At 62.3% G+C, this 57,231-nt stretch carries 52 protein-coding genes and 12 pseudogenes; 31 read left to right on the forward strand and 33 right to left on the reverse strand.

The window, feature by feature from the left end:
* From K933_RS18215 to cydB, 7 genes and pseudogenes are all read left to right on the forward strand, one after another.
* Positions 1-417 (forward strand): annotated as a pseudogene (locus tag K933_RS18215) (hypothetical protein); the annotation flags it as partial.
* Complete coding sequence (locus K933_RS01835) at positions 414-1,244, forward strand: HEAT repeat domain-containing protein (protein WP_023392969.1); 831 nt, start codon at positions 414-416, stop codon at positions 1,242-1,244. The pseudogene K933_RS18215 and the gene K933_RS01835, both read left to right, overlap by 4 nt.
* A 2-nt stretch (positions 1,245-1,246) precedes the next feature.
* Positions 1,247-2,629, forward strand: a complete 1,383-nt coding sequence (locus K933_RS01840) for a P-loop NTPase (protein ID WP_023392970.1) — start codon at positions 1,247-1,249, stop codon at positions 2,627-2,629.
* Between the two features lie 11 nt (positions 2,630-2,640).
* Entirely contained in the window at positions 2,641-3,138 is a 498-nt protein-coding gene (locus K933_RS01845) for a molybdopterin-dependent oxidoreductase (protein WP_049947484.1), read from the forward strand.
* A gap of 818 nt (positions 3,139-3,956) precedes the next feature.
* Positions 3,957-4,139, forward strand: coding sequence for a hypothetical protein (locus K933_RS01850; protein ID WP_023392972.1), 183 nt, complete (start codon positions 3,957-3,959; stop codon positions 4,137-4,139).
* A 402-nt stretch (positions 4,140-4,541) separates the two neighbouring features.
* The gene (locus tag K933_RS01855) at positions 4,542-5,978 is read left to right on the forward strand and encodes a cytochrome ubiquinol oxidase subunit I (RefSeq protein WP_049947485.1); all 1,437 of its coding nucleotides are present in this window, start codon (positions 4,542-4,544) and stop codon (positions 5,976-5,978) included.
* Positions 5,971-6,972 (forward strand): cytochrome d ubiquinol oxidase subunit II, encoded by a 1,002-nt coding sequence (cydB, locus tag K933_RS01860; protein ID WP_023392974.1) that lies wholly within the window; start codon positions 5,971-5,973, stop codon positions 6,970-6,972. The genes K933_RS01855 and cydB overlap by 8 nt, the downstream gene beginning before the upstream one ends.
* A gap of 1,312 nt (positions 6,973-8,284) precedes the next feature.
* Here the strand turns inward: cydB and K933_RS01865 are convergent.
* Both K933_RS01865 and K933_RS01870 read right to left on the reverse strand, forming a co-directional pair.
* Positions 8,285-8,929 (reverse strand): CPBP family intramembrane glutamic endopeptidase, encoded by a 645-nt coding sequence (locus K933_RS01865; RefSeq protein ID WP_023392975.1) that lies wholly within the window; start codon positions 8,927-8,929, stop codon positions 8,285-8,287.
* A gap of 646 nt (positions 8,930-9,575) precedes the next feature.
* Entirely contained in the window at positions 9,576-9,923 is a 348-nt protein-coding gene (locus K933_RS01870; protein ID WP_023392976.1) for an ArsR/SmtB family transcription factor, read from the reverse strand.
* A gap of 151 nt (positions 9,924-10,074) precedes the next feature.
* On the opposite strand from K933_RS01870, the gene K933_RS01875 reads away from it, so the two are divergent.
* Positions 10,075-10,653, forward strand: a complete 579-nt coding sequence (locus K933_RS01875; RefSeq protein ID WP_023392977.1) for a response regulator transcription factor — start codon at positions 10,075-10,077, stop codon at positions 10,651-10,653.
* 17 nt (positions 10,654-10,670) lie between these two features.
* Here K933_RS01875 and K933_RS01880 read toward each other — a convergent pair whose 3' ends face one another.
* Both K933_RS01880 and K933_RS01885 read right to left on the reverse strand, forming a co-directional pair.
* Positions 10,671-12,218, reverse strand: coding sequence for a bacterio-opsin activator domain-containing protein (locus tag K933_RS01880; RefSeq protein ID WP_023392978.1), 1,548 nt, complete (start codon positions 12,216-12,218; stop codon positions 10,671-10,673).
* Positions 12,219-12,284: 66 nt separating this feature from the next.
* A complete protein-coding gene (locus tag K933_RS01885) occupies positions 12,285-13,475 on the reverse strand; it encodes a sensor histidine kinase (RefSeq protein ID WP_023392979.1) in 1,191 nt (396 codons plus the stop codon).
* Positions 13,476-13,937: 462 nt separating this feature from the next.
* On the opposite strand from K933_RS01885, the gene K933_RS01890 reads away from it, so the two are divergent.
* From K933_RS01890 to K933_RS17720, 3 genes are all read left to right on the forward strand, one after another.
* Entirely contained in the window at positions 13,938-15,704 is a 1,767-nt protein-coding gene (locus K933_RS01890; RefSeq protein WP_023392980.1) for a histidine kinase N-terminal 7TM domain-containing protein, read from the forward strand.
* The gene (locus tag K933_RS01895) at positions 15,701-17,329 is read left to right on the forward strand and encodes an ATP-binding protein (protein ID WP_023392981.1); all 1,629 of its coding nucleotides are present in this window, start codon (positions 15,701-15,703) and stop codon (positions 17,327-17,329) included. Before K933_RS01890 ends, K933_RS01895 begins: the two co-directional genes overlap by 4 nt.
* Positions 17,330-17,663: 334 nt before the next feature.
* A complete protein-coding gene (locus K933_RS17720) occupies positions 17,664-18,089 on the forward strand; it encodes an SRPBCC family protein (protein WP_152529725.1) in 426 nt (141 codons plus the stop codon).
* Between the two features lie 860 nt (positions 18,090-18,949).
* Here K933_RS17720 and K933_RS17290 read toward each other — a convergent pair.
* Positions 18,950-20,668, reverse strand: a complete 1,719-nt coding sequence (locus K933_RS17290) for an FG-GAP repeat protein (RefSeq protein WP_080509164.1) — start codon at positions 20,666-20,668, stop codon at positions 18,950-18,952.
* 872 nt (positions 20,669-21,540) lie between these two features.
* On the opposite strand from K933_RS17290, the gene K933_RS19530 reads away from it, so the two are divergent.
* Both K933_RS19530 and K933_RS18520 read left to right on the forward strand, forming a co-directional pair.
* The gene (locus tag K933_RS19530; protein ID WP_235063406.1) at positions 21,541-22,260 is read left to right on the forward strand and encodes a hypothetical protein; all 720 of its coding nucleotides are present in this window, start codon (positions 21,541-21,543) and stop codon (positions 22,258-22,260) included.
* Positions 22,261-22,631: 371 nt separating this feature from the next.
* Positions 22,632-22,781: a hypothetical protein gene (locus K933_RS18520; protein WP_023392984.1), complete on the forward strand. Its 150-nt coding sequence runs from the start codon at positions 22,632-22,634 to the stop codon at positions 22,779-22,781.
* A gap of 350 nt (positions 22,782-23,131) precedes the next feature.
* On the opposite strand, the pseudogene K933_RS01910 reads toward K933_RS18520, so the two are convergent.
* Positions 23,132-23,523: pseudogene (locus tag K933_RS01910) on the reverse strand (CopG family ribbon-helix-helix protein).
* Positions 23,524-23,624: 101 nt separating this feature from the next.
* Between K933_RS01910 and K933_RS01915 the strand changes: the two are divergent.
* Both K933_RS01915 and K933_RS01920 read left to right on the forward strand, forming a co-directional pair.
* Positions 23,625-24,512 carry a hypothetical protein gene (locus K933_RS01915; protein WP_023392985.1) on the forward strand — a complete coding sequence of 296 codons (888 nt, stop codon included), beginning with the start codon at positions 23,625-23,627 and terminating at the stop codon, positions 24,510-24,512.
* 92 nt (positions 24,513-24,604) lie between these two features.
* Positions 24,605-25,839 (forward strand): annotated as a pseudogene (locus K933_RS01920) (MFS transporter).
* Between the two features lie 2 nt (positions 25,840-25,841).
* Here the strand turns inward: K933_RS01920 and K933_RS19375 are convergent.
* From K933_RS19375 to K933_RS01945, 8 genes and pseudogenes are all read right to left on the reverse strand, one after another.
* A pseudogene (locus tag K933_RS19375) lies at positions 25,842-26,048 on the reverse strand (hypothetical protein); the annotation flags it as partial.
* Between the two features lie 6 nt (positions 26,049-26,054).
* Positions 26,055-26,639, reverse strand: a complete 585-nt coding sequence (locus K933_RS01925) for a DUF7437 domain-containing protein (RefSeq protein WP_023392987.1) — start codon at positions 26,637-26,639, stop codon at positions 26,055-26,057.
* A gap of 301 nt (positions 26,640-26,940) precedes the next feature.
* Positions 26,941-27,466, reverse strand: a pseudogene (locus K933_RS17300) (transposase); the annotation flags it as partial.
* A 9-nt stretch (positions 27,467-27,475) separates the two neighbouring features.
* Entirely contained in the window at positions 27,476-28,624 is a 1,149-nt protein-coding gene (locus tag K933_RS17305) for a universal stress protein (protein ID WP_023392988.1), read from the reverse strand.
* A 2-nt stretch (positions 28,625-28,626) separates the two neighbouring features.
* Entirely contained in the window at positions 28,627-29,292 is a 666-nt protein-coding gene (locus tag K933_RS01930) for a potassium channel family protein (RefSeq protein ID WP_023392989.1), read from the reverse strand.
* 122 nt (positions 29,293-29,414) lie between these two features.
* Positions 29,415-30,944, reverse strand: coding sequence for a potassium transporter TrkG (locus K933_RS01935; RefSeq protein WP_049947520.1), 1,530 nt, complete (start codon positions 30,942-30,944; stop codon positions 29,415-29,417).
* 106 nt (positions 30,945-31,050) lie between these two features.
* A complete protein-coding gene (locus tag K933_RS01940; RefSeq protein ID WP_049947521.1) occupies positions 31,051-31,788 on the reverse strand; it encodes a potassium channel family protein in 738 nt (245 codons plus the stop codon).
* A 206-nt stretch (positions 31,789-31,994) separates the two neighbouring features.
* Positions 31,995-32,429 (reverse strand): hypothetical protein, encoded by a 435-nt coding sequence (locus K933_RS01945; RefSeq protein WP_023392992.1) that lies wholly within the window; start codon positions 32,427-32,429, stop codon positions 31,995-31,997.
* 228 nt (positions 32,430-32,657) lie between these two features.
* On the opposite strand from K933_RS01945, the gene K933_RS01950 reads away from it, so the two are divergent.
* The gene (locus tag K933_RS01950) at positions 32,658-33,401 is read left to right on the forward strand and encodes an Lrp/AsnC family transcriptional regulator (RefSeq protein WP_049947489.1); all 744 of its coding nucleotides are present in this window, start codon (positions 32,658-32,660) and stop codon (positions 33,399-33,401) included.
* A gap of 233 nt (positions 33,402-33,634) precedes the next feature.
* Here the strand turns inward: K933_RS01950 and K933_RS17725 are convergent, their stop codons facing one another.
* From K933_RS17725 to K933_RS17315, 3 genes are all read right to left on the reverse strand, one after another.
* A complete protein-coding gene (locus tag K933_RS17725) occupies positions 33,635-33,877 on the reverse strand; it encodes a hypothetical protein (protein WP_200862269.1) in 243 nt (80 codons plus the stop codon).
* A gap of 45 nt (positions 33,878-33,922) precedes the next feature.
* Positions 33,923-34,624, reverse strand: coding sequence for a DUF7437 domain-containing protein (locus K933_RS01955; RefSeq protein ID WP_049947490.1), 702 nt, complete (start codon positions 34,622-34,624; stop codon positions 33,923-33,925).
* Between the two features lie 386 nt (positions 34,625-35,010).
* The gene (locus K933_RS17315) at positions 35,011-35,349 is read right to left on the reverse strand and encodes a hypothetical protein (protein WP_235063407.1); all 339 of its coding nucleotides are present in this window, start codon (positions 35,347-35,349) and stop codon (positions 35,011-35,013) included.
* Positions 35,350-35,497: 148 nt separating this feature from the next.
* Here K933_RS17315 and K933_RS17320 point away from each other — a divergent pair, with 148 nt between their 5' ends.
* From K933_RS17320 to K933_RS01965, 3 genes are read left to right on the forward strand one after another with little or no spacing between them, the layout of a single operon-like run.
* Positions 35,498-35,737, forward strand: coding sequence for a helix-turn-helix domain-containing protein (locus tag K933_RS17320; RefSeq protein ID WP_023392995.1), 240 nt, complete (start codon positions 35,498-35,500; stop codon positions 35,735-35,737).
* A complete protein-coding gene (locus K933_RS18525; RefSeq protein WP_023392996.1) occupies positions 35,734-36,039 on the forward strand; it encodes a type II toxin-antitoxin system HicB family antitoxin in 306 nt (101 codons plus the stop codon). The genes K933_RS17320 and K933_RS18525 overlap by 4 nt, the downstream gene beginning before the upstream one ends.
* The gene (locus K933_RS01965; RefSeq protein ID WP_023392997.1) at positions 36,040-36,420 is read left to right on the forward strand and encodes a PIN domain-containing protein; all 381 of its coding nucleotides are present in this window, start codon (positions 36,040-36,042) and stop codon (positions 36,418-36,420) included.
* 58 nt (positions 36,421-36,478) lie between these two features.
* Here the strand turns inward: K933_RS01965 and K933_RS18220 are convergent, their stop codons facing one another.
* The 3 genes from K933_RS18220 to K933_RS01970 form a co-directional block, all read right to left on the reverse strand.
* A complete protein-coding gene (locus K933_RS18220) occupies positions 36,479-36,748 on the reverse strand; it encodes a hypothetical protein (RefSeq protein WP_161631396.1) in 270 nt (89 codons plus the stop codon).
* On the reverse strand, positions 36,723-37,604 hold the full coding sequence (locus K933_RS17735; protein WP_152529726.1) for a hypothetical protein: 882 nt from the start codon (positions 37,602-37,604) through the stop codon (positions 36,723-36,725). The genes K933_RS18220 and K933_RS17735 overlap by 26 nt, the downstream gene beginning before the upstream one ends.
* Before the next feature lie 339 nt (positions 37,605-37,943).
* Positions 37,944-38,717 carry a DUF7537 family lipoprotein gene (locus K933_RS01970; RefSeq protein WP_200862270.1) on the reverse strand — a complete coding sequence of 258 codons (774 nt, stop codon included), beginning with the start codon at positions 38,715-38,717 and terminating at the stop codon, positions 37,944-37,946.
* A 107-nt stretch (positions 38,718-38,824) separates the two neighbouring features.
* On the opposite strand from K933_RS01970, the pseudogene K933_RS17330 reads away from it, so the two are divergent.
* Positions 38,825-39,097: pseudogene (locus tag K933_RS17330) on the forward strand (IS6 family transposase); the annotation flags it as partial.
* Positions 39,098-39,208: 111 nt separating this feature from the next.
* Here K933_RS17330 and K933_RS17740 read toward each other — a convergent pair.
* The 4 genes and pseudogenes from K933_RS17740 to K933_RS18530 form a co-directional block, all read right to left on the reverse strand.
* The gene (locus K933_RS17740; protein ID WP_152529727.1) at positions 39,209-39,574 is read right to left on the reverse strand and encodes a hypothetical protein; all 366 of its coding nucleotides are present in this window, start codon (positions 39,572-39,574) and stop codon (positions 39,209-39,211) included.
* A gap of 82 nt (positions 39,575-39,656) precedes the next feature.
* Positions 39,657-39,967: pseudogene (locus K933_RS19535) on the reverse strand (phage NrS-1 polymerase family protein); the annotation flags it as partial.
* Between the two features lie 76 nt (positions 39,968-40,043).
* Entirely contained in the window at positions 40,044-40,997 is a 954-nt protein-coding gene (locus K933_RS01980; RefSeq protein ID WP_023393000.1) for a hypothetical protein, read from the reverse strand.
* Positions 40,998-41,011: 14 nt separating this feature from the next.
* Positions 41,012-41,257 (reverse strand): hypothetical protein, encoded by a 246-nt coding sequence (locus K933_RS18530; protein ID WP_200862276.1) that lies wholly within the window; start codon positions 41,255-41,257, stop codon positions 41,012-41,014.
* On the opposite strand from K933_RS18530, the gene K933_RS01985 reads away from it, so the two are divergent.
* Positions 41,205-42,095, forward strand: a complete 891-nt coding sequence (locus tag K933_RS01985) for a DNA-binding protein (protein WP_049947523.1) — start codon at positions 41,205-41,207, stop codon at positions 42,093-42,095. The genes K933_RS18530 and K933_RS01985 overlap by 53 nt on opposite strands.
* A gap of 683 nt (positions 42,096-42,778) precedes the next feature.
* On the opposite strand, the gene K933_RS17340 is transcribed toward K933_RS01985, so the two are convergent.
* Positions 42,779-43,594, reverse strand: a complete 816-nt coding sequence (locus K933_RS17340; RefSeq protein ID WP_023393002.1) for a class I SAM-dependent methyltransferase — start codon at positions 43,592-43,594, stop codon at positions 42,779-42,781.
* Positions 43,595-43,809: 215 nt separating this feature from the next.
* Between K933_RS17340 and K933_RS18535 the strand changes: the two are divergent.
* Both K933_RS18535 and K933_RS17750 read left to right on the forward strand, forming a co-directional pair.
* Positions 43,810-44,010: pseudogene (locus K933_RS18535) on the forward strand (transcription initiation factor IIB family protein); the annotation flags it as partial.
* A 25-nt stretch (positions 44,011-44,035) separates the two neighbouring features.
* A complete protein-coding gene (locus K933_RS17750) occupies positions 44,036-44,485 on the forward strand; it encodes a hypothetical protein (protein ID WP_152529728.1) in 450 nt (149 codons plus the stop codon).
* Positions 44,486-44,904: 419 nt separating this feature from the next.
* Here the strand turns inward: K933_RS17750 and K933_RS17755 are convergent, their stop codons facing one another.
* Positions 44,905-45,201 carry a hypothetical protein gene (locus K933_RS17755; RefSeq protein ID WP_152529729.1) on the reverse strand — a complete coding sequence of 99 codons (297 nt, stop codon included), beginning with the start codon at positions 45,199-45,201 and terminating at the stop codon, positions 44,905-44,907.
* Between the two features lie 274 nt (positions 45,202-45,475).
* Positions 45,476-45,748, reverse strand: a complete 273-nt coding sequence (locus K933_RS18895; RefSeq protein ID WP_235063408.1) for a hypothetical protein — start codon at positions 45,746-45,748, stop codon at positions 45,476-45,478.
* A gap of 32 nt (positions 45,749-45,780) precedes the next feature.
* Here K933_RS18895 and K933_RS18900 point away from each other — a divergent pair, with 32 nt between their 5' ends.
* A complete protein-coding gene (locus tag K933_RS18900) occupies positions 45,781-46,173 on the forward strand; it encodes a hypothetical protein (RefSeq protein WP_023393005.1) in 393 nt (130 codons plus the stop codon).
* On the opposite strand, the gene K933_RS02005 is transcribed toward K933_RS18900, so the two are convergent.
* Positions 46,159-47,940, reverse strand: coding sequence for a M3 family oligoendopeptidase (locus tag K933_RS02005; RefSeq protein ID WP_049947493.1), 1,782 nt, complete (start codon positions 47,938-47,940; stop codon positions 46,159-46,161). The two genes, K933_RS18900 and K933_RS02005, sit on opposite strands and share 15 nt — an antisense overlap.
* A gap of 233 nt (positions 47,941-48,173) precedes the next feature.
* On the opposite strand from K933_RS02005, the pseudogene K933_RS17350 reads away from it, so the two are divergent.
* Positions 48,174-48,554: pseudogene (locus K933_RS17350) on the forward strand (hypothetical protein).
* 148 nt (positions 48,555-48,702) lie between these two features.
* On the opposite strand, the gene K933_RS17760 reads toward K933_RS17350, so the two are convergent.
* Entirely contained in the window at positions 48,703-48,954 is a 252-nt protein-coding gene (locus K933_RS17760) for a hypothetical protein (RefSeq protein WP_152529730.1), read from the reverse strand.
* A 103-nt stretch (positions 48,955-49,057) separates the two neighbouring features.
* Here K933_RS17760 and K933_RS02010 point away from each other — a divergent pair, with 103 nt between their 5' ends.
* The 4 genes from K933_RS02010 to pdxA all read left to right on the forward strand — a co-directional run bounded on the left by K933_RS02010 (position 49,058) and on the right by pdxA (position 52,685).
* The gene (locus K933_RS02010) at positions 49,058-49,297 is read left to right on the forward strand and encodes a hypothetical protein (RefSeq protein WP_152529731.1); all 240 of its coding nucleotides are present in this window, start codon (positions 49,058-49,060) and stop codon (positions 49,295-49,297) included.
* A 354-nt stretch (positions 49,298-49,651) separates the two neighbouring features.
* Positions 49,652-50,089: a CPBP family intramembrane glutamic endopeptidase gene (locus K933_RS02015; RefSeq protein WP_023393009.1), complete on the forward strand. Its 438-nt coding sequence runs from the start codon at positions 49,652-49,654 to the stop codon at positions 50,087-50,089.
* A 192-nt stretch (positions 50,090-50,281) separates the two neighbouring features.
* On the forward strand, positions 50,282-51,676 hold the full coding sequence (locus K933_RS02020) for a four-carbon acid sugar kinase family protein (protein WP_152529732.1): 1,395 nt from the start codon (positions 50,282-50,284) through the stop codon (positions 51,674-51,676).
* Entirely contained in the window at positions 51,669-52,685 is a 1,017-nt protein-coding gene (pdxA, locus tag K933_RS02025) for a 4-hydroxythreonine-4-phosphate dehydrogenase PdxA (RefSeq protein WP_023393011.1), read from the forward strand. The genes K933_RS02020 and pdxA overlap by 8 nt, the downstream gene beginning before the upstream one ends.
* A gap of 419 nt (positions 52,686-53,104) precedes the next feature.
* On the opposite strand, the pseudogene K933_RS02030 reads toward pdxA, so the two are convergent.
* Positions 53,105-54,015: pseudogene (locus K933_RS02030) on the reverse strand (hypothetical protein).
* Between the two features lie 195 nt (positions 54,016-54,210).
* Here K933_RS02030 and K933_RS02035 point away from each other — a divergent pair.
* Together K933_RS02035 and K933_RS02040 are read left to right on the forward strand one after the other, a co-directional pair.
* On the forward strand, positions 54,211-54,789 hold the full coding sequence (locus K933_RS02035) for a DUF5806 family protein (RefSeq protein WP_023393012.1): 579 nt from the start codon (positions 54,211-54,213) through the stop codon (positions 54,787-54,789).
* 29 nt (positions 54,790-54,818) lie between these two features.
* Positions 54,819-55,175: a hypothetical protein gene (locus K933_RS02040; protein WP_023393013.1), complete on the forward strand. Its 357-nt coding sequence runs from the start codon at positions 54,819-54,821 to the stop codon at positions 55,173-55,175.
* Between the two features lie 348 nt (positions 55,176-55,523).
* Here K933_RS02040 and K933_RS19380 read toward each other — a convergent pair.
* The 3 genes and pseudogenes from K933_RS19380 to K933_RS02050 form a co-directional block, all read right to left on the reverse strand.
* Positions 55,524-55,994: pseudogene (locus K933_RS19380) on the reverse strand (hypothetical protein); the annotation flags it as partial.
* Between the two features lie 75 nt (positions 55,995-56,069).
* Positions 56,070-56,426 (reverse strand): hypothetical protein, encoded by a 357-nt coding sequence (locus tag K933_RS17765; RefSeq protein WP_152529733.1) that lies wholly within the window; start codon positions 56,424-56,426, stop codon positions 56,070-56,072.
* Between the two features lie 579 nt (positions 56,427-57,005).
* A pseudogene (locus K933_RS02050) lies at positions 57,006-57,140 on the reverse strand (cytochrome C biogenesis protein); the annotation flags it as partial.
* Between the last annotated feature and the right edge of the window lie 91 nt (positions 57,141-57,231).

Genomic DNA, 57,231 nt, shown 5'->3' on the forward strand with positions numbered 1-57,231 from the left:
TCGCTCGCCGCGACGGCCGGCGTCGCGCCCGCGACGCTCCGTCCGCTCGGGACGGCGGTCGCACTCGTCGGCGTCGGCGCGTCGCCCGCGGTCGTCGGCGCGGACCGGACCGGCCTGCTCGCCGGGGCGGTCGCCGGCACGGTCGCGCTCTGGTTTGCGGCGGGGGCTCCCTACGTCGCCGGCGCGGTCCTGCTCGTCGGCGGGGGCGTCGTCGGCGCTCCGATCGCACTCGTCGCCCTCGCCGTCGCGGGCGGCGTCGCCGGCCTCGTCTCCGCGCTGCGTCGCGGCCGGAGCGAGACCGCAGTCGGCGTGGGCCTGGCGCTCGCGGCGGGCGTTCCGGCCACGCTGCCCCGAGCGCTTGGAGTCGTCGTCGCCGTCTCCCTGCTCGCCGGCGCGCCGGGGGGTGAGGGGGCGTGAGAGACGAGGAGGAGGCGACCGACGGACCGCCCGACCCCGGGCTCCACCCCGAGCGGAGCCCCGGGTTCGGCGAGCAGCCCGACGGGCTAGAGGACATCGAGGTGGACCGGGACGTGACCATCGGCGAGGCGTCGATAGCCGAACTCGCGGCCAGCGACACCGAACCGGTCGAGGACGACGCGCTGGCCGACCTGCTGGCGTCGCTCGCCGGCGACGACGTCGTCGACCGACGCCGCGCCGCGCTCGCACTCGCCGACCGCGAGCGCGACGAACGGGCCGTCGCCGCGCTCGAACGCGTGGCGCGAGCCGACGACGACGCCGAGGTGAGGCAGTTCGCGGTCGAGGCGCTGGCGAAACTCGGCGGGACCGCGGCCGCCGACGCGGCGCTCGAACTCACCCACGACCCGAACCCGTGGGTGCGCGCCGAGGCGGTCGTCGCGCTCGACCGCCTCGACCGCGGGACCCACGCGGACGCGATCGAGTCCGCGCTCGACGACCCACACCACGCCGTCCGCCGGAACGCGCTGGTGTCGCTGTTCAAACACCGCGGCGAGGGCGCGCTCGCACCGCTGGTCGACGCGGCGGACGACCCGAGCGAACGGGTCCGCGAGTGGGCGGCGCACCTGCTCGGCGGCGTCGACGACGAGCGAGCGGCCGACGCGCTGGCGGAACTGACCCGCGACGACGCCGACGTCGTCCGCAAGACCGCGGCCCGCGCCCGCGAGGTCGACGCCGGGAGCTTCCGCCGACAGTTCGGCGGCGCACTCGACGAAACCGACCGCACGCTCCCGGGTGAAGACGACCTCAACCGCACGCCGAACCTCTAAGCATGACCGACAGTCCACACTCCGACCCCCGACGGAACCGCTCCGAAACCGACCACGCGAGAACCGGCCGCGACGCCGACCCCGCTCCGGGTTCGGCCGACCCCGCCGGCACCCACGACCCCGACGGCGCGGGCGCGGACGACGCGGACTCGCTCGAAGCGCGCGTCGAGGCCGCGCTCCGGACGGTCCGAGACCCTGACGCCGGCGTGACCGTCTTCGAGGCGGGACTCGTGGAGTCGATCGACGTCGACGACGGCGAGGTGACCGTCGGGGCGGCGGTCGACGAGTTCGACGACGCGGGCGCGACGAACGCGATGGACGCGATGCTCCGTGCGGTCCGGGACGTGCCGGGCGTCGACGGCGCCCACGTCGAACCCGTCGCCCCGTCGACGACCGGGGAGGCCGGCGTCGACGGGTTCGAGACGGTGATCGCCGTCGCGAGCGCGAAAGGCGGCGTGGGGAAGTCGACCGCCTCGACCGGGCTGGCGTGCGCGCTCGCGGCCGACCGTCCGACGGGGTTGTTCGACGCCGACATCCACGGGCCGAACGCGCCCTCGCTCCTCGACGTCTCGGGGCCGGTCCGCTCGGACGACGAGGGCCGACCGCTCCCCGTCACCGCGTCCGGGAGCGACGCGGACCTCGACGTGATGAGCGTCGGGCTGATGGAGTCGGGCGCGCCGCTCGCGTGGCGGGGCGCGATGGCGCACGACGCCCTGACGGAACTGTTCACCGACACCGCGTGGCGCGCGGACGACACGCTCGTCGTCGACCTGCCGCCGGGCACCGGCGACGTCGTCCTCACCACGCTCCAGGAGGCGCGGATCGACGGCGTGGTCGTGGTGACGACGCCGTTCCCGTCCAGCGTCGACGACACCGAACGGAGCATCGAACTGTTCCGGGACAACGACGTGCCCGTACTCGGCGCCGTCGTCAACATGGGCGCGTTCACCTGCCCATCGTGCGGTGACACGCACGACCTCTTCCCCGGGAGCACGCCTACCGAGTCGCTCTCGGCGCCCGTCCTGGCCGAACTCCCGTTCGCACCCGAACTACAGGAGACCCCCTCGCCCGGAGACTCGGCTCCGGCGATGAAGCGACTCGCCGACCGTGTCGCGGACGCGGCGGCGACCGCGTGGGACGTCGACGCCCCCCCGGACGCGGTCGATATCCGTGGCGACCCGCCGGAACGGCGGCGCGACCGGGTCGCCGACCGCTTTCGGTCACTCGAGAGCGGTGAGACGCTCACGCTCGTCAGCGACCGCGACCCCTCACCGGTCAGGGAGTTTCTCGCGGAGGTCGTCGACCGCGCGCCCGCTGCGATCGACGAGTTCGACGTCGAGCGCCGGACGCCGACCGACTGGGTGCTCACAGCGGTCCGTCCCTGAGGATCGCCCCGATGACATCACCCACCGATCGTTCACCGGCCGCTGCGGGCACGGCCGACGGAGCGAGCGTCGAGCTTACCATCGTCGGTAGGGACGGCGCATCGCTGAGCCGCTCCGACCTCGAGTCGCTCCCGACCACGACGCGCGACTGTACGCTCGTCTGCGCTACTGGTACTCGAAGCACGGCGACGTGGACCGGCGCCCGAGTGTCGGATCTACTCTCGCGTGTTACCGTCCCCCCCGACACGACCCACCTCCTGCTGACGAGCGACGATGGCTATCGGGCGTGCGTGGGAGTCGCCTCCGCGCTCGAGGGACTCGTCGCCGTCGAGCGAGACGGGGAGCGTCTCGCGTCCGTCGAACGGTACGGCTCGCGTTTCGTGAGTCCCGACGTCGGCGGGGAGCGATGGGTCAAGGGGGTTTCGGGTATCGAGACGGTCGCGTTGACACCAGGCGAAGACCCGACCGAACTGGAAGCGCTCTCGCTCGACGACCCGGAGTACGACTGACTGGGCTGGACCCGTTTGGCAGCTGTTTTATCGAACTGTTCGAGGGGGAGATCGTATCGACGATCGATAGCGTGGGCTGCCCTGTCGAGCGGACCGTCCTCGTGTACTTGCGGGGAAGTGGCGTCGAGATTCAGCCGCACGCGGCCCCTGGGTCGCGCGTCGGACGCCGAGCGACATCTACCACCCCCGAGCGACACCGGAGAACGTACCGGCCGCCCTGCCGACCGTTGGATACGGACGACTACGGCGGACACAGCCGACTATGCAGGTGGCATCGGACGCGTATCCAATAGGTACCAGATGGCCCCTGTCAGTCGGGGAACCAGCCGGTTCGATTAATATACCGCCCCTCGCAGGGTGGGACGCCGGACCATGTCAGGGGTGCTCCGCTCGGGAGCACTTTCGGTGTGTGTCATATCCGGTAATCCGGGGTCGAAGCCCGGTTCCGCTGTGATGGTCCGGCGTTCCCAATTGGAGAGGTGGAATCTCCTCCGGCATATGCTTCGTGGCCGCGAAAGAAGCACCCCGCGTCCCGATTCGGTCCGTTTTCGTACCCGAGCACTTCCCTCCCCTCATGCTCTCCCGGGACAACCACCGGCGACGCTGTCTTGGCCACCAGCCGGCTACGCACTGGGGTTCCGAACTCGTGCGGTAGCTGTACTCCCTTCGAGACATCGCTGCCCGCGTGAACCGTGGGGTTCGCCGTCAGCGCCGCGGCGCCGTTCCGTACCGCGCTCCCGAATTTGGGCCTGCTCTGTGGGAGACCTCTGAGTGATTCGCGCTGACTATTCCTCCCCAATCGAGTAAACTTCTGATGTATGGGACACGACCACGGCGACGACGGCGGTCACGGGCCAACCCGGAGACAGGCGCTCGCGTCGTGGGACTGGGGCCGCGTCGTCGGCTGGACGAACGCGCTCCGCGTCGTCGCCGGCGTCGCCAGCGTGGCCATCGGCGCGCTGCTCGCGCTCGAAACCGTCGGGGTCGCGAGCCTGCTCTGAACGGACCGGGTGTCGACATCCGCTCCCGGGGGGTGTCGACGACTCGCGTTCACGCACGGTACTCGGGACAGTCGCCCTGTCGTCGGGATGGCTCCGAGGCCGTACCAGCGGTTCCTCGGGAAAAGTCGCCACGAGGAGTCGAGGCTGGTCCACTCACTCTGCGTCCGTTCGAGTAGGCACCTATGAGATAGGTGAGTTCAGGGGAATCCCACCGACTGGGAATCCGCGCTCGGTTGACTGTCTACTCCGGCGAAAAGTGAGTAATGCCGAGTCGATCGATGCCCGTCTGTGGGTCCTCAGCGTTCGGTGCTCGACGGTTCCTCCCGAGCAATCGCGTCCGTCCGGGTCGTCCGCTCGTACGTATCGGGCGCCGCTCTCGGTGCGGCGCGGGAGACGGGCTCGATGGTTGATCCCGTCGTCACGAGTCGCCTCCAGTTCGCGCTCACGACGATCGTTCACATCATCTTCCCGGTGATGAGCATGGGCCTCGCGCCCTTCCTCGTCTACTTTACGTGGAGAGAGATCCGAACCCGGAAGCCGATCTACGAACAGCTCCGGCGGTTCTGGACGAAGATCTTCGCGGTCTCGTTCGTCGTCGGAACGGTCACCGGGATCGTCCTCGAGTTCGAGTTCGGCACCAACTTCGCGGCGTTTTCGACCATCGCCGGGGAACTGTTCGGCGGCCCGCTCGCCCTCGAAGGGATGATGGCGTTCATGCTCGAAGCCACCTTCTTGGGCATCTTCGTGTTCGGCCGCGCGCGCGTCGGTGACCGACTCTACTTCGTCTCCAGCGTCGCCGTCGGTCTGGGAACGTGGCTGTCGGCCGTCTGGATCCTGATCGCCAACTCGTGGATGCAGACGCCCCGCGGGTTCGAGATGGTCGTCGAGAACGGCCAAGACGTCGTCCACCTCGTCGACCCACTTGCTGCGTACCTCAACCCGCGGTTCCCCTATATGTTCGTCCACATGCAGAACGCGGCGGTGGAGTCCGTCGCGCTGTTCATGGCCGGCATCGCCGCCTACCACGTCTATCGCCACCACGTCCGCGGAACGGACGTGGAGAACGTCGCCTTCTGGGAGCGCACGCTGAAGATCGCACTCGTCGCGTTGATACTCACGGCCCCGCTTCAGGTGGTCCACGGCGACCTGTACGCCCGCCACGTCTACGAAACTCAGCCGCAGAAGTTCGCCGCCATGGAAGCGGTCTGGGACACCGAGTCGTACGTGCCCGAGTACATCATCGCGTTCCCGACTAGTCTCGACGCGATCACCGACCCGCGTGCGAAGGAACTGCTGGGACTCGGGATTCCCGGCGGCGCGTCGTGGCTCGCAAGCGGTGGCGACGCGACCGCCGAGATACGGGGGCTCGACTCGTTCGACTCGGAGGCGCCGCCGGTCGCGGTCGTCTTCTGGGCGTTCCGTGCGATGGTCGGGATGGGGTTTTGGTTCATCCTACTCGCGTTCTGGGGCGGCTACCGCTGGTGGTCGGGTGAACTGTTCGAGGACGACCTCCTTCACAAGTCGCTCATGGCGTCGACGGTGCTCGGCATCGTCGCCGTCGAACTCGGCTGGGTCGTCACCGAGGTTGGCCGACAGCCGTGGGTGATCCAAGGCGTGCTACAGACGAGCGACGGCGTCTCACCCGGTCTGACCGGGAGCGAAACGCTCCTGACGCTCGCGGGGTTCGCGGTCGTCTATCTCGGCTTGCTGACGGTGTACTCGTACGTCGTCACACGGCTGATTCGGGCAGGGCCACCGACTGGCGACGACCTCCGGTCGGTGTCGCAAGCGTCCCCGCCGTCGGAGCAGCCTGCGGGGGAGGTGGCAAACGATGAGTAGCGTCGAGACGCTCTCGTCCGGACCGCTGTTCGGGCTTCCGCTGTCCGAACTGTGGTTCGCGCTCCTGTTCGCCATCCTCGGGACGTTCCTGTTCCTCGACGGCTTCGACTTCGGTGCCGGGATCATCTTCGCGACGCGTGAGGACGCCGAAGAGCGCGAGACGATCCTCTCGGCGATCGGACCGTTCTGGGACGGCAACGAGGTGTGGCTCGTGGTGTTCGGTGGTGCGCTGTTCGCGGCGTTCCCGCCGGTCTACGCCAACCTGTTCAGCCGACACTACCTCCTCATGTTCGGCATCCTGGGTTCGCTCATCCTCCGCGGACTCGCACCCGAGATGTACGAGCAACGTCACGACGAACGCTGGCAGACGTGGTGGGGGCGGTCGTTCGTGGCTGGCAGCGCTCTCGCGCCGTTCCTCCTCGGAGCGTTCGTCGGCAACTGGATCGCCGGCACTCCGCGGTCGTTCACGCCAGTCGGTGTCGTCGTCGGGCTCACGGTGACCGTGCTCACCGTCGTCTCCGGAGTGGCGTTCCTGCGACTGAAGACCCGTGGGTTGCTGCGTGACGAACTACGCGCGTACGGGGAACGAGCCGTAGGAGGCTACGTGCTCGCGGTCCTCGCGACGCTCGCAGTCCTCGCGGCCACCGTACCCGCACTCCGCACGGCGGTCCTCAGTGGTCCGGTACTCGCGCTCGTCGGGCTCTCGGTCCTCCTCGCCGCCGGGTACGTGCTCGCGCTCAGGCGCGACCAGGACCTGTTCGCGCTCGCGGCGAGCGCCGGACTCACGTACGGACTCGTCGCCGTCGTGGCACTGCTCGTCTTCCCGACGATCGACCCGGCATCCGGGCTAACGGTGAACGCCGCGGTCGTCTCGACGCTCCCGTTGAACCTCATGTCGATCGGCGCAGCGTTGCTGTTGCCGCTCATCACGGTGTACTTCGTCGTCCTCTACTCGGCGTTCAGTGGACCGGCGCAACCCTCGGAGGGGTACTGACAGTGTCTCCCCGACGACGCTCGAACGACTCGACACCCACACCGAGAGCATCGGAGGGGTTTTGTAACCGCAGCAGAGAGAGGAGAGGGACGGCACGGTCGGACAGCCACCTTTCAACTCCATGTGGTTTCCACGTGGGGTTGTCGCTGTCCGACCTACCCCGTCACTCTACCACCGACGAGCGACGGCTACTGTCCGAGCAGCACGGCAACCCACGACCGCCAACTCCGATCACCCGAGACGCACGAGCCACTGCTCCCGTTCGTCACCGGCCGCGCCCACGACGCGCTCGACGAGTCGACGGGACTGGCGATGCGTCAGTTGCTTCTTTTCGCCCTAGAGGTAGGGCAAACACCCAAGCCGCATCAACGCTAGCGCTGACACACGAATGGCCAGCGCCGACGAACAGACCGGATAAGCGGCACAGTGAAGACGGAACTCGACCGCCGACGAACAGACCGGATAAGCGGCACAGTGAAGACGGAACTCGACCGCCGGCGAACTGTCCCGCTCCCGTGACGAGCAGTGACGGCTTCGGCGTGGTTGCCACCGCCCGGGGAGTGCGACGGCCGCCACTGTTGAACTGTCGAAGCAGTGTCGTCGTGTGAGCACGGAAGCCGTCTCCCGACTCCGAGCGTATCTCGACGGGCTCTCCCGGGCGACACTGCTACTCGGTGGGGCGTTTATTATCGTCCCCGAGGTAGTCGGCAGTTCGCAGGTCTGTACGGCCGGGGACCCCTGTCCGCCCGTCGTCGCTCCGGACGCAGTCGTGACCGCGACGTTCGGGGTCGTTCTGCTGTACGTTTCCCGCCGTTCTAGCCGGAGTAGCGCTTCCGGCCGGCGCCCGTGGATGCGACTCACCAGTGCCGGGGACCCGCACGGATCGGTGCGGTCGGTCGAACCAGCGAAGAAGCTATCAACACCTCTAATCGAGGCCGTGCTGATGGTTTGCCGATGCTCTCCACGCGAACCGTCGACCGGCTAGAGGAGGCACTCGCCGTCGCGGAACGTGTGGAACGTGCTTGACGCCGATGACGAGCGAGTATTGGTCGTACACGGCGCACCGCACGTGTCGCAGTTTGGACGGACACTGACCGGGGCACCGACGATGGCACCGATCAGTTCGCTTCCGTTTATTGACGGCTGATGCCTACACGCTCTGGGTCACGCACTGGCGAATTCCCTCTATCTGATCCTTGTCAGATGCGTTCGCGCAAGATGGACGGCGCGTACGCAGCCGTCGCGCACCGAAAATCGGGACCGTCTGATCCGGTCAGTACAGGTCAGAGATCACACTCACAACGAACGCCAACTAGAACGGAAGAAACACCAGCCAGTAACCTGCGTGAGCCATGATCGGCACAGTCAAGTTTTCCGTCCGCTCGTAGCCAGCAGCCAGAAGGATGCCGAAAAAGCTCGTGAATAGTATCGAGACGATCCCCCCAGTCGAAATGAGAAGATGCATCACACCGAACAGGAATCCACCGACCAGCACCCGGCCGGACGACTCGAGTGCCGGTTCGAGTGCATCGTGAACTACTCCTCGATACAGGACTTCCTCCATAGGCGCCATGACGACGAACAGGACCACGAGCCCCGGAACGAGTATTTCCGGCTGATTCAAGAACACGCGCCACTTCGCCGTCCCACCACTGTGTGCGCCGTGGCTCAGCCCGACCAGGGGCAGTATCGGTGTCACCGCCCGCACTGCAACCTCGTACCCGACGACTCCAAGGCCGATCCACGCGGCACCCTCGACTGAGGGCGTCCGAATCCGGTCTAGCGGATCGTAGTCGTCACACCACCAAATATAACCGGCGGCAACGAGCCCAAACCCCGGCTGAACAACGTAACTGCCTATCAATTCTCCAAAGAGAGTCCACTCCGTCTCGACGATGGCATACAGCGGGTCGACAACAACGATGGATACAAATCCGGCGACGACGCTCAGCGCCACGAGTGTTATCCCACCGGCCACGCTTCGAAATAGCTCTCGTACTCCTGAGTCCGGGCTGGCTGAATCGGTCTGAGTGTGCATATACCGTTTCCGCAGTGGACAGTTAACAACACACGAGGACTGTTTCTGGCTGCGAAAACCCACGTTACTCTGATAGATCATCGAAAGAAACCTGTCTGTCAAAGGGCGAATCCCCAGCGCGGGTCTTACGCGAGACACCGATCTGATTGGCTGCAGTAGCGAGCGGTCGATACAGAGAGCGTAGATATCGGAGCAGATGATTCCCTCCGGATCTATCCTACTGAACCAACCGTTCACTACCCCTGCCTGTCGAATACTACTCTTCGGCTCGCCGATTGACGATCTGTCGGGGACGGGAATCGTGACAGTCGGTCCTTCTGACGCGTCGAGGGATACCGTACCGCCGGGCGCACGGGTGGCCCAATAGGAACGAACGGAAACGTGGGCTGACACCGAGTACCCACGTTTATGGTCGTTCCAGTCCCCGTTGGACTGGTCTGGAGTGTGTCCGTACTCGTCGGGACGGCTCTCGGCGCTATCAGGTGCTTCAGAATCTGCTGTGGATCGTCGACGCGCTTCCGGTTCGGACGAGTAAGCCGTAGGACTCGGTCGGTGAACGGCGGAATCAGTCCGCGACGTCGACCATAACTCCGATTCCGTCGTCGAGGGAGATAGAGATCGAGGTCGGAACGGACTCGAACCGTTCCTTGTGATGACCGTCGTCACAGATCATCATCTCAGTGCGAACGAGGCCCGCATCACGAAGGTCGTTGAGGCGACGATACGCCGTCGCCCGCGAGACACCCGCCGCCTCGGCCACTGCACGGCCGCTTCGTGGCTGCTCCGTGATCGTCTCGTACACACGTCGAGTGTACTCGTCCCCGAAGAGTTCGAACAGTTCGGACGCCGAGAGGTCGATATCTTCCGTCCAGTCCGGTTGCCGCTGCGATCTTGGGGTGGTGTTGACGGACATACGCGTAGAAGAACGCCGTTCGTACTGGATATCGGGGCTAAGCATACAGACCCCGTGACGGTCGAGACTCTAGGAGTGCAGATGGCGTTGCTCGGAGAAGATTACCAGTTATGTGGCTCCAGCCTCGACATCGCGTAAGCAACCGAGACAGATGTCCGGAAACGATGGCGCGGCGGACGTGCGCACCCTCGTCGTCGACGACGAACGGGAGGTTGCGGACGCGTACGCGCTCCGACTGCGAGGGTACTGCGACGTCGACACCGTTTACAGTGGAGAAGCCGCGCTTTCGGCAGTCGCCGATACGACGGTCGATATCGTCCTTTTGGACCGGCATATGCCGGGCATGTCGGGTGATGACGTGCTGTCGGAACTGGTCGAACGGGGATACTACGGACGGGTGGTGATGGTAACCGCGGTGGATCCTGGAATCGAAGTCCTCGATATGCCGTTCGACGACTATCTCTGTAAACCGGCAGATCGGGAGGACGTCCGCGCGGTTATCGACCAGCAGCGACGGATCCTCGCGTACGAAACGCTCGGGGAGTACTTTAGCGTGGAAGCCAAGCGGGCGGTGCTCGAAGCGGAACTGGACGCAGAGAAGCATCGCGAGCACGACCGATTCGGAGCGGTGGCTGAACAGGCTGAGCGACTCGAAGCCCGAGCCAGACGGCTGCTGACCGACGACGACATCCTCAACCGGTTCGAGGAGGTCGATCGCGGGGAGATGTGAGGAGCGCGACGATCCCATCACTCCCGTTTGGATGCCTGCCTCCGTCCATCGAGATAAGCATCCAGAAGCTTCCGCTGGGCGGCGCGGAGGTGATGGAGCAACGTCGACCCCGTGATATCCAGCGAGGTGGCGACTTCTTCGGCCGTGCTTCCCCGCGGTGACTCGAAGTAGTCGGCGAAGTATGCGGTTTGGAGGACCGTCCGCTGTCGCTGTGTCAGCCGGTCGTCCAGTTCGTCGCGGAACTCGCGGGCGGTCGTCACGGACCGTTTTCGCTCCGCCTTCGAGACGAACTCCGCGTCGTGCTCCCGGCTGACGGTATCCACGATCCGGCGGACGTCGCCGTCCGCGGGAAGGTCCACGACGAGGCGTCCCGTTCCCCCATCGAAACTGGCACGCCGGACGGTCCCACCGAGCGAGGAGATGGCGAGTAGCGGCGTCGAGCCACGGGTGGTAAGTTCGACCCTCCCGCCGGAGTCGGATTCGCTAATCACTCGTGTCCGTCCGATTTCCTTCATCCCCGCGGTCTCCTGATCGAGACGGTCGATCCCGTCGCCTTCGACGGAGACGAAACAGAGCAATGCATCGTCGGCCTGTGGAACCAGCCCTTCCAACTTCAGCGTCGAGTCGAGCGACCGACTCAGTCGCGTCAGTACCGAGCTTTCGCCGAGTTCGAAGGTGATCTCCGTGATGGTGTCGGAGAGCAGCAGGTTCCGATTCCGAACCGCAGTGATCGCGAACCCGGCTATCTCACCCAGCGTCTCGAAACTGGCACGTTCCCGCTCGGAGAACGCTTCGGTGCCACTGGCGTAGACGCCGACGACACCGTGGACGTTCGACCCGTACACGACCGGAATGGCCAGTACCGACTGGACGCCGTCGGCAAAGCCGGCCGTCCGGACCGATTCGGGGACCGCGGAACTGGCGGTGAGTGGCTGGGCAGCCTGCAGTCGACCGCTCTCGACTGCGCGCTCCTCCGGGGTCGTCGCCGTCTCGTCGTCGAGCGCGTCGCGAACAGCGTCGAACATTTCGCCAGTCTCACCCGCGACGGCACGGGAAACGAGGCCGTCGCGTCCCACACCGCGTTCTCCAACCCAAGCGAACTCGTACAGGTCGGTCTCACCGAGCCCCCGACAGATCGTGTCGGCAATCTCCTCGCGGGAGGAGGCGTCGACGAGCGCCGCGAGGATGTCCGAACGCACGTCGTCGATGAGCTCCGTCCGTTCACGCTCCCGTCGTAGTCGTTGGAGGGACTGTTTCTCGCGTCGCCGCTCGGTCACGTCTCGAACGTAGACGGTCCCGCTCTCGGAAAGCGCAACGACCGAGACGGCGAGCCACCTGTCGAGGCCGGGATAGTACTCCTCGAACTCCGTCTCGGTGACGGACTCACCCTCGACTGCGCTCAGGAGGGTGTCGTCGACGGACCGAGGGAACACGTCGGCGAGGGGGGAGCCGGTCGGATCCGTAGCGTCGATCAGTGTCCGACCGGTCTCGTTGCTGTCGAGTACGATCCCGTCGGTCGAGATCTCGAGAACGCCGATCGGCGCCCGTTGTAGCCGATCATCCATGGCTGGGAGTACCGCCGTGGTCAGTTCGTTCCCTCTCGGTCATGAGTGCATGTTCAGCCATCGGCGTTAGAATCGGATCTCGAACCGCGCCCCACCACAGTCGGCTGTCGTGAGCGTTACGTTCCACCCGTGGGCAGCGACGATCTGTTCGACGATCGCGAGGCCGAGTCCGGTTCCGTCGCTCATGCTTGAGTGGCCCGGCTCGAAAACCGTCTCCCGTTCGTCGGCAGGGATACCCGCGCCGTCGTCGGCGACGTAGAAGCCGTCCGCTAACGCGCCGACGGTGACGGTCAAGCCGCCTTCGGAGGCCGTCTCTTCGCTTCGACCGAGCGACTGTTCACGGGTTCTCGGACTCGACTCCCCCCGGTCCCCCTGAGCGTTCGCGGCGGGAGCGTCCGAGTCGCACTCCCCCGAATCTCCGGACCGCGTCCGGGTGTCCGTGGAGCCGTGTTCCACGCTGTCGTCGGGACTCTGCGACCGGTCGCTCGTCGAACTGTGGGTGACGTTGTCGCCGGAGTGACTTTGGCCGTCAGTCGCGTTGTGCTCTACACTGTTCCGGAACAGATTCTCGAACAGCCGTCGAACGCGATCGGCGTCGGCAGTGACAGTCGGGAGTGCTCCGACGAGATCGAGCGTCGCCCCATCGGTGTCGACTGATTGCCACGCGTCCGCCGCTGCGGTTTCGATCGAGACCCGATCCGAGGGGTCCACGACGGCGTCCCCTCGTGTGAGGGTGAGGACGTCGCGAATGATCCGTTCCATCCGGTCGTGTGCGTCGGCGACCGATTCGAAGTGGTCCGGATCCCCCGTCTCTCGCGCTGCTGTGAGATGTGCCTCGGCGACGTCGAGCGGATTCCGGAGGTCGTGGCTAAGCACGCTACTGACCTGGTCGACGGCGGGCAGTTCCTCGATAGTGGGACAGTCCTCCAGGTCCGAGAAGACGAGATACCCGGCGCCCTCCTCGGAGGGGATCACTCGTGCGAAAAACGTCCCTCGATTCTCGGGGCCGTCAAGATAGATCCCGACACGGTCGCCCCGAACGACGTGGGTTATCGGATCCTGACTCCCGGTGGCGGTACGGTGGGTAAACCGGTCGAACATCGTCGAGACGAAATTTTCAGGCGACTCATCTCCGAACCGTCGCTCGAAACTCGCGTTCGTCGTCGTGATGCGCGCGTCACGACCGTCGACGGCGTACGCGACAACGGGGTCCGGAAACGCGTCCACCGGGATCGCCGCGGTACACTCGTCGGTCATTGGCCTCCCGTCGTCCTTCCGGACACCCGTCGCGGGGCCGCCATCTTCGACAACTGGGGAGGACGCCTCCGGCGGGAACGGAGCCGAACGCGATGCATGCATCTCCGTTAGTTCGGGCGTGTGTTTACTATTACCCCCATGACTCTGACTCGGAAACACCGCGTCCGAGTCTCGCGGTTGTCCGTTCGAGTTCCCGGACAGATCCGTTCGGGCGCGGACTTTACCGATCGTCGGTTCGAGACGACACGTCTCCGAACGCGTTCCCGCACGACCGAGCAACCGTGACCACCTCACCGGTCGGGAGGGGCGAAGCCCGGAGGACTACACCGCGAGCAACGCCGCTGAGAGGGCGTGTTCGGATACGACCGCCCGAAAACCGCACCTCATTCGCGGCCGACGCCTGATCACCGACGATGCGTCCGAAATTATATCCACGACCTATCACAACCGATCGGTAGCTGTATGTCACCCTACGGGGTCTCTCTCTCCCACTCACTGCTCGGCGCCGCCGCTTTACTGATCGCGGCCGCGCTCACCCGGACGGCGTGGACCCGACGAGGCAGGCCCGGAGCCGGGGCGCTAGCTACCGTCGGGGGGTTGCTCACGCTCGGGAGCCTCGTGTTCCTCGGTATGTTCGTCTACCCGGCACGGTATCAGCGACTCTGGATCGTAACGTTGTACAACACCTCCGGGTTCGGCGCCGTCTTCGCGTTCCTGTTCGCTATCAGGTTTACCGGCCGCGGCCAGTGGCTCACGCGGTCGGTTCGAACGCTCCTGATATCGCTGCCGGTTATACTGCTGCTAGTGAGTTTCGTCCCGTTCGAACTGGGTGTCGAGACGACGTCGCAGGCGGGTCTCCTCACCCAGCGCGTAATCGGACTCGTCTCCGGACTGCTTACTCCGCTGTACGCTATCGCCGCCGCCATCCTTCTCTGGGCGGCGATCGCTCGTGACGCCGTGCCGTACGGGCAGGGGCTCTTACCGGCTGGGTCACTTCTCCTGTTGGCCCTGGCCCCGGGCCTATCGTCGGTATTTGCCTACTCGGAACGGATCTTCCCCGTCGTCCTGATCCTTGCGGGCGGCGGGCTCTTGGCCACGCTGCGCTGGTACCGGCCGTTGGAACAGCTTCCGGTTGCCCGACCGGTCGTCCAGAGTCGTATCGTCGACGAGTTGTCGGAACCGGTCGTGGCGATCGACCGGAAGGACAGGGTGGTCGATCTCAACACCGCCGCCGAGGACACGTTCGACTGCGAGCAATCAACCGTGGTCGGCCGGCCCGCCCGACGTGTCCTCACCGATGCGGTGCTGGCACACGAGGAGCGACACCTGATCGAAGTGAGCGATGGAGTCCGAACCGTCATCCCCGAGGCCGTTGGCGACGCCGACGGCGCTCCCCTCGGCACGGTACTGCTGTTCGGAGACGCGACCGACCAGCGGCTCCGCGAGCGGCAAACCCGCATGCTGACCGACCTCCTCTCCGAGGTGATCGGCGTCCAACTCGACGAAATCGCGAGGCTCGCATCGTCGGTCGAAAACCGGGATGGTCGTGACGCACCCGGGGTCGCGGAGAGCGATGCGCCGGCCGACCCCGAGGGTGTGGGCGAACGGATCCGGACACGTAGCGACCTCCTTCTCGCAGTCGGGAAGCGGGCAAGGGAGATGGAACGAGCGCTCGCGGAGACGTCTTTTGAAGCATCGAGCGACCTCCTGACGGGGGTTCGGACCGCCGCGACGCGCAGTTCGATACAGGCGGACGAACACACCGTCCACGCAACCGGAGAGTCGTACACCGTCACAGTCCCACAGCCGCTGTTGATCGCGGGGTTCGCGGCCGTTTTCGACGCCGTCACGATCCGGCACCGTTCGGTGACCGTCTCGGTCGAGGCCGACATCGGAGGGCGGGGCACAAACGGCGGATCGGTCGTTGGCGCCGATTCGAGAACCGGATCCGATACGGGCGGCTCGAACCGCCGGCCGGGTCCACGACGGACCGTCGTGGGAGCCGACGATCACGGGTACGACGGAGTCGTGTACGTCGATATACGAACGGACTCCCGCAGCGAGAACGCCGATCCGGTGTCGGAACCCACCGCGGAGCATCCCGCAGCGAAGCTGCTCTCGTTGATCGCCATCGATGCTGGCGGGAGCGTGGCTGTCGACGGAACCCCTTGGGAGCATCTCCGCGTGGCGCTTCCCGCACGCAAAATCCGGTTCGAGGGTGAGCGATGATCGAACCGCTCGTCGTCGTCGACGCCCTGTTCGTCGTGACCCTGGTCACGGCTGGACTCACGGCCGTCGCTCGCCGACCGGAACTCGGGACGACCGGTCTCGGTATCACTGCCGGGTGTCTGGCCGTGGTCGCGGTTCTCGACGTGGCCGTCCGTCTGCGGGTCGCTGCTATCGAGACGCTGTTCGGCGGCGTGAGAGTCGCCCTGTTCGGGGCGTCGATAGCCTGGCTGTGGTTCGCAGTCGAACACACCGGTCGCGGGCCAGAACTCACGCGCAGGCGGCTTTTCGGTGGCACCGGGGCGGCCGTCGCCCTCGTGTTCGCGACGCAACTGCCGGTGTCGGTGATCCGGTACGGCTCGGCGGCCATCATCAACATCTCGGCAACGTACGGGAGCGTCGCCGGAACCTTTCTGCTCTCACAGGCGACACTCAAGCGCAAATTGGTCCCTCTGTGGCAGGGTGTTCTCCTACCGATCAGCGGCAGCAGTCTCGTTCTGATCGGGTTCGTCGCGTCGCTCACACCCCTGCAAGACGGTGTCGTCCAGAATCTCGTCTTGGCTAGCGCCCTCGGCTCTGGAGTGCCATTGGCGGCAAGCGTGTTCACCGAAGCCGCCGAAGACACTACGAAACAGGCGCGGTTGGCCCGGGGCGTGGTTCTCGAAGGAATTTCGGAAGCCGTGATCGTAACGGACACGCGTGGGAGCGTTATCTATTCGAACGAAACCGCACAGCAGGTGTTTCTCGGAACGGAGTCTCGAGACGCCTTCGGACGCGATTTCGAGTCGCTTGTCGGGGTGAGACCCGACGAACTCCGCGACACTGCCGTCGACCGTGAGCTGACGACCGAAAGCGGCCGCCGATGGTTCGAGGTGACGCACAGCCCGATGACGGAACGGAAGGGTGATAGGACCGGTAACATCTACATCTTCCGTGACGTTACGGCGCGGCGGAGCAACCAGCAACGGAGAAACGTCCTCGTGAGGCTCCTGCGTCACAACCTCCGTAACAAAGTAGACGTGATCCGTGCCCACGCGGAACTCCTTGCTGACCAGCCGGAACGGGGTACACGGATCGCGAACTCCGCCGGGGAGCTCGCGACGATGAGCGAGACGGTCACCGAGATGGACCACCTCCTCTCCCAAGAGCAGATCGACCGGGAACGGATCGAAGTAGGAGAACTCGTCCGGAAGGTAGGAGAACAGATCGCCGAGGAGTTCGGCGGGACCGTGACCGTCGACGCGGAGCCGGTAACGCTGTACACAAGTCGTGAGGCTGTCCAGACGGTTGTGGCCGAACTCGTCAGCAACGGCATGAAACACGCCGAGATGGACGAGCCACCTGTTCGCATCTCGGTTCGCGCATCCGCCGAACACGCCGTGGTTACGATCGAAGACGCGGGACCGGGCATCCCCGAACAGGAGTACGCAGTGCTCGGGTCTGTCGAACAGTCACAGCTCCGTCACGGGCGGGGACTGGGCATCTGGATGGTACAGTGGATCGTCACCCGTCTCGGCGGTACGCTCTCGTTCGACGCCGACAGCTCCGGAACCGTTGTAACCGTTCGACTTCCACGCGGTGACGGCGAACGTGACGCTCGATCTAGCCCTCCATACACGCACGACTGATATCCGACGGTTGGATCGGCGTAGTAACACGTCCGGGCAAGCCGATATCGAAGCGGCACAGCTCGGAAATCACGTACTAGTGGTGGTAACGGCTGAATCGAGTCGTCGTTCGTCGAGCCGTCGCATCGTACCGTCGCCCTCCGGAGACGTGTACGTCGGTCACCGTCGAAAGTATGCGCGTTGAGTATCGATCGTTCAGTAGGTGTCCGGACGTACCAGTCACGGATGCGGGGAGACTGGTGTTCTGACCGCGAGGCTACCGCCAACGTCATCTCGTTTGTGACGGTCAGTTCACGACCACAACTGACTCGTTCGACAATAGATACATCAGGGTATGATCAGGGTCTCGGTCGAGCGGACGCTTCCCACCCCGCCAGACGAGGTCACACAGTATCTCTCGCCCGAGGGTATCGTACGCCTCGAAGGGCATTACGACCCGAAGAGCGTCCGCGTGGACGGCGACCGAACAGTCGTCACCGTATCCCCGACGGGGCGAATGTTCGCACCCCAGTACGAGTTTATCCGTACTCGAGACGGGTTTTCCTATCGGGTGGTGACCGAGAGTCGCTCCCCGGTAGAAGTGGAGACGACAGTGACACTGGCCCCCCGAGACGGCACTACCGGACTCCGAATCGAGTCGAGCTGTCGGTCGATCGTCCCGTTCCTTGACCGGGTCCTCGCGTGGCGCCGTCGCCGGACTCTCGAGCGATTAGCGCGTAATGTCACCGAAGCAGTTCCGGATGATGGGGCGAACCGCTGAACCATCGCCACAATTCGATTCTCCGATAGAGCGAACTACGAGCCGACTACATTGAGCAGTTAGATGAATAGTCGAACGTGTCGTGGTCAGCCCCTCGTCGTGGCCCGACACGTGAGTCTCGCCGCACCGTCTTCCGCCAGATCGCCCAGCTATTCTCCATCGACTGGCCCACATACGAGTCCTTCCCGCTGTTCGATCGCTCGTCCCGTGCAGGTGGAGTTGACCGGTGAGTATGACTCTCATCAATCGTGACAGCGGACAGTACGTTACCGCTGTTGAAGAAGGAACCCGGAATCGCGTGGAGAGGGACTCTCTCCGCAATTGAGCGGCGCCTGAGTGGCTACGCTGTCGGAGGTCGTCGAACTTCGTGTATGTGGTTGGTAGTTCAACGAGATCGGCCGTTTGGGGAGCAATCTGAGTCAGTTTCCGTTCACTGGATCGACCGAAACCACGCATCACAGCCCTGCTAAAGCCCTTGTACTCTCAACACTCAAAGTCGGAACAGGAGTTGAGACCGCTTCTCTCAATGCATAGTTCTCAGTTCATCGCGCAAAGAAACGCTCTCTCATATGGATCGGATTACTCTGAGTTGGGAATTGCATAGCGGATCACATCCGATTTAACTCCGAATCAGAATGTGGACGTCTCGTTGTGGAGCGTGCTACGTTACCGCGTCGCTAGTAAGGGTGCTGAGCCCTGCTGCGTCTCAGGCCGTCACCGCGTGCCAGAAGCGAGCGGAGTGGTCTCAGTCGGTCTGCGGACGAACCCCGCGATGCCGACGCTATCTATCTCCTGTGAGTGGTAATCCGACCAGAGAAGATGAGACAGAACGAGTCCACGAGGGAGGAGAGCGAATCAGACTATTTTCCGAACACGTACGCCGATCCACTGATACTCCCTTCGAGCACAGACTCACCGTATGCACCGACGATAGCCGTATCACCCGGCCCCGAAACAGCCACCGACCAGCCGAATTCGTCGTCTGCTACCCCGTCGTCGGCGGTGAGTTTCACCTGTTGGGTCCACGTTCCGTTCGCTTGAGTGAACACGTACGCCGATCCAGAGTAAGAGTCTTCATCCGTCCTTTTAGCGCCGACTATGACCGTATCTCCCGGTTCCGAGACTGCTACCGAATGACCGAAGCCATCGTACATTGCGGCGTCGGTGGCGGTGAGTTTCGCTCGTTGGATCCAGCTTCCGTCCGTCCGGCCGAACACATACGCTGACCCCGAACTGATGCTTGCGTCGTCGTCTCTGGGTGTTCCAATGACGGCGGTGTCGCCGGAGTCGGACACCGCTACCGACCAGCCGAAAGCATCGCTCCGTTCCGCATCGGCGGCGGTAAGTTTCGCTTGCTGGGCCCAAGCTCCGTTCGCTCGACTGAACACGTATGCTGATCCGGTGGCAGAGCCCGCGTCAGTGTCATCAAACCGGGCCCCAATAATAGCTGTATCACCAGCCCCCGAGACTGCTACCGCAGAGCCGAAGGCATCGTCCCCTGCCGCGTCGTCGGCAGCGAGTTTCGCCTGCTGGGTCCAAGATCCGTCTGCTCGACTGAACACGTACGCTGACCCTGTCTCGGGAGCCGGGTCTGTGTCGTCGTACCGGGCTCCGACGATAACAGTGTCACCTGACGCCGAGATCGCCACTGAAGAGAAGTCGGCGACTGCTACCGCGTCGGTAGCAGTGAGTTTCGCTCGCTGAGTCCAGCCATAGTCTCCCCGACCAAACACGTACACTGCTCCGGTGTCCTCCACTCCCTCGTATCGAGCCGCGACAGCGATCGTATCGGCGGAATCGGAGACTGCCACTGAAGAGCCGAACCAGTCGGCACCTGCTGCGTCGTCAGCGATAAGTTTCGTCTGTTGGGTCCACCCATCGTCCATCCGGCCGAACACGTACGCCGACCCTGAGTCATCCCCCGCATCATCATCCCCATATGCACCGACCACGGCAGTGTCGCCGGAGTGAGACATCGCCACTGACCAGCCGAATTCGTCGTCTGCTGTCGCATCGTCGGCGGTGAGTTTCGCGTAGTGTTCGTACCATTCAGGGAGTTGTGGACAGATCGTTCCGAGCGCGTTCTCGACAACCAGTTCGTGCGTTCCCGGACCGAACGTGTCCGTCTCCGCGGCGAGGAGGTTCTGCTCCTCTTGGAATGAGAACGCCCCGCCAGGAAGGGAGTACACGGCGAGCGATAACACGCGTTCACAGCCCTCATCGACGGTGAAATCGACTGAGACGGAGTCACCGCGCACTCGGATCGGCTCGGCCTTGACACATTCCCGAGTCTCGGAGTCGAGCGAGTTTAACCACCTGTCGGCCGTCCGTGGCCCGTGTTGGTCGCCGTGGAGGTACTGGATGAGGCGATTCTGCCTTCCATAAAAAGCGTCCTCCGTCTCACCGAGCGTCTCGATGGAGTCGCCCGCAACGAAATCGACCTGATAGTAGCAGTGGTTGCTCTGGGGTGATCCGTTATTTTGCGCCGCTCCGAGCTGGGTGCCGACTCCTATCAGTCCTGTCGCGATAGCGCCCGTCTTGAGTGCGTTCCGCCGTGTGAGCCGAGTGTTTCGTTCCATAAAACATCTCCACTATATGTTGGATATTTACTACAAATAAGTGCAGCTTCCCAGCTGCTTGATCATCGGTTGTGAACACGTACATACACCTATAGATTCAATACTATATGCAGATCGAGTACGTGCGAGTCGAATACAGGTGGGTGGACGGTACATCGGCGGCGGTGTGTTCAAGCGCTCCTCCCGAGCCGGCGGATTATGGTCGAGTCAAGTACGCGAGAACTTGACACGGACCGCGAACAGTTCAGGGGGACATGACGACGACAGGGTGGTTAGTAGGTACGTAACCAAATCAACATCTTACCCATCGCAATGGCTGAGACAAGCAACTTCAATACACAATTACATCACAATATCGGTTCGATATACACGTCTTCATCTACGGACTCAGTATCACCAATCACATGGCATCCACGCGATCCTCCTATCATGCTGTCTTCGGCTGTATCGCCCAGACACCATATTATGAGTGGCCCCCTACACTACAACCGCGCTATACGACCGGAGTTCGACGAATGGTCTCAAAGAGCACGATACGAGATGGAGCAGTTGGTGCGAGCGTTCCTACTCGAGGAACTGCACGGGTGGGCTTACGAAACGGGTCTCGTTAGCTACCTCGAACAACGACCCGCGCTGTGCCGCCAATTAGGCTTAGAGACGATCCCTGACCAGTCGACACTCTAGCGGACGTGGCACCGTCGCTTCTCAACCGACCTCCGAGAGACAATTCGGGAGTGTGCCCGGACGATTCTCACCAAAGCCGAGAGGGCTGACGTAGACGTCCCACGCGATCCTCAAAGAAAGGCTGCTATCCCGATGGCGACGACGAAGACGCTCTCAGCGACCGGGTGCGGCTCTCGAAAGCAGACGATGTGATCGATGAGCTTCAGCGAATCGCCTACCCTGCACTCTCGCTGAACCGAGACGACTCCAGTGAGATACACTCGAACTCGTTCTGGGACCTACAGACGTATCTTGGACTCAGAGACGGTCCCGCCGCCACCGAAGGTGCTCGGAGCTTTACACTCGAATCTTCGCGCGAGCAGACGCCACTTGGTCACACGCACCGATCACACCTTCGCAACTTCTCGATCGACGAGATTCGAGCGATGTATCGAGCGGCCGTGAGGCGGCTCATCGATCGAGTCACGAAGACAGATGATCCCTATCGGGCGGGTGTCGTTGTGATCGGTACGACCGAAGACGATCCCTTCACAGGCGACCGGACGGGCCACGAAGAAGAGATCATTGGGACGAAGGAGAACTCAGACGAGTACGCCTATCAATGGGCGACCATCCAGCTCGTTGGGAATGCCGTCCCATTGGTTCTCGACGCTCGGCCGATTCGAAAAGGAGACGGCCGAGTGGAGATCGGTGCGGATCTGCTCGATTCGGCGCAAGAGCTCGTTCACGTCGACGAGGTGCTGATGGACCGTGGATTCGACAGTCAGCACGTCCTCAAAGCCGTCTCCGACCGGCGGTTGAAATACATCGTCCCGAAGCGGATGTACACGAGTGAGAAGGCGCAGGCAAAGCGCCTGCTCAAACGCGACGAGGATCGGTTCGTCAATGACCGGCGGCTTCCCCTCTGAAACGACGAGTGGTTGCCGACGATGGTGGTCTACGAGCGAAAGGCAGACTCCGAGCGGACCGACTACGGACAGTACGCGGTGTTTATGACGAACAAGCCAGCGAGAACGATCCACGAGTATCGTTCCCGCTGGGAAATCGAGAGCGGCTACAAGAGTATCAAGCGGTTCATGGCAGCGACGACGTCGAAGAGCTTCGTGCTGCGGTTCTTCTACTTCGCGTTCGCGTGTCTACTGTATTCTACATGGCGACCTGTGGATTTGCTCGTTCAGGTCGAATTGACTGGCAGGTACGAGCAGTCGCCAGTCGTAACGGCGAACACAGTTCTCACACTCCTGAAGAAGATATCCAGTTTACCTTCGACGGTGACGAGTTGTTCGAGCCAGAAGAGTGTCGGCGTGTCCTTCTCACTGACGAACTTGTCGACCGCTTCGCGACCGATGCCGGGTTCTCACTCGCAGTCCTCCGCGAAGCGGTTTTCGAGGCGGACGATATCGACGACGCGATCGCACCGGTCGCGTAGGGTGAGTGTCAGGGCTACAGTCGAACGGACGACGCGGCAATCGTGATGGGTGGAACGGCAGCGGCCACCGCCGCAGCGAGTGCGGGCGCAGCCAGTTGTGCGGGCGCGGGGGCGGCGGCTGGCGGTGGTGGCGGCGCGTGTTGATCGGCCAAGATAATCTCTCGAACAGATAGCCGACTCCGTCTTGAGTTTTCGAACGTCTGTTGCTGACCGACCGCTGATCTCACTGTCCGGATCGCTGGGAACTTCTCGTAACTGGGGCGGCGCTGAAGACGATACGGTCAACTCCCGTTGAGTGGTATCGCTCGGTGCGTCGACCGTTTCCCTCCCGGTTCTCTCGGTCGAAGAGATCAGGCGACGGGCTGGAGGAACATGAGGTTCACACGCCCGACCGCGCCGAAGTCACGGAGCTGATACACGGGTTCACGGATCCGGTCCGCCCGACCCGCGCAGAAGATCGTCTCGAGACACCACTCTCCGCGGTGCATGTGGTGAGTCGTCTGGATGATCTCCCCGAACTCGTGTTGGACGGTGTGGAGTTCTCCGATGACGAGCGTGTGCTCGTAGTCGAACGCGACAGCCGCAACCGCCTCCCCTCGACCTGTTCGGGTTGAGTATGTTGCTCGATGTACTCTTGCATCGCCTCCCGGGTTGCTCGTGAACGCGACTCCATGCCCTCCGATTTCCACGTCTCGTCGAACGAGTCGAGAACCTCCTGTGGGATGTTGAGTCTCGTTCGCATACACGCTTTTGTCTCCGAGCGCTACTCAGACCTCGTTATTACGATCTTCCGGATTCGGTCATAACAACCCCTAACATGACCGATCGACTCCGTTCGAGATAATGCTACACACGGAAGCCCTCGGCCTCTTGGTCGGAGCTGTTGCGCTCGGGGCGGTCCACGGGATCGAACCCGGTCACGGCTGGCCCGTTGCCGCCGCGTACGCGCTCGACCAGACCAACAAGTGGGTCTCGGGGTTCACTGCGAGTTTCATCCTCGGGGTCGGCCACCTCATCAGCAGTCTCGTGATGGTTGGCATCTTCTTCTACGCCAAATCCTACTTCAGCCTCACACAGGTCAACGAGCCGATCCCGCTCGATCTGTTTTCGACTACTATCTTCATCGGCGGGCCGGTCAGCCTCGTCGCTGGTGTCTTGCTCATCCTCCTTGGGGTCCGCGAGTACTACGGTGGCCACTCGCACTCCCACGCGACGAGTCACGATCACGACGACGACCACGCACACAGGAACCACTCACACGACGCCGACGAACATGACGACGCACACTCACACGATCACGACACTCACTCGCCCAGCGACAGTGACCGCACCCATCACCACGACGACCACGCCGAGTCGGCTGATGGAGGGGGGTGGGGCGCACGGTTAAAGGGGTTCGTTCCGTTCGTCGGCGGCCACTCACACGGCGACCTCGACGAGGCCGCCGAACGGGGGCTGTGGGGGATCGCATGGTTCGCGTTCCTCCTCGGGTTCGCTCACGAGGAGGAGTTCGAGATCATCGCACTGTGTGCGGGTTCGACTTACTGTCTCGAACTCATGAGTGCGTACGCGCTCACCGTCATCGCGGGCATCGTCGTTTTGACGATGCTGTTGATCGCCGGCTACCACAGCTACGAGGATCGGGTCGAGAAGTACACGCCGTACCTACCCGCCTTCTCGGCTGTCGTTCTCATCATCATGGGATTCGGGTTCATCACTGGGCTCTTCTGACCCAGGTGCACCGACCGATCTCTCGGTTATTACGGTCTCGTAAAACGGTAGTAACGGAACGTAGTTGAAGGGGGCTCGGTGACTTCCTCGGGATGGGCCTTCCCTCTCGATACGGGGTGTGGGAAGCGGGGCGCGGGAGCGTCCTGAAGTACTATCTCTACAAATCGACGAAGGCGGTCGAGTTCTACCGGCCGATCATGTACCTCTTCTTCCTCGCACAGGGGCTTGACTTCACGCAGATCGCGATCGTGGAGGCGCTATACAACCTTACGACCCTGTTCGGCGAGATTCCAACTGGCTACATCGGCGACCGGGTCGGGCGGTGGACCAGCCTCCTGATCGGGACCGTCCTGATTGCCGCCACCCTCCTCGGGATCGGGCTCGCCGAGTCGTTCCTTACGCTCGCGGTTCTGTGCGTCTGCTGGTCGGCCGGGTACAACTTTCGCTCGGGGAGTGAGGATGCGTGGCTCTACGACACGCTCACCGACGACCTCTCCGAGGACGAGTTCGCCCGCGTCCGGGGACGAGGCGAGTCGGCAGCGCTCGCGGTCGGCGCGGGCGCGGCGGTCATTGGCGGCTACCTCGGGAGTATCGACCTCTCGTATCCGTGGTTCGTCGCCGCCGTCACTGGGATCGGTGCGGTGGTACTCCTCACGCTAGACGAGCCAGGGACGTACAAGGAGACTGACACGGACGTGTTGAGTCTCCGTCGAACGGTCGGCATCGTCAGGGAGGCGCTCTCGCGCCGGACGCTTCGGTCGTTCATCCTCTACTACTACGTGCTGTACGCCGCTGTCACCTACCTCGTGTTCGTCTTCCTCCAGCCCATCTTCGAGACGATTGTCGTCGACCTGGGTGTGGCCCCGGCGCAAGTGGAGTCGCTGTCGGGGTGGTTCTACGCGGCGTACAGTCTCGTCGGGGCGGTGCTCAGCTACTACACGGGGGCGATCAAGGAGTACGTCGGAGTCCGGACGTGGTTTCTCGCGTTGCCGTTCGTCGTCGGCGCGGCACTGGTCGGGATGTACTTCATTCCCCTGCTGGCGCTCCCTACCTTCCTTTTCGCGCGTGGACTGTCGGACGTGACGCGGTCGTTCGCCGGTCAGTACGTCAACGACCGGATCGGCACGCTCGGGCGAGCGACCGTGTTGAGCGCGATGGCGATAGTCAGTGGGCTGGCGGTTGTTCCCTTCCAGCTCGGAAGCGGCGTCGTCTCTGACATCGTCCCCCGTTGTTCGCACTCGCCGTCGCGGGTGGGCTCCTCATCGTCGGGTCCGGAGTCATCATTCTCTGGGAAACGCCGGTCGCTCAAGGGCGTCTCACCGACTAATTCGGCGTCTGACCCGGCGTACTGCGATCAGGCGCTCCACCGAGTTCCTCGTAGACTCGTTGTGGAACTACGAACGTGAGTCCGTTCCGCCGAGCGAATCGTTCGAGGGCTCTGTATTTGTCTCGTCCCTACCGACCGCACGCGATGAACACGCCGGTATCCACCACCCACGTTGTATCGTCCGGAACCGACGTATCCGGCTCGCTCATGCGGGCCTATGCATCGGTCTCAATCGGGTAGTCACGCGCATTTCGGATCTGGTCGAAGTACGGGTCGTACTCGCGCATCTCGCGGATCACCGTCGCCAACGCTTGGATGACTACGATACCGAACGCGACCTGGAGATCGAGTTCACGTGCTGCGACGCGCTCGCTCATTCCGCCGTCAACGTACGGAACCGCGTAGGTGAGTGTGGCCGCGAGTTTGCCGATGCCGTACTTCTCGATCAGGAGGTCGAGGTCCTGGTCGTGGGGCGCCCGCCCGATCGCCTCGATGAGCGTCGGTGTAATCGTGTACGTGTTGCCGTCGAGATTCGCAGTGAGCGAGATAGGACGAGCCGTGTAGGTGTGGGTCTTCCGTGACTCGTCGCGCGTGAGCACACCGAGGTCGGCCAACGTGCTCGTATCGGCGTACGCGGTCGTGCGCGGGGTCTCCATATCGGCAACGATGTCGTCGATGGTGACGCTGCCTTCCCGGAGGATGTAGGTGTAGAGGCGGGCGAGGCGCGGCTCTTCGAGCAGTTGCGCTACCGAGATGAGGCCGTTGATGGCACGCTCGGGGTCGCCCGCTGTCTTCGACATACAATACATGATTCGTGTATTGTGTGATAACGCTTGGGACGGGCGATGGCCGTCTCGGAATCGGCTCTACGTGCCGCCTTCCTATTGTTGCGGGATCGTCTCGATAACAAGTAGACGAGTTGTCGCCTGCTCTGGACCCGAAGCGGCAAGCGGGGCGTGTGCGACGGTTCGACTGGGGAGGATGCGCGTCACCCATCTGCTCAGAGATCGAGCCGAGTTCATCGAGCAGTGGGAACCCCTGATTCACGATCCAGGGAATGGGTGGTTTAGCATTCGTCTTTAGCTAAGACTCACACCTCGGTTATGTAGTGGTAGCGAGTGTCTCTTGGAGTATCGGTCGTTGCTGGTGGATCTTCTGAGCATCCTCGATCAGTCGCTCCAGTAACGGCGGTGGCGAGTAGCCGAGATACTTACCGAGTTCGTGAAGGATGAGCTGGGCGTGCGACCGGAAGATCGCCGCCCAGTGTTCCGACGGAAACACGATCTCATCGTCGGCCTTGCTCGGTGATCAGATCCAACAGCTCACGACTCACCAGCAGTGACAACAACGCCGCATACAGCAGAATTCCCACGACAGCAGGGTTGCTTGTGTCGAATTTGTCCAACTCGTACTGTGTATTTAGCTTACGGAACAGCGCTTCTATCTCCCATCGACACCGATACAGCGTTGCTAAATCCGTCGGGAAACACTCCTCTCTGGACAGATTCGTAATGTAGTGGTAGGAGTCGTCGACATCCTCGTCGCGGACGCCGACGACACGGAACCGCTTCGTGTCCAGCGACCGCGTTCCCTCGTACTGCCCCCGCTTGAATTTCGCTTCGACTTCTGAGAGCTATCACTCTGTCTTGGGGGAGTCGTCGTCGGTTTCTTCAGCCTCCAAAGCCTGCTTGTACCGATAGTAGAGAGAGCGCATGGTCCGATCTGCATCCCGTCCCATCAGGACGGTCACGTCTTTCCGCCCAGCGAGTGTCTCTTGTACTGGCTTGAACACGAGGTCCCGCAACCTAAACTTCTGTTCAGGTGAGCCAATCGCCGTGAAGTCGTGATCTTGAGCCTCTTCAATGATGGCGTTAGCTTGGTCAGGTGCTTCTCTGAGTTCCGTCGTTGATTCGACGTCAGGGCCGAGTACGTCGTCCGCAAACCTCAGGAGATCGTTCGCCTCACTCCGCTCCTTCCCGGATACATCCGGCGGAATGACGTGCAGTACCGTAACTGCAGCATCAGACGCACGAGCCACCGCACGGGCCGCCTCTGAGGCGAGTGCTGCATGCGGTCCCGTTCCTACTGGAAGGAGTATCGAATCGATCGTTTCCGTTTCCGATTCAGCCAACGAGGCAACAGTGTGTCCCTCGACGTCCGGAACGTACAGCGCGTGCGCTCCTTGCCGAACGCCGACGTTCTCGACGAATACGTCACACTCGGCCTCCTCGACGACCGTATCGATAGTGCTCCTTCCGAGCAACCACCCTTCATCGAATCCAGTTCCGCGAAGAAGAAGTACAGCCGTCTCGATACCGTCTCCGAGAGCGTCAAGAATCCCCCGTGTCGTATCCGTCACCGTCCGCACCATCGCGTTCACGGACATGTCTGGATCGATGTCCTCTGCGACGTTTACCACTTGGGCTAACTGTCTCTGGCGCTCGCTGACGACTCTAGGTATCGGCCGTCCCGAACCGTCTGGCGTATCCTCTGAACTGACGTACTCCCGAACCTGTTTGACAGCGTCCTCGTCGCCCACGTCTGCGATCCCGAGTAGGACGACCCGACCATCGTTGTCAGCTGCTAGAGCGATCGCAGTCTGAAGGAATCGACGAGCGTTGATCCCGGTGTTGCTATCGAACAGATCGCTGACGACGGGCACCACGACGGAGTACTCCGGCCGATGAATGATCTCCCCGTCATACCCATACGACTCAGCCTCTGACACTGGCTCTGACGCTGGAGCCGTGATCGGGACGGTAGCCTCGTCGGTATCGTTCGACATGGTCACGATTCCCTGAACGCATCCGTGATTCGGTCGCTGGCCCCGTTCTTGACGAAGATAGTTACGGTATCGTCGGCCTGAATATCTGACTGTCCCCGAGGGATGTTCAGTTCGCCGTCGCGCACTATCGCCACGATGACCGTCTCTTCGGGGAGCAACCCCTCAGAATCTGCGTCGATGAGACTGAGTCCGGCGATTGGAGCGCCCTCCTCTACCGTCAACTCGAAGATCTCGGCCCCGCTCCCGATCTCCATGAAGTCTCTAATTGTGGGGCGTTGAACGGTCCGGTAGAGGTACTGTCCGTTGAGTTCGTGCGGACTCTCGACGATGTTCACGCCGAGATCTCCGAACAGATCCATGTGCTGGGGATCGTTGATGGAACTCACGAGCGTCTCGACGTCGTACTGCTTGCCGAGCATGGATATCATGAGGTTCACTGAATCGCTCTCGGTCGTCGAGATAAGCGCGTCAGCCTCCTGTATGCCCGCTTCGAGCATGATATCCTTAGACGCCGCATCGGCGTTGATAACCATGCAATCGTAGGTCGCGCTCGTTTCCTCGGCGAGTTTCTGGTCACGTTCGATGACGACCACCTCGTGGTCGTCTTGGGTCGCTAGCTCGATGACTTTGCTTCCGGTTCGGCCTGCACCGACGATGATAATGTACATTGGTACTGGTGTGGGTTGTCTGTTGGTTGGCGGACGGTGCTATCGAGGTGGACCTGAACGAAGTGGCGGTCCGGGAACGTCGAGCACGGGCGTGCTGGAAGCGGCTAAACTGTACATACGGGTCACCGCCTGAAGATGCTGTTTACTAGGGCGAGGACGGGAACGATTTCGAGCCGTCCCATCCACATCTGGAAGATGAACAGGATCTCCGCGACGATCGGCATTCCCGGTCCGGTGATCCCGGCAGAGAGGCCGACAGTCCCCTGTGCGGTTGCCACCTCGAATATCGCGTCCGCGAGTGTGAACTCCGACGGCACGACCGCCAAGAGCACAAACAGCGAGGTAGCCAACAGGAGGAGGTACGTGAACGCGAAGGTCGCTGCGGCGCGGATTTCGTCGTTCGCCTCGTCGGCTTTGAACGTCCGCTGGCCGATTCTGAGGTCCTCGATGGCGTGTTGCGGGAGGAACACGCGAGTGACTTCCCAGCGAATCCCGCGAGCGATGATGTAGCCACGGAGGATCTTGATCCCGCCGACGGTCGCACCGGCAGACCCACCGAGCAGCATCGCTCCGAGCACGATGGTCATGACCGCGCCGTTGTTCCAGTCGCCGATAGCAGACGTCTGCCACCCGGTGGTCGTCTGGGCGCTAATGTACTGGAACAGGCCGTCGCGGAACGCCTGACTCGTCACGACCCGCCCAACGTACCCTATCGGGTCACCGTTGTACGGGACGCCGACCCAGCGGGCGAGAAACACCGTCAAGACGACGACGCCGACGCCGAGCAGTCCGAACAGCATCCGAACCTGGGGGTTCTGGGTGAAGTCTCGGATGTTGCGATCGGAGAGCACGCCCCAGTAGACGGGAATCGAGATGGCTCCCGTGATCATCGCGGGGATGTGGACGAGTTCCATCGCGTAGGAGTCGTAGCCCGCGATGGAGTCGTCGAGTGTACTGAATCCGCCGGTGGACTGGCCGGTCATCGCGTGATTGATCGCGTCGAAGATCGTGTTCTCGATTCCGTACCCGGGTTGGACGACGAACGTCGCCACCGCGAGGTACACCGCCACTGCTGCCGTCACGCCGACATAGATCTTCCAGATGGCTCGCGCGGTTCCGACGATGCTCGGACGGAGCTTCTCGCTGCGGCCTTCGGACTGATACAGCGAAATCCCCGCCGTCCCGTGGGGTTGTCGAAGGATCGCCAGCGAGAGGACGATCATCCCTGCGCCACCGATCCACTGCATCTGCGAGCGGTACCAGAGGAAGCCGTGGCCGACAGACGGTTCCCGGATGCTCATCGTCAGGCCCGTCGTGGTGTACCCGCTCATGCTCTCGAAGAATGCATGCAACGGGTTCTGAAAGTACAGGAGGCTCGACTGGTAGTTCGCTCCAGCGGGAACGAGGGATTCGAGGACTGCCGATGGTGTGATGTAGGCTGCGAGAACGAACGGAATCGCGCCGAATAACGCTGTCACTGCCCACCCGAGCGCCGCGATGATCATCGAGTGATGCCGTTGAGGCTCGGGTGCGTTTTCGTTCAGTTTGTACGCGACGCCACCCGCCACCGCAGTGATCCCCGCCGCGATCAGGAACGCGAGCGCGCTGTACCACTCTCGATAGACGAGAGAGACCAGCACCGGAACGAGCATCGAGCCGCCGATGAGGACCTGAAGCGCACCAACGTCTCTGAAGACCGTCCTCGTCGCTGTGATGAGGTCGTATCGGCCACCAGCCACTGTATCACTCGCTCCGTGCTCAGACATTGGTGAAGGAATTAGAGATTAATTCAGTTGCCGTGCTGAAGTTACTAGCGGCATGATCCTCGTAATGCCCAAAGACGTCGGTTATCTCGGGCGTCGCCCCACTTCCGGAGTAGACAGTCAACCGGTCACTCGTGTCGATACGGGTGTTTCCGCGGGGTGTTATCGGTTCACCCTCGCCTTCACGGTCGATTGCGACGATGAGAATGTCGTCTCCCAGTAACCCACTGTCACCCGCCTCCTGAAGCGTCTTGTCGGCAATCGGTGCATCGGAACCGACATCGATCTCGAACACCTCCGCGTGCTCGCCGACACGCATGTAGTCGACGATCGTCGGACGTTTCACGGCCCGATAGAGGTACTCGGCGATGAGGCGCTGCGGGTTCTCGATGGTATTGACGCCGATCCACTCGAAGATACCCATGTGGTCGGGGTTGTGAACGACGGAAACCACGCCCGGAAGCTCTAGTTCGGTGGCCAGCAGACACACCATGATGTTCGTCGCGTCCTGATTCGTGGTGGAGATCAACGCGTCCGCCCGGTCGGCACCCGCGTCGATCAGGGCCCCTTTCGTCGTCGCGTCGGTGTTGAGCACCAGACAGTCGTACTCGCTCGTGATCCGACTCGCACGCTGTTCGTCGCGTTCGATCACGACGACTTCGTTCCCGGAGCGGGTAGCGATGTCGATGAGGGGAGTACCGATATCCCCCGCTCCCACGATGATGACGTACATCTCAGCGTCCCCCCGTTTTCCCATCGCGACGTGTCGCGACGGGCGGTTCCGAGTCGGTCGGAACGCGGAGCGCTCTATCACCGGCGAGTGACCGCACGGAGCGACTCCCGTCCCGGCATCGAAACGCGCTATCGCTGCTCTCGCACTCGACGGCGAGAGCGTCGGTCGTCTCGACGAGTGGACCAGTGAGGTGTCGGCTCATCGGATTACCGCTCCCCATCGTCTCCGTTAGTTTCCCCCTCGTAGCGAGGATGCGTCGTTGCGTGGCCACTCGCCGTCGTGTCGTGATTTCCACGCCCGCCATTCGGCTGTTCGCTCGCTTCCCCGAGGTACGACCAGTGGAGCGACTCCGTCCCGTCCACCTGCCACTCACGCGTCACCCGGTAGAGGGAGAGCGGTTTCGTCTCGCCGTCATCCCCGTCCGGTGGGTACTTCCAGACGAGGGTGTACGGCCCGTAATACTCGATGTCAACGACCGCCCCCTCCGTCTCCGAACAGATTCGTTCCACCATCGAACATCCAACGTCGTCGAGTCGTCGCTCGACGTACGTCCGAACGGAGCGGAGGGTTGCTGCATCCAGATCGTCGAGGATCTCCGTGAGTATATCGGGAGGGTTCTCCCGTTTCGTCGGCATGCTCATCACCCTCCATCTCTAATGTATCGATAAAAAATTCCGGTAATACGTTCCCTTCGTTCGGATATGGGGGTCATTCTTTCTAATCGTTTTCCAGACGGGGGCCTCGTCTACAGCCGATAGAGTCCCGGTTCCCGACGTTTCCCGGCGAGAAAGAGAGAGCAACCCATAACTGGAGAACGATACGGAAGAGTAAGTTAAATATGAATAGGGGATCGATCACTATAATACGCTATGAGCGAGGGAATCGATGAAGTCGACGAGCAGATCCTCTACTACCTCACGGAAGATGCCCGGCACACGTCCGCGCCGGATATCGCCGAAGAAGTAGAGCTTTCCCCGCCAACAGTTCGGAACCGGATCCGTCGTCTAGAGGAGAACGGTGTCATCACAGGATATCACGCTCACGTGAATTACGAACGGGCCGACGGTCGACTGACGAATCTCTTCATCTGCACCGCGTCAGCCACCAAACGGCAAGAACTCGCTCAGCGTGCTCTCGACGTTTCTGGCATCGTCAACGTACGAGAGATTATGACCGGGAGGGGTGATCTTCGGATCAAGGCGGTCGGCACGGATACCGACGATCTCATGCGTATCGCGCAGGACATCACGGATCTCGGAATCGAAATCGACGATGAGGGACTTCTGCACAGGGAATACTTCCGCCCCTACTCCCAGTTCGCTCCGAGGGGATCCCAATTGACCTCCCCTGTCACGGGTGTCGCCGGATTAGCCGGCGCTGCCGACGTGGTCGAAGTCATCGTCAAAGAACGTGCGCCTATCGCCGGCAAAACACTCAAACAGGCGAACGAGAACGGACTGCTCTCGCCCGGCATACTAATCGTCCGGATCGACCGAGGGGACGAAACGATCACGCCGAGTGGGAGTACGGTGATCCAAGAGGATGATTTCGTGACGATCCACTCCCGGTCGGGCATCGGTGATGACACCCTCGGTGTATTTACTGGGAAGTAATATACGGTTTCGAACGTTCGTGGACGACGTCGCTGAAACCGCCGAATTCTACATCGGGGACGGCACCTCGCGACTCCGCAATCAGGTTAACCACAGCCGTCGATTCGACCCGGTGCGGAACGGATCCGCCGCCCAGACGACATCGCCTCGTCGGAAGGTCTGACCGTCACTCACGCTAGTCACGTGGATCGACCGCGTGTTCTTGCCACTCATCGTACGCGAACGACTCGTCTTCACGGCTGGCGGCAACGGCGCCGGCGTGGTTGACCGCCGCGCCGAGACTCCTCAATGACCTCTGCCCACCCTTCCTCGATAGCGGTCCGCACGCGAGCGTTCTCGGGACCGCCGAGTTCACCAACGACACGTCGAGGGAGTTTGAGCACGACGCCGGCCCGCTGTACTTCCCCTCGGAATCGGTCGTACCGCGCGTTCGGCGGATGGCCGAGCGCGTAGAAGATGTTCGCGTCGACGAGCACATCCCCGTCAGTGGTGAGTGGAGAATCAGCGCCCATCCGCTCGCCTCATTCGTCGGACGCCGCCTCTGTCGGTGCGTCGTCCAGTTCATCGAGTGCCGGAAGCTCCATCGCGTCGTGCACGTCGGGGAAGAGATACTCGAAGAACGGGTCGTGATCACGTCCGACGATCAGCGCGGGTCGGAGCGCGTAGATGATCATCATCGCCTCGGTATCATGGACATCGATGTCGCTCGCGACCATCCGTTGGGTGGTCTCGCCGGTGAAGTGGAGGCCGGCGCCGCGGAGGGCGGCGATGAGTTTCCCGAGTCCGTATCGATCGAGGAAGTACTCGACGTCCTCGTCGACCTCCTGGAGCGCGAGCGCGTGGAGGACGGTCGGCGTGATGACGATGGGGACGTACTGCTCGACGATGACGATCGGGTCGGCGGTCAACTGGTGAGGACGCGTCGAGTCGTCGCGGTCGACGAGCCCGAGATCGACGAGTTGGTCGATATACTCGTAAGTGGTCGACTTCGAGAGATCGAGCGCATCCATGACTTCTGGCGGCGCGACCGGGCCCCAATAGCAGATGTAGACGTACACACGAGCGAGCTCCGACCGGTTGAGAAGCTGGATGACGGTTTCGAGACGGGGAGCGTTCTCGGCCATCGTCTCGGGTGCGAGCGTCTCCTCGTCGAGAGCATCAAGCGGCGGTGGATCGAACGTATCGATTCCTCCATCGGCACGAAGTGACTCACGTTCAGTCATACTCTAAAGTCCGAAGTCTGTGTACTTCAGACTAGCGCCTCGGTTGGTGGCAGAGATGCTAACGGAGAAGCCGAGCCCACGCACCAATTCAAGCGGTCTCGGCCTCAATACCCGACGAAGATGCCGCGAACCATAGTGAAGGAAATCCCAGCTGCTCCGTCGTTTAAGTAGTTCTGGTCACAAGGGATAGCTACGAAGGGCATTCGACGCAGTTGCGTCGAATTTTCTGCGTCTCACCGTTCCGCCGAGGCTTGACTCTCGACGGTCTGTATTCGGGTGCTAGCTACTCGGTTGGCAAGACGAGAGTGACAGTGGAGTTTAATTATCCACCTGTAGTAATCTGATTCGCAGTCCATGTCAGAGGCACGGTGTCGTACTGGCACCTATCACACCGTCGTAGCACGTAGTCGTTGTCCACCTCTGCAGTCGTGAGCGTCTCGACGACCGTCGCGTGAGTGAGCGCCGAGCAGTTGCGACTCCGGGTGGAACACGGCGAGTTGCGTGATCGAGTCGAAGGCCTCGCTACTCGGATTGTGGACCAACACCCGTCGTTCCGCAACCGGCGTCACCACGCCGTCGTCGACGAAATCGTTAACCAACCGCTGCGCCGTCCCGTCGGTGAGGTCCGCTGTCGCCCGAGTGGCGTCTCGATCCTGCGCGAGTTGTTCGGTCTCGAATCGCTCGTAGTCGGTACTTGTGTCGTCGAACGCAGTCGGACCAGCCATGTGGAGTCACGAGACGCATCGTGAGCGCCTCGGGCCCTCCGGCGCCGATAAACCGTTCCCGTCGGCATCAGAGTCCCAGCCGAACCGGTCAGGGCCATCAGCCACGGGAGCAGATGGACTTATCAGACGCGACGCCATAGCGAAAGGCATGCCAACCTCCGAGCGAGATGAGGGCGGTCGATACAAGCCCGAACATTCGGATGCGGAGGTACTCGACGCAGTCCGGACGCACAACCCAGCCGCGACGAGTGAGGTTGCTGACGAACTCGGAATCGCACGCCAGAGTGCGGACTACCGGCTTCGAAAGCTCGCCGACGCCAACCACGTCAATCACAAGAAGATCGGTGCCGCAGCCGTCTGGTCGCTCCCAGCGGAGGCTGAGCGATGAGTAGCGAGCACCGGCGGATCACGCTTACCGAGGCCACGGATGGCCGCTGGACAGCGCACGACGAACGCGCGAACGTGACTGTCCACGGCGACACCCGTTCTGGAGCGCTTGACGCGCTCGATGAGGCGATCGAAGCCGCTGAGACGGACGACAACGACCCGCCCGCTGCGCCACTCTACGAGCTGGTCGGCCTCGTCGACGACGAGGAAGCCGACCGTGTTCGAGAACGATCCGAGCAGTTCCGTGCGGAGTTCGACGAGCGGGTTGACCAGACGCGCCGAGAGCTATCGGATCAGAACTGAATGCTGCTCGACTCGACGTTTCTGATCGATTTGTTGAATTGCGATACGGACGCAATCGATCGACTTGACGACCTCGCCGACGCAGCGACCCCGGTTTCGTTTTCGGTCCTGACCGCGTTCGAGGTCGGAGTCGGACTCAGTGGTGCGACCCAACGAGAGCGATACGACCGAGTGACGGACGCGATGACGGTGATGCCGCTGACACACGCCGATGCGCAGCGGGCGACCGTGATTCAGCGAACACTCCAGTCACAGGGAGCAGCGATTGGCTCGATCGACGCGCTCATCGCCGGCACTGCACTCGAGCGTGATGAGGCGGTACTCACGCGGAACGTCGACGAATTCGAACGGGTTGCCGATCTCGTGGTCGAGTCATATTGACTGTGACCGAGTGAATACTCGACCCCAATAGCCTACTGTGAGGGGCGTATAGTAGCTGTCAATGTCGAACTCTCGGACACCCTTGAGTCCGGGACAGCGCGCTGTCCTCGAACACCTCGAAGCGCACGTCGGGAGTTACGGCGAGGGCTTTTCGTGGAAGGCCACAGTCAGGATCCTTGCTGAACACGATATCGAAGAGGCGGCCGCCCGTGATCAGATCGAGGCGCTTCTGCTCAAAGGGTATCTCTACGAGGTAGAGGAAAGTCTCCGAATCCCGCCTCGCCCTTACGAGTGACCCACCATCAACAGCTGATGATGCTATCGCCATCGACTCGTTGAATACTCTCGGCCGTGACGAGATACGTCGCTCTTGAGGCACCGTCGGCCTCTGTGGTTGCCGTCGAATACCAGTACGGGTGCGTCACACTCACTCGAACACCGTCAGCCGTTCGCTCCGAGACGGTCGCCTCGGTTTCGACACCAGTGTACGATTCGAGCCCCCACGACTCGGTACAGGATGCTTCCTTCAGCTGAGTTCTGATGTAGACCTCTTCGGCGGCGAGAGCACGTTCAGTTGCTTCGTCATCCGAGACACTGGATGCGTCAGTCGATGAGGATGACTCACTGGTCTGATTGTCACCACTCCGAATCGGGTCGGGAAGCGACCGCAGTTCGGGCATCGTCCCCGACCGCTCGAGTGATTGGATACGGGTGCCGTCGACGGTCACGACGAGCGTTTCCCAGTCACTCGGGACGTTCGCGCCGCCAGTGAGGTGGGTCCCAGACTGGCAAGTCGCGTCTGCACTGGACGACGTCGGCGACGTAGTAGTGGTAGACGCGCTGGTTGTAGCGAAGTCGAGAACGTATTCAGTCGAGTGGGAGTTCGAAAGTGACGGTGTGACTCCTCCGAGAGAGTCACAGAGGCGCGCGTCGAACGTCAGATCAGCTGACTCCCCGTCGCTTACGATGTGAACCCAGCCCGTTTCGGATTCCGACTCGTCGGTAAACGAGCCACTGCTTTTCGAGTAGGCGAGCCCGAGTTCATGATCGGGGTTGTCGGATGGGACACCTGTTCCAGATGCGCCCCAGTCGGAGTGAACAGAACTGAGACACCCGGAAAGAGAACTCACGCCAGCGGTGGCACCCACCGTGAGCAGCCGACGGCGAGAGAGTGGAGGGCTCATACGCACGGTGAAGCAATGACTCGGTAAGTACTTTCGGTGGAGCGCGCTCTGCCGATGGCAAGTCCTGTTCTCAATGACCTGTATTCACCTCCTACAAAATGATCGATAGACTAGGTCTGTGTTTGCTTCCGCTAGTTTCCCACAAGCCTTTTGACCCGACTCGGACGGCGGCCGAAGCGCCACAAGTTCGGCTTCAAGGGTCTCGACACGCTCCTGCAATTCGTCGATAGTCGCCTCTCGCTGTTCGAGTTTCGCCGAGAGGACCGAGTTTCGTTCCTTCAGGTAGGCACGCTCGCGTCCATCTGACGTCCCGTCGAGTGTCGGTATCGGACCGAGCAGCTATGCCCTCAAAGTTGTATTCGCCACCCAGTCCGGTTTCTGAACGGTAGTACTTCCTACGTCGGACAGGGTGTACGTCTCCGTCATCCTCCGAGTGTGATAGTCGGCCCAGATAAATTCGTACTCATAGTGGCGGATGACACCGTCCTCGTCGAGTAGGAGGGTCGCTGAGAATTCCTCGAAGTACGAACTCGGGTTCCCGCCCCCCGCCCAGTTGGGCAGCGCGTCAACGCCGGTGGCTTCATAGCGCATCACCGGAACGCCTTGATACGTCTCAACGCCTTCGCGCTGGTAGGTGGCGTCGATCGCAGCGACCGCGAGCACGCTCAGACTTCCGCTGTCGTTGTTGAACCATCCACGCCAGAGATACTGGTCGCCCGATTCATTGAGCACCGACCCGGGGGCGAGTGTCCTTACTGACGTGCGATTATCCGGAAACAGAAAGTACTCCGTACTTCCGTTCGAGTAAATGGTACTGTTCCCTGCGTAGCCGCTAGTGTGGACAAGGTACTGTGAGTCACTGGGTTCGACGAGAAATCGAGCCGTCACGTTCTGGTACGTGAAGTTGTCCTCTGAACGAATCGGATCGCGTTGCTTCTGTGTTCTCTCGGTTACGAGCGTGAAACTCGTATTCCCCAGTTCGGTCGTGTGCCGATCGAACACCGACTGATCGATGTCGGACGCATTCGGAAATTCATCGGGGGACGGCTGGTTACCATCTGTGCCCGGAAGTCCGATACACCCCGCGAGGACCAGCAGGGCGACGACAGTCATTACTGAGAGCCGAAATGTCCGCATAGTATGCTGTTCAATCAAACTATGGTTAAATGTGAGGGGTACCGTCTAGATAAGGGACGAGCAGGTCGAAGGGTTAGTTTCCTCTGCTACTCTCAAACCTGCTCAAAGAGACGTTAGACACTGCTATGCTTGAATGTTGGCAGCATGGAGAGGGGCGTCACCGTCCGCCTCCACGCTGCCGGTCTCCCGCTCAGAAAAACAGAAGCGATTCTGCATTTGGGGTAGAGCGCTCGTTTCAGGCGATCTTCCAGTGGGTTCATCGGCTGGCTGACAGCGTTTCGGACCCGCCTTCGGCGAAGCTGAAGCGGGTCGCGGTCGATGAGACCGCTGTCAAAATCAATGGCGCTCAATGGTCGAACGCCAATTCAGGGGGTTAACTAGACAGTACCCCTCTGCTTTACCCACTATATTCGAGAGGTCTTCCATCTCGCCAGCAGAAATCTGTGTGACCCAGACGAGGAGGAAGGCTACGTATTATTGCCCACGATGCCCTTCAGCCGACTCCACACCGACTCCTCCGATTCGGATTCGTCACTCCCTGCCTGTTGAGTCGACTGCTTGCCTCCCGCCTCATCCGACTCGGACGGCGACCGAAGCGCCGCGAGTTCTGACTCCAGTGTCTCGACACGCTCCTGCAACTCGTCGATGGTGGCCTCTCGCTGTTCAAGTTTCGCCGAGAGGACCGAGTTTCGTTCCTTCAGGTAGGCACGCTCGCGTCCATCTGACGAGTCACCTGCCCCCGTTGTCTCGACTGACTCACCTGCTATCTGTATCGTCTCCGTTGACCCACCTGCGTCGGCCTGTGTCGCCTTCGTTGACTCATCTGTATCCATCCCCTCTCGTCTCGGCCGATAGACCACTCGAGGCTGCCGTGAACTCGTCGGCGAAGTCGGAGTCATCCTGCACCGCTGTCCCCTCCCGCGTGGAAGGCTCGTAGAACTCGCTCGTGTTGTCGATGGCACGCTTGACCGTCCGTTCACCGTAGGTATCGCCGTTCGAGTGATGGACGTCGTCCCACTTGTCCCGATAGAGCCGCGACCGGCGGAACAGTTTGTCGACCCGCATTGCGTCTCCCCCCGTCCAGAACGCGAGCAGACAACACAGCGCCATGTCGGCTTCCGACTGACTCGGGTAGCCACTGGTTCCGCCTCTCCACAGTCGGTCGAACTTCTCGCCGTTCCCGGCGTCTCGTGCCTTCGCAGTAGTTCCTCGTCTGAGAGGCTCACCTCCGTCACGGACTCCTCCGGCAGTCCAACTGCCTCCAGCGGTACTGCGTGCGGCGGCCTGTCCAGAACTCCTCGATCAGCGTGGCGAGCCGGTCAGCGGAGACGGGTTCACAGTCGCGCGAGTCGAGGCCCCGGATCGCAGCTTGCACGTCATCGAGGCGCTGTTCGAGCGTCTCGCGCTGTTGTTGTTCGATCTCGGCGCCGAGAGTAGCGGGCTCTCGGCGCCGATGAACGCAAGCAGACTGCCGACATAGGGAAGCGACTGGAGGTGGGACGTGGCGCCTCGTTCGGCCAACTGGACGTCACGAATGCTGACCGGCACGAGGATGTGGTACTCCCGAAGGCTGGTTCCCCGCGCTCGAAACTCCGCCGGCAGACGGGTTTCGTACGTCTCGACGATGTCCCGAAGCGCGTCGCTCGCCTGGACGTCGGGGTCGTCGCGACGATCCCGATAGCTCTCGGTGATCCGCTCGGGGTCGATCGAACGGGCGCTGGCGTGAATCTGGATCGGAAAACCGAGCGTGTTCAGTGCGTTCCCGAGGGCGTTGGCCGCGCCGTCCCACTCGTCGTGGGTCGCGAGCGCCATGTTCGCCGGGTCGACACGAACGGCCGCAACGAACTGGCCGTCCTGTCGCTCCACTGCGTCGGCTTCGGGGACGAACCGAGCGATCTGCGTCAACGAATCGGGACGCTCGTTGGGGGCTGTGTCCACGGCGGAGCGGGTGGTCTCGCAGGTGGCGAATCGCGCGATGCGAGTGAGCCACCGATGCGGCGTCATGTGGTTCGGCGCGATGTACACGACCGCGCCGGCCACGAGGAAGATCACGATCGCTCCTGCGAGGCCGATGGTCGTCCCCCAGCGCCCGCCGAAGCGGGAGCTGAGTAGGACGACCAGCAGAGCGCTGAACATCGCAGGGATGAACAGTTTGAGGTCGTCGATACTGTAGTCGATATCGACGCCGACGATTTCGTCGGCGGCGCCGAACTCATCGAGTACCCGTCGGTGGGGATCGCGGCTTCTGTTGCTCATTGGTTGAATCGAAGTTAGCCGTTGTGCGGCCCTGTGTCGTCAGTATTCGCGGTTTTCTGATTCTGTTCGATCGGCGGCCAGTCGTCGTCGAGCGACCACACGCGGTCGATGACCGAGCGAATACTGTACATCGTGCGAGCACCCCACACTGTCCGCTGTTCGGCCAGCCGGCGACCGACGTACAGCGCACCGACGGGTGGAGCGCCGATCAGCGCGGACTCGAAGATAATCGGCGAGAGGAGCGAGACTGTGGTGAACAACGAGGATGCGGCAATCGACGAGGACGGATTCAAGGTCGTCGACGAGCGGGTAGAGTTCCGGCCGACGGTGGAGATGGAAGTGCGGGCGAAGGTGGACGCCAACCACCCGGACGCGCGGGTTGATGATGACCCAGATCACATGGTCGGTAAGACCCTCGCACAGGAAGAGCGCATCCAAGCGCGGAACGACGAGTTGGAGCACATCAGTACCCAAGCGGAGTTGACGACCCAAGACGGTCGGCCGGGGCGGACGCGAGACGTGGTGACCGAGCAGAGCAAGAAGCAACAAGAGGAGTTCCAGAAGCGGCGCGCGGCCGTGGATCACTGGGCCGACCCCGAGCGGGACGACCCCCGAGAGCTGCTATCGCAAGAGCAGTTGGGCGAGGTCAACAGCGAGGCGATGCGGATGGATGAGAAGATCGAACAGTGGTCGCGGGCGGCGATCAGTCGGCGGTTGGCACGGGCGGTCGTGAATGGAACGAGCATGATGAGTGCGGTTCTGCGCGTGTTCGAGCAGTTGCAGACGGCGCCGGGACGGGTCGTGCCGATTGGGGAGTTGGAAGGGTTGAGTCGACAGACAGTAAGCATCGAAGGAACGGTAACTCAGCTCTGGGATGCTAACTCACCAGCCATTCAACAAGTCGGGCTCATTGAGGACGAAAGCGGGAAAACGAAATTCACGATCTGGACCAAATCCCGTCAGTCTCTGGTCGAAGAGGACGAGCGTGTGTGGATGCATGGAGTGAAGCGGAGCTGGTACGAAGGACGGGTCTCCATAGCTGTCACAGGCTGGTCGACCCTGCACTTCCCCGAGCGCGGGCGCTGGTGGAACGAATAGCCGGACAGTATGAGTTTTCTTTTTGCTAGACGTCGGACCGACCCTGACCCCACCCTCCGCTCCGTGCTCGCGTCGCTGCGCGCGCAGTCACGACCTCCGTAGCTGGTACTCGTTGCTCCCTACACTAGATCACCAAACAAAGCGTTAGAGAGGTCGTTTATCTGCGCCTCGATGGCTGAGGCGCTCGAATCAATACGGGCGTCTTCGAGCTACGATGACAACGGACGATGACTCCTACGTATGTGACCTCTGTGGGAAACGTTCGAGCGACCAAGCAAGCTAGGCGGCCACAAGCGCGGTCACCAGCTCACGGTCGGGCGTGAGGAGTTCCAAGCCGAACTCAGACGCCTCGCTGATGAGTTCGAAACGCCGACAGTGTCGATGATGAACGAGCAATTCACGCAGGCGGCAGTCGCGGCGGCGGCGGTGTGACGGCGAACACGATTCGGAAGCATAGCAAGACGCTAGGGGAGGTGCGGATTACCGCTGATGACGCGAATCGTAGTGGCGATAGATGACAGTACAGAGGGCCGTCGATGCCAAAGGGAGAACGAAGCCCGAGCTACTTCTAATACCGCCCAATAGCTAACGACTTACGGTAGAGCGTGTGTCTACTGACGCCTACGCCACGACGATATAACGAATGAGTAACTCAATGTGAACTGGTCCAGGGAGGTGTCTCATTACCTAACTTCTGAATCGGTATTCTCTGGTACGTGTTCGAGTACACGTCCCACAACGGTTGCCGTTCGCTGAACGAAGTGTAGATTACCGTCCCGTCGAAACGGACATGTTCCACTCAAGTCGCGTTCTTCGTCTTTCCGTATCATCTCTCGTACGTCCATGGCTCGTTGTTCCGGTGTCTCTGCGTCACTAAGCCATGCTTCCATCTCCGGCACGAGCGTTCCCATTCGCACGTTCTCTACTTCGACCCCTTGTTTAGCGATCGCTTGCAGTAGCTCGCTGAGGGGGAGTGCCCGCACGTGAGAGGAGTCCCTGAGGCGTTCGAACTCGTTCTGGTAGTTCCCACGCTCAGAGTGTTCACTGACCACAAGGTCCCCTACGGCTATGGTCCCACCCGGACGGCAAACTCGTACCATCTGTTCGAGGACCTGTGCGGGGTCTTTGACGTGGTGGAGAGCGAGCCGACAGACGACAGTATCGAAAGAGTCGTCGGAGAATGGAAGCGATTCCGCGTCACCCTGTAGGAACGCAATATTCTCTATCTCCCGGTCACGCTTTCGATTGGCGGCGATAGCGAGTGGTGCATCGGTGAGGTCGAGTCCGACGACGTCCTTACACACGTCCGCGAAGCCGAATGCAACGTGTCCCGGCCCAGTCGCGACTTCCAGAACACGTGCATTTGGATCCACACCGGACATCCGCACCAGTCGGTCGATACGCTCCGAGTCCGTTAGTGAGGCGTTCGAGGCGTACGCTTCGGCTTGTCTCGTGAACGCCTCCTGTACTGTCTGCTTGTGATCCTCTGTACTGGGCATATGAACCAACAACTGAGAGAGGGTTTTAGTGTGTCCCCTTAGCCCCTTTCACACCTGGCACGCGTCCCTCAGGCGGCCGTTCGATAGATGCTCTACTACTCTACCGACACCACGTAACACAGAAACGAGGTCATCAGGTCTCGCTGTTCTGTCTATCGATCCTGGAGGGATAGGGGCGTGAAAGAGCGTCTCCCTCGATTTCTGGGTGAGATCAAATGCCGACGAGAGCCATCTACGAGACGACGGTCGACGAGGACGTATATCCCGACTCAAACGCCAACCCCTGTCCCGAGTGCGGCGACCGAGTAACGACCAACGCCGTCGGAACAGTCTGTGACGACTGCGGGCTCGTGATCGACTCGGCCCCCGAGTGGCAGAACCAGAGCGCGGCCGACCGCGAGCAGTATGGCCCACCTGCGGTGCGGGGGACGGTGAGCGCCGATGAGTAGCACGACCGGCGTCAACGTTGAGCCGATCCTCGATCCAGTAGAGGAGATCGAACGTCGTGGGTTCAGTCGCTACGACGTCTTCCGCGACTGGGTCGACCTCATGCTCGCGGCGCTCCAGCGCGACGACGACACCTACCTCGAGACGCTCGGTCGGTACGACCGCGACGGTACTCACGACCGTGAGCGCGGTGAGCGTGTTCCCGACCTGTTCGCGAGTGCCTTCTCGGAACTCATGGCCGCGAGGACGAGACGGGGCGAGATGACGATCGCGGACCCCGCGTGTGGGTCGGGCGACTGCTCGTTCTTGCCGCTCGCCATCAGGACGCGCCGACGGTCTGCTTCGGGCAGGACACAGACCTCGTCTGTGCGCAGATGGCCGCGCTCAACCTCTGCTTCTTCAACATCGACGGGGCGGTGGTCTGGGGCGATTCGCTCGCCATGACGAAGCGACGCGCGTGGAAGACGCGCGGGACGATGCTCGGTGGCGAGATAGCCGAGGTTGAGCCCGACGACCTGCCGTGGCCCGAGGCTGCGTTCGACAAGCCAACGAACGATGCGGAGCCGACAACCGTAGAGCATGATGCGATTGAACAGTCAGAATTGGGAGCGTGGGAGCAGTGAGCGACGCCGAGCAGCCGCCCTTATGCGTCGGCGACTACGTAATCAACCGTAAGGCGACGAAGACCCCAGATAAGGACACATCAGTCAGCTCGTGGTCAAACTGACGCTCAACCGGGTGGATGCTGTCTCCATCGAAGAGGGAGAGGCCGTTGCCAACACAGGTGACAGGCAATACACTACCACCCTATTCGTTTCGGTGCCTAGCCGGTACGATAGGCGGCGTACCAACTCTGTACTGACTTACTTTGTGATTGACTGCTCATTGAGCGGAGTCGGATCGACAAGAGTGGCCATTACCTTGTAGAATCCATATAAGCAGACGAGAGCCATAATCAGCGCGGCCACGAACACCGATAGACTAACGGGGACCGTAGTATATATTCCAGCGATCACAATAGCTACTGCGACAGCAAGGACACCAAGCAGGAGGAGGGCAACCCCGACGTACCATGTCTCTCGTGTCGCCATCTGTGGCATCCTATTCTCTCCTGCATCTATTATATCTGTGGTAGACACTGACACTAGCTCATTAGCCATACACCATACAGGAGATCGGATAACGACGATTTACAAGCAATGACGCTCCAGAGCTGTGATCAGTCCCATGCCCGGACGTGACTTCGACGACGACGCCGAACTCCGCCCGCTCGGAGAGTCGACTCACGTCCCCGATCACGAACTCGACACCGACTGCACAGACCGGCGTCGTGACCCGCGACGCGCTCGCTCGTCTGCCGAGGCCGGGTCCCCGCTCAACTGCTGCGCCTGTGGTGCGTCGATCCCCGCCGGGCGCACGAAGTGTCGGTTTTGTCTAACGAATCACGTCGAACCGGTCGATACCGACGATGACGCAGCCGACGAGACGGAGTTCCTCCACGTCGTCCACCTGATCGTCCCGGCGGCCTCCCGGTACGCCGCCATCGCGAAGGCCACCACCGCCGCGTCGGTCGTCCCACGGAACGACGGGACGATCACCGGTTGTGATCCCGTCGCCGCTCTCGACGATGAGCCGACACAGCAATTGGTGAAACGGTGGGGTGCGCTTCCGGCGGCGGTACGGGTGGCCGCCGAGCGCGGGCAGCAACTCCTTGCGACCGGTCGGGAGCGAACGCTGAGATGGACGCCGGACAGGTACGCGGCGACTATGAGGGCCATACGACGTTCCTCTACGACGAGATGGGACAGGCGGTCGAGAACGACGAGCGGCTCACGGCGCTCCTTGAGGACGCCCGTGACGACCTGTGGCTCGTGCCCGCGCTCGCGCTTCAGCGCGCTGAGAGTGGCGACGAGGGGAGTGAGAGTCAGCGTCATCACGGTCCGAAGCGAGCGAGTCTCACCTGCCGCGAGTGTGACCGCGAGACGGCACACCAGTTCCAGTCGGTCGAGGAGACCCCCGACGAGACGTGGCCGGGCCAGCCTATCTGGAGTGTCGCGTGTGCGGTGCGAGTCGGTACGGCCCATCCAAAGACGAATGAACCATATCGAGGGTACGCTCTACAGGCGGTCTAGATAGTCATCGAAGGTTGCGGCCGCTCGTTCGTATGACTCATCAGAGAGTACGTCCACGCCGAGTGTCTCGAACGATTCCACCGGTGGGTGACGGCCAATCGTTCGAAGGAACTCTCGGTACTCGATCGGTCGGAGACTCTCGTCGCGAAGCCGCTCACGGACACCAAGCGCGCCGGTTGCACCCAAGACGTATTGATAGCTGCTGTACGGAATTCGCTGTCCGTGCCCGAGCCACTCACGTCCACTATCGCCGGGGAAGTCGACTGTGGGATCGAACTCCGCAAGGAGGTTCGCATACGCTTCACGGGCCATACGGGGAGAGAGTTCGTCGCCGGCTTCGATCGTCGTCGCCAGTCTGTGATTGAACGCAGCGGTTCGGGCGTTCCGATAGAAGTTCCCACTCAAGCACTCGATGAGCCGGTCACGTGCGTGTGCTGCGAGCGCTCCACCCGCATCGAGGCAGTGTTCTGCGAGCAACACCTCGTGGAGAATCGACGGTACCTCACAGATCGCCGTGGGAGCCGTCGCGTACCGAGTCGGCTCCGGTTGATACAGCATCGCGGTGAGCGCGTGGCCGAGTTCGTGGGCGATGTAGAACATCGTCCGTACGTCACGGTGGAAGTTCGCGAGGACGAACGCCCCGTCCGTGGCCGAAGACGGACAGTATGCCGGAATATCCGTTCGCTTGTCTTCGGTCGGGAACACGTCGATCCGCCGCTCCGAGAGGAAGGTGCGAGCCAATTCGACGTACTGCTCTCCGAGCGGTTCGAGAGCGGCTAGAATCAGGCTGGTCGCGTCCTCGTACTCGAGCTCCGGTGGCGAGGTATCAGCCGTCGGAACCCGTCGATCCCACGGACGGAGCGTGTCGACGCCCAACCGTTCGCGTCGCACGCGCTGTGACCGATGGTACGGTTCGAGGTTATCGCGCACGGCAGCAACCAGCGTCTCGTGGACCGACTCAGGGAGGGCCGGCTCTAACCCGGATTCGGGGTACGTTCCGCGGAGGTCGCGGTCACGGATCGAGTCATAGTCGCGGATCTCGGCTTCCGTCGCCGCCGCTGAGAGTTTCTCCGCTATCGTTCGCGTCAGTGTGGCCTCGAACCGCTCCATCTCCTCGTAGTACGTCTTATAGACCGTCTGTCGATAGTCGCGGTCCGAGTGTGACAGCTCCGTTCGCTTGTTGCCGACGCTCAGATCGACCGGGTCGCCGTCGGGCCGTTCGATCGTCGGGGGATCGAAGTCCTCGGTTGTGGTCGCGCGGTGAATCCGAGTCGGGGCACTCCGCGCTTCGGCGTGGGTAGCGATCGCCTCCTCGACAGCCGGCTCACGCATTCGAGACGCCTGTGTACGGAGGTTCTGTGCATAGTAGCTGTACTCGTCGAGGTCCGAGAGCATCTCCTCGAACTCGGCGTCGGTGAGTCCGCCGAGACAGCGCCGGACCGACGCGACGACCGGTTCGAAATCGGCTTCGAGTTCGCGAAACTGTCGTTGGCGAGTAGCTGCTTCGTCGGAGGATGTCTCGACGTTCGCTGAGAGAGTCGCGTAGAGATCGAGTTGCTGTTTGCGCCGATAGCACTCCTCTGTCAGGTCGAGTACTTCCAGGAGTTCGGTTGTGTCAGTCGGTGGGTCAGCGGCAACCGATTCGAGACGAGCAAGTCGTTTTTCGAGCGCCTTACGTGCATCCGCCCATTCGTCGGGTGTCTCGAAGATGTGGCTGAGGTCGAAGCGATACTGCGGATCGACGTCGTCGCGTGACGGAAGACTCATTTGTGGCTCGGGATCGATGGGCTATCTACGAGGCGAAACGGCTGGTGAGACGAGCAACTAGTGCGGGCGAACACCAGTCGGAGAAACGTTAGCAGGTCATCGATCGACCGTCGTTGAACGTCTATCTGAGAGGGACGTAGATAGGTGTACCGGAGGCACGTTAGACGATCCCACGCCCCGGTGGTGTTTATCCCCCTCAGGGGTGCGGGGGGACAACCCTCGCAAGAGTACCAATGGCGACACTCCACGCAGCGACCGCTTCACGCGGCGCACACGTCACCGACGCACAGGCCGTTCGACACCTCTGCGACTCCCACTACTTCGGGATGCTCGAGTGAGAAGCCACCGAGACGAGCGAGTTCTCATTCTGGGGCTACGATGCCTTCGACGTCTACGAGGCTGACGACGAGGGCCTCCCTGACTACGAGGCAGGTATCGCGACGCGATCGTTCCTGCGTGAACTTTCGGAGCACATCGCTCCGGACGCGGAACTCGACATCCAGACGGCCGGCTACACCAAGTGTCGGTTCCCGGTCCACGCCCAGCGGTACGTCGTTCGTGAAAACGAGGTCCTCCACGCCGACCTCGGGAGCCTCGAAACAATCGACGGGTAGAACTCACGAGTCGCACAGCAGAGCGATTTATCGAGCGCCGGCAGTGGGTGCCGGTGCCGTGAATGGGGCGACGAAGCGTCCACTCACCTGCGTCGGCGGAGTGAAAACCCGTGCACATGATCATCTACGCGCTCGTCGACGTGCTCGGTTATTCGAGACCAATCTCAGAGATCCGATCATTCACACGACTCACGAGTTCGGATATGCGCTTTCGGTGGGCTTGCCGGTCACGTCGCCGCTTGTAGATGTCTTCTGCTCGATGGGCTATGGGAACGCTTACAGCCGCGATGAGGGCAATCAAGGCTGTTGCTTCGAGCGGGAGAGTCAGTAACCTCGTGACGAATACCAGGACCCCTATGAGGGCGTAGAGGCCAAATAAAGCGATATCCCACTTATTCATATCCTGTATGGATTCGATATATCCAGCATTATATTAGTTGACTCTACATCGGTGGGGCTGGTTAAGCTCAGTCTCATCATCGCTTATTTATAAGGCTCATGTAGTGCGGGGCCTTGGCAGATACGACTACGTCGGCCGAGTGGACGCACCCGTTCCCGCGCAGACGACGGTGACGGCGACGTTCGTCGCCGACCGCTTTCCCGAGGCGACCGTCGAGTGTGGCTCCTGTGGTATGTTGTTCGAGACGACGAACGAGCGTGCGGTCTACTACTGGGACGCCGACCCGTGGGTACGGAAACCGGCACAGGTCCGTCGCCGGAGCAAACACAGCAAAGAGTCTTAACCAACAATCGTCGGGGTATCCCTTCACCCGTATTGGTTAAGGGAGCTGTCCATCGGCCGAGAAAACGGCGGACTCGTGAAATGTGGTGTGTCCAAGCACGGGCCTACCGACTCGACAATGTCAGGCACCGCCAGTGACCAGTTCTCGTGAAGAGTGTATATCAGTTCGTGACTCGCTCCAAGAGCTGTTTATCTGCCCTCTGACGGGTACGAGGGCGAGTTTCAGACGTACCCTCGTGGGGTTGAAGCCCGACGCGGGCACGACCCCCTCCTCCGCCATGCGCTTCAGACGAACCCTTGTGGGGTTGAAGCGACCGCTGCGAGGTGGTCCTCGAACGTCGCGCTCGCCGTCGTCATGTCCGTCTTCGCGACCGAACCGGCGACCAACGAAGGCGCGCAAGCTGCCGCGGAGAGCGGTTTGCTCGTCTGGATAATTCCTCTATCCCTGCTGCTCATCGGCCCGGGTGAGGAACTATTGATCCGCGGTATCATCCAGGGGTCGCTGCGCCGGCGCTTCTCCGCAACCGGCGCGATCGTCCTCGCTACCGCAATGTTCGCGCCCGCGCACATCGTGTCGCTGTCCGGGAGCCTTCAGGCGGCCGCGCTCACTATCAGTATCCTCTCAGTATCGAGTCTCATGTTCGGGCTCGTCTACGAACGCACCCGGAACCTCAGCGTCCCCATGCTCTGCCACGGCTTGTATAACGCGACGCTGTTCGGCATTCAGACGCTCGCCCCCACCAGCGGCAACGGCGCCAATAGCCTTCTCTCCGTCTTTGTCGCGTCCCTGTAATTCGAGGACGCCTGTGATGTTCCGCTCACTGGCTCCCTATTCGCTCCGGTCGATGGCCGTGCTCTGCCCGCCGTCGGTCGCCGCAGCACCCGCACGGCCGTCACCGCTCGCATCGTAGTCGCGGGCGCCGGCCTCGCGGCTCCGCCAGCGACAGCGTCCGTGGACACGTCAAACCCGTCCGGCACAAGTGCAGTGTCATACCCCCGGCTGCCACCCCTCCTCACCAGTTTCAAGCTCAACGCCGAAGACGCAACCGGGTCACGGTCCGCTGTCTACCGCGACGACCGGGTGGTTTTTGCTCTCTCGGGGTCATCGGCGGCCATGCACGACGCCGCCGTCGTGGGGGACGACCTCACGGGAACGATGGACACCGCACACGCCATCGCGGCCGCCGGCCGGCGGGCGGTCGTCCACGCACGGCCGGGCGAACGAGACCCCGACGTTGACGCGAACGCGTCCGTGGTCGGCCTCACCACCGAGAGCAGATACGACGACCCTCACGACGCGGCCATCGCGGTCCGGAACGTCATCGAATCTCTCCCCTCGTACGTTCTCTACAAGAAGATCGACTCCACCCTACGTGGGAACGTCGGCCCGGAGGTAGACGCGGCGCTGACGGCCGCGGGGCGCCAACTCGCGGTCGTCGCACCCGCGTTCCCGGCGAGGGGTCGGACCACCGTCGAGGGTGTCCACTACGTGGAGGGGACGCCGGTTGCCGAAACCGAGTACGCGGTCGACGCCGCAGGCCCGGACTCGTCGGCGGTCGCCGACCGCTTCGGAGGGGTCGACAGACGGGTGACGACGGTTGACCGCTCGACCGTCCGGGCGGGCGACGAGACGGTGCGTGCCGCGTTCCGGCGGGCTGTCGCGGTCGGCGACCGGGCGCCAGTCGTCGTCTGTGATGCGAGCACCGACACCGATCTGGCGACCGTTGCTGCGGCAGCCGCGGAATTCGACGTACTCTACGTGGGCAGCGCCGGGTTGGCCGAACACGTCGCCCTCCCGGGGGAGGCGACTGACCTCGCAGAGTCGACTCTCGCGTCGACCGGCGCACCGCTGGGCATCGTCGGGAGCGTGAGTCCGACCACCCTCCGCCAGCTCGACCGCGTCCCCGAGGAGGCCGTCTTCGAACTCGAACCGACGGCCGCACTCGATGCCGAGGCCGACCCGACACCCGCGGGCGCGGTCGAGCGACTCCGCGGGGGAGCGCCAACCGTCGTCACCGCCGCGACCGACCGAGGGGCGGTCGAACAGACGGAGGCGGCAGGGGCTGCACGTGGTCTCGCCCCAAACGAGATTCGCGACCGGGTGGCGAGCGCCCTCGGCAGCGCAACGGCGCACCTCGTCGGTGAGGGTGAACCGTCAGGGGTGGTCCTCACGGGCGGCGATGTGGCGAGCGCCGCCGTCCGAGCGCTCGACGCGACGGCGATCCGACTCGCCGACGAGCCGGTCGAACGGGGGATTCCGAGAGGCCGACTCGCCGACGGCCCCGCCGCTGGGACACCGATCGCCACGAAGGCCGGCGGGTTCGGTGTGGAGGGAACCATCGTTAACTGTCTAAACGCCCTCTCTCCGACCGATGACTGACCACCTCCCGCTCGTCGGGATCACCATGGGCGACCCCGGGGGTATCGGCCCCGAGGTGATCGCGAAAGCCTACTCCGAGATCCGACACCGGAGTCGCCCGATCGTGATCGGTGACGCGGACGTTGTCGCGGCCGCGACCGAGGTCTGCGAGACTCCGCTCTCGGTCGAACGGGTCGCGGACGTGGCCGACGCGACGTTCGAATCCGAGCGGATCCCCGTCTTGGACCTCGACAACGTCGAGGAACTCGTCCGCGGGGTGGTCAGAGAGGAGTATGGCGCGGCGAGTCTCGCCTACGTCGAGCGTGCGATCGAACTCGCGACCGCAGGACGGATCGACGCGATCGTGACCGCTCCGATCAACAAGCAGGCGACGAAACTCGCGGGGAGCGACTACGCGGGTCACACCGGAATGCTCGCGGACTACACCGACACCGACGACTACTCGATGATGCTAGTCGAAGACGAGTTGCGCGTGACCCACGTCTCGACGCACATCTCATTGCGGAAGGCGTGCGACCGAGTCACGACGGAGCGCGTGCTCGCGACGATCCGACTGACTCACGAGGCGCTCCGGGAACTCGGCCTCGACTCGCCGTCGGTTGGGGTCGCAGGTCTCAACCCACATGCCAGCGACGGGGGCCTCCTCGGCGACGAGGACGGTGAGGAGATCGCCCCGGCGGTCGAGCAGGCGGTCGACGAGGGGATCGACGCGACGGGGCCCGAGTCACCCGACACCATCTACGTCAGGGCAGCGCGTGGCGAGTTCGACTGCGTGGTGTCGATGTACCACGACCAGGGGCACATCCCGATCAAGATGCTGGGGTTCGCGGGCGGCGACGCGGTTTCGGGCGTCAACGTGACGATCGGGTTGCCGATCGTCCGCACGAGCGTCGACCACGGGACCGCGTTCGACATCGCGGGGACGGGAGCCGCCTCCGAGCGGAGCCTGATCGACGCCGTCGACGTCGCCGTGGAACTGGCCGCCGCGCGGACGGGCCGTGGCGGGTAATCCACGCTGTACTCAACGGCGACACGCCGATCGTCTCATGCGCGGCCGGCGGTACAACCGGGCCTCAGAGGGGAGATGAAGACCTTGACAGCAACCCAGAAGCCACACTAGAGCAGAGCACTCAGACGCGGATTCAGATAACACGACAGTGGCGGGATCACGTAGATCGGTCAAGAGTTGAGTGACAAGAAACGGGGCGTACACTAGGACAACGACCGTGATCTGGTCGAGAGATGCTCGAACACATGGTAGTTGTGAGGTGTAACGACTAAGAGTGTCGTACCCATCATCGGAGCCGTATCCCCTCGACCTCTGCTACCGCTCTCCAGCAGAGTTCATCCGCGGTGCGCTTCGCGATGCAGTCAAACGCCCCTCTGGTTGTACTGGAATCCTGCCCGGGTCTTCCGCCGCGAGCGCGGTCAGTCCGCCGAGAGTACCTCGTCGAGACGCCGCTCGAACTCGGTGAGCTCGTCTCGAAGGCCCTGTTCGTCTATCTCGTCGAGCCGGTCCGCCAACCCTCGGAGTCGCGAGAACTTCTCGTCCTCCGCGACGTCCGTCTTTTGGATGTACACCTGTTCGTCCACGTCGTAGACTTCCTCCTCTTCGATCTCTGTGACCGCGAGAACGACGTCCAGTTTGTCGGGGTCGACGCCGAGTACCCACTCGTGCGGGATGCCGTGTTCGTCGAGCGTGTCGAGCACCGTCTCGTCGTCTTTCGCCCGACGCCGTTCACACGTCGTCCGCCGGATCGTCCCAAATCGACCGTGTAACCGCTGATCAGCGCCGAGACGGTCGAGGAGGGAAGTTTTGGCGGTGGCCCTGACTCGATCGGCGCCACGCTGGACGTCAGACAGAAGGACGTACAGGTCGGTCAGCGCCTCCGTATCGAGCGATGCAGGATCGTCCGCGTCGAGGTGATCGAGGAGGTCCGCGAGCAGTAGGGAGTCGTCGTGGATCCGCTCCGGAGCCGTCCGCGTCTCCTCCGGGGAGACGAGGTAGGGACTCTCGCCGCGAACCGCCTCGTCGGATTCAAACAAGGCCTCGTCCTCCGAAATGTACTCACCGGAGAGGCTCAATACTGCCGCGTACGGCTCGACACCGGGGGCAGGTCCTCGAGCGAAACCAGACCGTCGTCAAGTCGGTCGACGAGTACGTCGAACTGTTCGCGGTGAAGCGGGCGTTCTTCGCCGCTGTCTCGAAATCGAACGACGAATCGGTCATCGACCGTCGCCTCGATCCGGAAGCCTCGTGCCGAGACGGGAGTTACCAGTTCCGCGTTTGGGTCGATACGCTCGGCCGTTTCGCGCAGGTCTCGCCACAGATCCTCCATACGAGTCCGTCCGTCGGGTAGACGGAAAAGCGTCGTCCGCGCCGTTGCCGGCAGTAGGGGGATGCAGGGAGCCACCCCCGAGGCAGACGGACGGTAGTCCCGTCGTCGAACTCCGGACTCCCGCTATCCGGCGAAGAGAAGGGGTTATCCCCGTCAATCCCCAACTTCCGATGCGGGCAACCGCACGAAATAACCATGCCCGAGAAGCCGCAGATATCTTCCGAGACGGATAGTTTCGAGTTCCGGCGGTTCGAGCGATTGGAGGGCGCCGACTACGACCGAGTAAACGAGTTCCTCCGCGAGTACGTCACGTTCACGGCCCGCGAGTGGGCGCTCGCTCGGCTCTGTGCGGACTTTCGAACGAAGACCGGGGTCGAGATGAAGACGATCGGCGAGAACCTGCCCGACCTCGTTCCCTTCATGGACGACCAGTACACGCGACAGTCCGTCTATGGGGCGCGACGATCGTTCGAACGGAAGGCACGCGAAGCGGGAGCGACGTTCCTGTACGGTGCCTACAGTGGGTTCTTCACGGCCGACGAGATCGACGACATCACGTACGAGGCGACCGAGGTCGCGAAGTTCCTACTCGAAGTGGAGGGGGCGCAGCTCTCACACGACCGGGAGGCTGCCGTCGAAGAACGCGTACGGACGGCACTCGAATCCGTACACGAAGCGAGCGCGGAGTTCCGCTACGACCGCTGTCCCCACTGTCACGAGAAACTGGGCGACGAAGTCGCCGGCCCGAACTCGCAGTCGAAAGCCAGTCGCTAAAGTACGAAGACCTCGATCCCCATTTCACGATGGACCGAGACGATCTCAGCCCCGACGAGGTCGAGTTCGACGGGATAGAGAGTGTAAACCAGTACGAGGCGACGTTCACCGGCACCGTCGGCGGAGAGGAGGTAACACTGGTGTACTCGCTTGAGAACGCGATTGGAACTGAAGCCGAGGCGACTCTGTATTTGCCCGGCGACGAGGAACTCGAAGGGATCGTCGTCCACCCCGACACGTACGAGTTCGAGACCGACAACCAGGACACCGTCCGCTTCGCGGCAACCGACGACGACGGCGACGACCTGTTCCTGATCTACGGTCTCTCGGAGGCCGAGGACGCCGACGCGAACGCGGTCGGCCTGTCAGTCGATCCGAATCCCTGAGCCGGCCATCGCGCGTTCAAAGGAGGAACGTGTAGAGGAAGCCGGCGGGCGCGAGCGTGATGTACGGGCCGGCCTGTTCGTACGCGTCGGAGTAAATCTCCCCTGCGAGCGATGTGTGTAGACGGAGTACCGATTTGGGGCGCTGATTCTTCTGATTTTGGGGGGCTGTGATAGGTCGACGAAATCGGTGCCATCGCTCGGTTTCATCGTCTGAACGGCTCTCGTGATGGAATGCTGGCGCAGGAATTTGGCAGCTTCGGAGGCTCAGGACGGCAGAAGTTGAGACTACGGCCCTCAATGCATAGCCCCACCAGCACATCGTCACGGAGGGATTTGATGCGCCCTTGTTTACTGCCAGTCAAGGTGGCTCAGCTCTTCCTGTGAAGCGTGACTGATCAGTGAGGTCGACTTTCGTATCATCGCTCTCAAGCGCTCCCAGACGCCCGAGGCGACGAGACGAGTGAGAACGACCATCCCAACGAGTTCGACGAGCGTCTGTGTAACCACGACTGCCGAACGAACGCGTACTCCGCGAGTGCGAGCGGAAGGACGACCAGCGAGTTTCGCGTCACCAACGTGAATACGAGCGCTCGATTCTCCTCGTCGGGAAGCCCGAGTCGAGCAGCTACGATGCGGTTGAGAATTGGCATGATGCCGAGGAACGCGACGTACACGGGACGACGACAGCGATCTGGTCGAGAGACGCTCGAACACATGGAGTTGTGAGCCGACAACGACCAGGAGTGTCACGCCCATCATCGGAACCGGCAGATTCCCCATCGACCTCTGCCACCGCTCTTCAGCAGAGTTAGTGATGGCTGTGAGTGGCAACACAACGAAGTGCGCCTCACTGCGTCCGGAGTTCTTCTATCTCTCCCAGAGTATGCCAGCAATTCATTCAAGCGGGAGCGAGTCAATCTCACACACGGAGAGGAGACAAGAATGACACCCACTCGACGCCGCCGAGAGCCGGAGAGGCCCCCTGACCTCACGACGCGCGACGACCGTCCAGTATGGATCGGCGAGGTAACCGACGGCGACCTGCCCGTCGTACTCGGGGACGAGGTATGGACCGTCCCGGTCGACGACGTCGAACCGACCGCGTTCCCGTGCGCGGGCCCACTCCCCGTGCTCGATACGATCGATATGGAGCGAGTGTACTGCTTCGAGGGGGAACCGCGTGCGGAGGCGGTCGTCACCTCGACTGTCGTCGTCGAGTTGAGACACCGAGACGGGCAGTGGCGTCTCCACGGGTTCGCCTCGTCGGATGCGAGCTGTCTGTCTACGAACGAGAAGACGCTCTGGGAACGCGATGTGAGTGAGACTTCCGAGCGTGAAGAACTGAGCGCGTGACCCCTTCGACCGCCGGTGCGGTGGATCGATTCCACGCCGGCGAGACAGTCAAGAGCGGCTGATGTGTCCATCGACCGAGAATGCTTGACGAGAGAGAGGCGCTCGCGACGTTACTCTGTACTTTGATTAACCAACATCAGGCTACTGACAACAGCATTCGCGTTGGTTAAGATTCGGCGTTCTCGTCGAAGCGGTATCGCCGCCCGCTCCGCTTCGAAAACTCGACGGCGATCAGTTTCCCGAGTTCCTTCGAGATTAGTGTCTCATACCCGTCGCGAACGATAGGGTACTGTCGAAGCCGTCCTCGTCTCTCGTCCGGAGTCCTCGTTCGGCAGTTCGGCTCGTCTGCCGCATCGGACTCCGCCATCGCGTTGTAGTGACGCCTGTCGTCGCGTGTATGTCGGTCCGAATCGTAACTCGTGGCTAGGTCGAGATATCAAGGCTGCGCCGAGGTTGTCGGCCCCAGACGACGCCGGGCGTCTCGTCTTCGCTTTGGTGGACATAGTAGCCGACGTACCCCGGGAGGAGCGGGAACGCGCACGGCGCGAAGAACGTCGTGAGTCCCGCGCCAGCGGCGAACGCGACCGTCCCGAGGAACGCGGCCGAGGTCATGCGCTGTCGAGTGCCGCGTCGCTCTGCGTCCGGAGGGTCGACGCATCGGCGATACGGCCATGACTCCACTGAACCGTGCCCGACGCGTCCG

The organism is Candidatus Halobonum tyrrellensis G22, assembly GCF_000495475.1.
In the GTDB taxonomy this organism is placed as follows: domain Archaea; phylum Halobacteriota; class Halobacteria; order Halobacteriales; family Haloferacaceae; genus Halobonum; species Halobonum tyrrellense.

Coding starts and splice junctions, on each gene's coding strand:
- K933_RS01880 (WP_023392978.1), bottom strand. CDS start 12,218: ATGGATGATCGGCTACAACGGGCGCCGATCGGCGTTCTCGAGATCTCG.
- cydB (WP_023392974.1), top strand. CDS start 5,971: ATGAGTAGCGTCGAGACGCTCTCGTCCGGACCGCTGTTCGGGCTTCCG.
- K933_RS02015 (WP_023393009.1), top strand. CDS start 49,652: ATGTCCGTCTTCGCGACCGAACCGGCGACCAACGAAGGCGCGCAAGCT.
- K933_RS01970 (WP_200862270.1), bottom strand. CDS start 38,717: ATGACTGTCGTCGCCCTGCTGGTCCTCGCGGGGTGTATCGGACTTCCG.
- K933_RS01915 (WP_023392985.1), top strand. CDS start 23,625: ATGCTACACACGGAAGCCCTCGGCCTCTTGGTCGGAGCTGTTGCGCTC.
- K933_RS18525 (WP_023392996.1), top strand. CDS start 35,734: ATGAGTAGCGAGCACCGGCGGATCACGCTTACCGAGGCCACGGATGGC.
- K933_RS01965 (WP_023392997.1), top strand. CDS start 36,040: ATGCTGCTCGACTCGACGTTTCTGATCGATTTGTTGAATTGCGATACG.
- K933_RS02035 (WP_023393012.1), top strand. CDS start 54,211: ATGCCCGAGAAGCCGCAGATATCTTCCGAGACGGATAGTTTCGAGTTC.
- K933_RS01845 (WP_049947484.1), top strand. CDS start 2,641: ATGACATCACCCACCGATCGTTCACCGGCCGCTGCGGGCACGGCCGAC.
- K933_RS18900 (WP_023393005.1), top strand. CDS start 45,781: ATGGACGCCGGACAGGTACGCGGCGACTATGAGGGCCATACGACGTTC.
- K933_RS01935 (WP_049947520.1), bottom strand. CDS start 30,944: ATGCTCGTTCCGGTGCTGGTCTCTCTCGTCTATCGAGAGTGGTACAGC.
- K933_RS01930 (WP_023392989.1), bottom strand. CDS start 29,292: ATGTACATTATCATCGTCGGTGCAGGCCGAACCGGAAGCAAAGTCATC.
- K933_RS17305 (WP_023392988.1), bottom strand. CDS start 28,624: ATGTCGAACGATACCGACGAGGCTACCGTCCCGATCACGGCTCCAGCG.
- K933_RS01890 (WP_023392980.1), top strand. CDS start 13,938: ATGTCACCCTACGGGGTCTCTCTCTCCCACTCACTGCTCGGCGCCGCC.
- K933_RS18220 (WP_161631396.1), bottom strand. CDS start 36,748: ATGGCGATAGCATCATCAGCTGTTGATGGTGGGTCACTCGTAAGGGCG.
- K933_RS17315 (WP_235063407.1), bottom strand. CDS start 35,349: ATGGCTGGTCCGACTGCGTTCGACGACACAAGTACCGACTACGAGCGA.
- K933_RS01870 (WP_023392976.1), bottom strand. CDS start 9,923: ATGTCCGTCAACACCACCCCAAGATCGCAGCGGCAACCGGACTGGACG.
- K933_RS17740 (WP_152529727.1), bottom strand. CDS start 39,574: ATGGATACAGATGAGTCAACGAAGGCGACACAGGCCGACGCAGGTGGG.
- K933_RS01885 (WP_023392979.1), bottom strand. CDS start 13,475: ATGACCGACGAGTGTACCGCGGCGATCCCGGTGGACGCGTTTCCGGAC.
- K933_RS17755 (WP_152529729.1), bottom strand. CDS start 45,201: ATGGCTAATGAGCTAGTGTCAGTGTCTACCACAGATATAATAGATGCA.
- K933_RS01940 (WP_049947521.1), bottom strand. CDS start 31,788: ATGTACGTCATCATCGTGGGAGCGGGGGATATCGGTACTCCCCTCATC.
- K933_RS17760 (WP_152529730.1), bottom strand. CDS start 48,954: ATGAATAAGTGGGATATCGCTTTATTTGGCCTCTACGCCCTCATAGGG.
- K933_RS17735 (WP_152529726.1), bottom strand. CDS start 37,604: ATGAGCCCTCCACTCTCTCGCCGTCGGCTGCTCACGGTGGGTGCCACC.
- pdxA (WP_023393011.1), top strand. CDS start 51,669: ATGACTGACCACCTCCCGCTCGTCGGGATCACCATGGGCGACCCCGGG.
- K933_RS17340 (WP_023393002.1), bottom strand. CDS start 43,594: ATGCCCAGTACAGAGGATCACAAGCAGACAGTACAGGAGGCGTTCACG.
- K933_RS01950 (WP_049947489.1), top strand. CDS start 32,658: ATGAGCGAGGGAATCGATGAAGTCGACGAGCAGATCCTCTACTACCTC.
- K933_RS02005 (WP_049947493.1), bottom strand. CDS start 47,940: ATGAGTCTTCCGTCACGCGACGACGTCGATCCGCAGTATCGCTTCGAC.
- K933_RS01980 (WP_023393000.1), bottom strand. CDS start 40,997: ATGAGCAACAGAAGCCGCGATCCCCACCGACGGGTACTCGATGAGTTC.
- K933_RS02040 (WP_023393013.1), top strand. CDS start 54,819: ATGGACCGAGACGATCTCAGCCCCGACGAGGTCGAGTTCGACGGGATA.
- K933_RS17720 (WP_152529725.1), top strand. CDS start 17,664: ATGATCAGGGTCTCGGTCGAGCGGACGCTTCCCACCCCGCCAGACGAG.
- K933_RS01855 (WP_049947485.1), top strand. CDS start 4,542: ATGGTTGATCCCGTCGTCACGAGTCGCCTCCAGTTCGCGCTCACGACG.
- K933_RS17320 (WP_023392995.1), top strand. CDS start 35,498: ATGCCAACCTCCGAGCGAGATGAGGGCGGTCGATACAAGCCCGAACAT.
- K933_RS01895 (WP_023392981.1), top strand. CDS start 15,701: ATGATCGAACCGCTCGTCGTCGTCGACGCCCTGTTCGTCGTGACCCTG.
- K933_RS01925 (WP_023392987.1), bottom strand. CDS start 26,639: ATGTCGAAGACAGCGGGCGACCCCGAGCGTGCCATCAACGGCCTCATC.
- K933_RS01875 (WP_023392977.1), top strand. CDS start 10,075: ATGTCCGGAAACGATGGCGCGGCGGACGTGCGCACCCTCGTCGTCGAC.
- K933_RS01840 (WP_023392970.1), top strand. CDS start 1,247: ATGACCGACAGTCCACACTCCGACCCCCGACGGAACCGCTCCGAAACC.
- K933_RS17290 (WP_080509164.1), bottom strand. CDS start 20,668: ATGGAACGAAACACTCGGCTCACACGGCGGAACGCACTCAAGACGGGC.
- K933_RS01850 (WP_023392972.1), top strand. CDS start 3,957: ATGGGACACGACCACGGCGACGACGGCGGTCACGGGCCAACCCGGAGA.
- K933_RS01945 (WP_023392992.1), bottom strand. CDS start 32,429: ATGAGCATGCCGACGAAACGGGAGAACCCTCCCGATATACTCACGGAG.
- K933_RS17750 (WP_152529728.1), top strand. CDS start 44,036: ATGAGTAGCACGACCGGCGTCAACGTTGAGCCGATCCTCGATCCAGTA.
- K933_RS01955 (WP_049947490.1), bottom strand. CDS start 34,624: ATGACTGAACGTGAGTCACTTCGTGCCGATGGAGGAATCGATACGTTC.